A 55,722-nucleotide genomic window follows, 5' to 3' on the forward strand; every position below is an offset into this window, starting at 1 on the left:
CCAGGTCCAGCCACTGGATCGACACGCCGCGGCCTTCCTCGCGGTACAGCGCTAGGTCCTGCTCGAATGGCAGCGCGGCCAGGCGGTAGCGCATGTCGTTGCGCATGAAGCGGGCGACGAAGTCCGGCGCTTCCGGGTCGAAGAAGCCGAAGTTGTAGGAGGTGGCCGCGCCGGTGTCGGGATCCAGCACCACGATCGAGTCGTGGCCGAAGCGTTCCCAAAAAATCTCGCCCGGCTGCATGGTCGCCATGCCGATGCGCGGCACGGCCGCGGATGCCATGGCGACGGTCGGCGGCTCGCTTTGCGTCGAGGCGTCCTGCGGCGCGGCCTGCTCGGGCGGCGCGGCAGAGGCGACCATGGCGCACAGCCACAGTGCGGCGACGGCGAACAGCGAGGGCAGGGCGCGGCGTATGGAGTTCAAGGCGGACAGCCGGTCGTCGGGTCGGGCCATTCTAAGCGGCGCGGCTGACGCGGGCATGATCGGGGCGCGACGGATGCGGTTCGCGCTCGTCGGGCGGACTCGGTGGAGACGTGGTCGGGATAGTGCGCCTAGGGATCGTGGCTGCAACCGGCATAGTCCGGATCGTCGGCGCGCAGGCTGCGGTACGGTAAGTCAGGGTAGCGGTAAGTCAGGCCCTGCTCTGGATGGAAGCTGATCTGGTGCGTGTAGTCCAGCGCCAAGCCGTCCGGTACCGCGATTTCCAAAGTGCGCGCGTCCAGCCAGCGCAGGCCGATGCCGTGCTTGAGCGAACCGAAGTCGATGATGCCGCTGCCCACGCGCTCGGAGCCGGCTTCGCACCAGCTTTCGGCCTGGTGCTGCCGTGGCCCGGCCGGCCATGCTCTTCGCTCTGGGATAGGACGCGCTGCACTTTCCGTCCGGAGCGACGATCGGCCTGCTGACAGGTTCTGGTGCTGGGGCAGCCCGCGAGCAGGGCCGCCGGGACTGCGAAGCCGGCGATGACAGTGAGTCGAGTCATCGCCGGCTTTTTCAGGGCGGTCAGTCCTTGCCGAGCACGCCGACGTGGAAGGCGTGCACGCGGCGCGCATCGGCGCTGGCGACACGGAACACGAAGCGCCCCAAGGTGAGTTCCTCGCCGGCCTCGGGCAGGTGCCCGATCGCGGCCGTGATCAAACCGCCGATGGTGTCGTATTCGTCGTCGTCGAAGTCGGCGCCGAAACGCTCGTTGAAATCGGCGATCGGGGTCAGCGCGTCGACCACGTACTGGCCGTCGGCCTGGGCCGCGATCAGCGCGTTCGGGTCCTCGGCATCGTCGTGCTCGTCGTCGATCTCACCGACGATCTGCTCCAGCACGTCCTCGATGGTCAGCAATCCGGCGACGCCGCCGTGTTCGTCGATCACGATCGCCATGTGGTTGCGCGACTGCCGGAACTCGCGCAGCAGCACGTCCAGGCGCTTGGACTCGGGGATCAGCACCGCCGGGCGCAGCAGCTCATGGATGGTGCCGGGGCCGTTGTCGGCGACCACGCCGCGCAGCAGGTCCTTGGCCAACAGCACGCCCAGGATTTCGTCCTTGTCCTCGCCGTGAACGGGGAAGCGCGAATGGCCGGATTCGACCACCAGCTTCATCAGATCGAGAAACTTGCCGTCGGCGGGCAGCACGACCATCTGCGAGCGCGGGATCATCACATCGCCCACGGTGAGGTCGGACACGGCGATCGCGCCTTCCATCATGCGCAGGGTATCGGCGGCGATCAGCCCATCGGCCTGAGCGTCGCGCAACAGCTCGACCAGGTCTTCGCGGGTGGTGGGTTCGCCGGACAGCGCCGAACTGATCCGCTCCAGCCAGGAGCGTCGTTTCTCCGGATGTTCGCTGTGTTGACTACTGTCGTCCTCGGACATTCGATGCGTGCACTAAGCCCTTGGGGGCAGGGCGAGGCCGTCAGTTTAACCCGGATGCCCGGCCGGATCGCTGCCGGGCCACGGCGCAGGGCGGGTAGGCGGTCCGAATCGGCCTCGCCCGGGTGCTCGACCGCGCGTCCCTGCGGGCCGCCAGGGCCTGCACAGGCCGCGCTACGGGCGCTGCGCCAGCCTGGTCCAGTGCCAGGATCTGCCTGCTCAGGAGCGTGGCCAAACGGTGCCCCGCGCCGACACCGGGGAATGCGCCGGCGCGGGGTCCGTACCGCGCCGCCGAGACGGCGCGGGGGGCTCAGGTCTGAGGGCAATGGGGTTGCGGTTCGCTGTCCGCCTCGGCGACGCGGAAGCGGCCGGCGTTGGACAGCACCAGGGCGCCGACCGGGATGCCGTCGTGGCTGCAGACGCTGAAGCTGACGTTGCTGCCCTCGTTGCCGCCGTCGGATTGGAACACCACCCGGCGACGACCTTGCGTGCTGTAGATGCGCAGGCCCTTCACGGGTCCCTGCGGACGAAGGAGCACCGGGTCGCCCTGGCCGTAACGACGGTCGCCGTCGACGTCGGCGTAGACGACCCAGCCCTGGCTCCAGTCGACGCTCTCCTCGCAGCGACCGTCGCGCGCGGCCGGGCACACGATCATGGCGCTGCCGGTGGAGACCGCCATGCGCGCCGAGTCCAGAAAGCTCTCGGTCATGGCCGTGGCGACCGTGCCCATGCGAACCCGGACGATGGCCCGGCTGGCGCCGGGTACGGCAATGGCGATCAACACGGCTGCAACCGTCAACGCGAACAGCATTTCGATGAGAGTGATTCCTTTCACACGGTTCATGCAGCGCTCCTTGCGACGAAGCGCCAGTATCGATGCGTCGAACGAGCTTGTCCGTAGGAAATCTTCCCGACATCGGGTCAGGGAACGCCGCGCTTTCGGTAACTGCGACGAAAGAACTGCGGCACAAGCGCGATTCGGGAGCGTCTTGGATCGGCGCGCGCGTCATGCGCGAGTGATTGCGCCAATGGCGAATCGGGCGGCAATCCGGATTCGAAGCTTGGGTGTCGTTCACGCATGCGAACGCGGTTCTCGTGCGGTTAGGGATATTCCTACCCGACGGCGCGTGCAAACTCCGATACCGGATGCGATCGGCCTCATGCACGCTGATGTCGTCGACGAGGATCGTCGGCGCATTTGAGTCGATAGAGGAGGACATCCATGCGAAAGCAAGATTCTTACCAGCGGCGCCGTTCGGCAAGCTGCTGGCTCACATTGACGGCAATGCTCGCCTTCGCAAGTCATGCCGAGGCGGAAGGCCGCGTCTACGATTACGTGGACGCAGGCAGTTACCTGCGCAACGAGGCGGCGGTCCAGGTCTGGCACGGCCTGCGCCAACGCCTGCGCGTGGAGTTCGACCAGATTTGCGGCGATACGTTCTGCGAGGGCGAGTACAGCAATATCCAGTCCTTGGGTTTCCTTTGTTCGGCGGACCGCGCAAGCGGCCTTGTCGGCCAATGCGTATGGCTGTTCGCGGGCAGCCAGGAAGAGATCGATCCGGCGAGTGGCCGTGTGTATGTGCAGGCGCGATCCTGGCAGTGCCAGATCCCCTTGGCGCCTCGGACAGCCATGGAGGCGCTGTTGTCGCTGTCCGACGCGGACTCGGTACTGCACGCGCCGTTACCTGGCACACAAGCTTCGATCTACGACGGCCTGATGGCCTGCCTGTAGTTCGTAAGACTGGATGCGAGTTGCGGCGTCCGGGTTTTGCGATCCAAGCACCGGCACCGGCATAAGCACCGGGACCGGCGCGGGCGCGGGTACCGGCGCGGGCATCAATGCAGGTGCCGGGCGCTAGGTGCTGGGCGCCGTTCGACGGCGTCGGGTTACCGGATTGCCGGATCGCGAGCGTATGAACGAGGAAGCACCGAAGCTAGCCGCCGTGCGGGCAGGCGAGCAGGGCTTCGGTCGAGGCGAAATGGCCCCAGCGCTGCGGGGCCGATGGCCGATACGCCCGGTCCGGCCATATCGAAACGTTCGCGGAGCCGCAAGCGATATTCGCGATTGTGGTGCGGACGATGCCGCGTTTGCGACTGGCGGCCGCAGCAGCAGCGCCGGCCTTGGGCCGACGCCGCCGCGCGCGTCTTCACTTCCAGCAATAGTCCGAGGACTTCGCAGTCTTCTTGCCGGTCGCGTCCACACTCATGGTGCCGCACTTGTCCTGGCTTTGGTCGGAGCCGCTGGCAGGCGTAGCGGTGACGGTGTAGCTGCGCGTGTCGGCCTGCAGGCTCAAGCTGTAATAGGCGGTTCCGGTGCTGCGCGGCGACTGGTCGAAGCCGGCGATCTCCTTCAGCGTCTTGCCCGTGTACTTGCCGTTGACCGTGTAGTAGCGCTCCATCGCCTGTGCGGCCTCGGCCAAGTCGGCCTGGGCCTGGCCGCGCCGGCTCTTGCGCACGCTGTCCTGATACGTCGGAACAGCGATAGCGACGAGGATGCCGATCACCGCCACCACGATCATCAATTCGATAAGCGTGAAGCCTGCGTTGCGTTGTAGCGGGGCATGGAGAGTCATTGTCGCGCTCCTCATCGGATCTGGCGCCAGGACAGACGTCCGCAGGGACGCAGCATGTACAGCGACGGAGCGCCCGGGGCTTGGAGAATGACCGAGCATTGCGTCGGCGGCGGCTTGTCGTCGCCGGGGGCCACGGCGGGATCGCTGTTGCTGGTCAGGAAGGTCGCCAGTTCCTTGGCCGCGCCCGAACCGCCGGTGTCGGTCTTCATCGCCGCGGTGCCCTCGGGCGGCGCAGTGCCATCGATGGACTGCATGCGGGTGTCCTGCAGGCGTGCGGCGCCGCTCAAGGCGTCCAGCCCGTACAGATAGTTGTCGCCGCCCAAGGCGCAACCGACTCCGCCGATATCGGTATTGGGCGTGTAGGTAAGGAAGAACAGGATGCCGTTCTGCAGCCTCGGGTAGCCGAGGAAGCGTTCGCCCCTGGCGACCGTGGTGCCGTCGCCGTTCGCGTCCAGTCCGAGGTCCAGGTACCAGCCGCGCGTATTCAAGCCGCCGATGGTGCGGCTGGCGCTGCGCATGCCGCCCGTTTCGGAGCGGATGAACTGCTGTTGCAGCGCGCCGCGGCCGGAGACCGCGACGCCGCTGTCGAGGATGCCGTACACGGTCTGCATCGATGTGTCGGTTGCATCGGCGGTGAAGGAGTAGCTACCGGTGCCGAAGAACACCATCGCGCCGGAGCCGGCTGCGCTGACTTCCAGGCCGCCGATGATGGGCTGGCGCTTGTTGGCGCGGTCGCGCGCCGTGTAGAGCGGCTTGCCGCCCAGGGCCAGGCTGTAGTCGCGCAGATCGAATTTCCACACGCTGCCGTGCTGGTCGGCGGCGTAGACGGTGTCGACCAGGCCGTCGCGGCCGCGGTTCTTGCTGCGGCCTTGCCATTGGTCGATCGCGACCAGGTTGCCCAGGCCGTTGCTGGCGGTGACTTCGGCTTCGCTGGCCTCGATGCTGGTGACGGCGCCGGTGGACATATCGACCACCAGCAGGGCGGCCTTGCCGCGCGTGCTGTTGTAGCCGTTGCCCAGGATCGCCTTCCATTTCACGCCGCTGGCGTCGGCCACCGGCACCACGACCGGGCGGCCGAGCACGTAGCCCAGCCGGTTCTGGATTGGGACGCCCGTGCTGTCGTTGGCGGTGACCTTGTCGCTGAGCTCCCACATGACGGCCGGCGAGCTGCTTTGCGCGGTGACATCCAGGGCGAACACGTTCTTACCGCCGGCGCCGGACGAGGCGACCAGCGCGGTCTTCCAACTGCCGTCGTAGACGTCGGAGACCACGACCGGCCCGTCGACGTAGTAGCGGTGCTGATGCAACTGCGCGGTACGGCTGCGATCGAACGGGAACAGCAGGTTGCCCATGTGCCCCAACGAGGTAGTGGGGATGTAGGCGAAGGTCTCGCTGCCGGTGTCGCCATTGAAGGCGTGCAGCATGCCGTCGTTGGCGCCGGCGTAAACCATGCTGGTCTGGGTGGCGTATTTGCTCTTCAAGTACGCCGCGTAGTTGAGTTCGTCGTACTTGCCATTGGTGTACAGGTTGCCGTGCCCGTAGTCGTCGCCGCGCGCGGAAATGACCACATCGGAATTGACGATGTCGCCGAGCAGGGTGGTGCGCCTGCGCAAGCGCAGGTTAGTTCTGTCGGCATCGCCTTCCAGCGTACGGTCGCCGCGCAGGTACTGGATCATCTGGGCCGAACTGGGATATGTGGCGAGTAGGGGCAACGCCGTGGCCGGCGCCCGCAACTGGTCGTACAGGCCCTTGCAGGGCGACAACGCGTCCGCGCACAGCTCGTTGTAGGTCTCCAACCCGGTGCCGGTGAACGCCGCCGGAAGGAAGGCTTCGACCTTGGGTTTGACGGTGCCGTTGGCGCGTGCGAACCGGATCGCGCGGGAGCCCGATCTGCCGACCAACTGAGTTTCCGCGCGCCACTTCTCGGTGAGCGTGGCGCTCTTGGTCGTGGTGTCGAAGCCCACGGTGGAGGCGATCAGGCGGCCGTACCAGTCCGTGCCGTTATTGGTCGCGGCGTAGTTGGGTTGCACGCTGAGGCTGCCGCTGCCGAGGCGGGTGCCGGTGGAGCCGATGTTGGCCGACGGCGACGCCGCGTTGCCCACGCTGGACAGCACTTCCCGCATGGCCTGGGTGATCTGGTCTGGGCTGCTGACGTTGAACATGCGGCCGCGGCCGTTGATGGTGGCGTGCCAGAGTTCATCGATCACCTCGCCCGTGTCCACCGTACGCGGGTGCACCGCGCTCCAGGGCGGAGGGAAGGTGTAAGGATCGCGGGTGGAGTCGGCGTTCTGCCCATAGATCTTGCCGACCGCACCCAGCGTGATGCCGTAGAAGTTCATGTGCAGATTGCGCTGGCAATCGACCGACGGGTTGGCGGCGGCATTGGCGCAGGCTTCGTCGGCCACCGGCACGCGACCTTGCAGCGTGGCGAAGGCCCCATCTGTGCGCAGCGGCGTGCCGTTGCCCGAGTAGTACGCGGTGGCGATGTCGGCGATCGTGTCGGCATGAATGTCGGCGAACGGCGCACCGAGGGCGCCGTCGGTGTTGCCGTAGCCGATCGGGCCGGTGTTGGCGTTGGTGTAGCCGTCGGTGAACAGCACGCCGATATTCTTCTGGCAGGCGCTGATCACCGGCACTTCACTGCCGCCGACGCGGCGGAACTGTTCGCCCAGGTACGCGACCGCGTCGCGGTTTGGGGTGCCGCCATTGGGGACCAGGGCGTTGAAGTTGTCCGTGTACAGGGCGAGCCGACCCGCGGTGGTCGAGGTGTCGTGCATGGTGACGTCGTTACGGCCGTTGATCGTGAAGTAGCCGACGCGCAGGTCGCGTATGCCGTCCATTGAGTCGCGCATGGCGCCTATCGTCGACAGCAGGCGGTTGCGGCGGTACTGGAACCAGTTGGCGAAATTCTGCATCGCCGCCGTGTATTGGGCGGTCGTGGAGAAATTGGCGGACCGGATTTCGTAACGGTAGAGCGTGTTGTTCGGCACATTCAGCGCGGTGACCGCGGTGACCTTGGCGGGAAGGTAGCCGTAGCCGACGGGTAGGTCGACGCCTGCTACCGGTGTGGCCGTCATCAGGTAGAAGGTCGGGACATAGTAGGAGACGCCGAGCATGCACTCGCCCACGATGCGGAAGTCCTTGGTCACGTTCTGCCAGGTGCCACCGGTATTGACCGCGAAGTTGGGGGTGCCGTCTCGGACCGCGATGCATTGCGTGTTCGGCGCGGTGCGAACGACGGCGCCGGCCGGCACCGTCATGTTGTTGAGCATGAGGAAGCCCTCGCCGGCGACCTGGCGGTTGACCTCGAGGTTGTAGCTGACCGCATTGCCCGTGTTGCCGGCGCGTGGATCCGCGCGCGTATCGGTGATGGTGGCGTTCGCCCAACGCACGCCGTCCGATCCGATCCAGGGGTCGTAGCGCACGGTCGGGTTGAAGTACTCCCGGTTGAAGGCGGGCCAGCGGAACAGCCCCATGCTGTCGAACGGCGGCGGCGCGCCCGCAGGAAATGCGGCGTTATAGCCGCTGTGCGGAAACAGGAACAGATAGCAGTTGTTATTGCTCGCGCAAGCGGCAGCCGTGGTGCCGCCAAACGCGCGACTGGCCGGTATCCAGGCCGATTCGCCATCGCGGATGCCGGCCAGCATGACCTCGAACATCATCGAGTTCGAATCGTCGACCGCCATGATCAGCGCGGGCTTGATCGTGGCTTGCGCGTTCATCGGCGCCTGAGCGAGTTCGCCCACACCCTGGTCGGCGACGGAAGGGGCCCAGCGGGCCAACCCGGTGAGTGCCAGGACCAGCGCGATGGAAATCAGTGGAGTGCGGGATGCCATCGTATGGGCCTCAGGGAATGAAGACGGTGTCGAGCACCGCATCTGAACTGGCGTTGTCGTCGCGGTCGGTGGCGTAGGCGGTGATCTGGAACACCAGGTTGGGCTCCTTGTTCAGCACTTCGCCCTGCTTGAGCGAGCTGTAGCCGCTGATGCACTGGTCGATGCGACGGGTAATGCTGGCGCGGCCGCCGGTGGGCGGGGCGGAGAAGTTCTTGTCGGCGGCCCAGTCGCTGGGCGAATACGTCTTCTGGCAGTAAGGCTCGTCCACCGCGATCAGTTCCGCGCCCTGACTGTCGAGTTGCCGGTCCAGGTCGTTCTCGCGCTGGCGCACGCTGGCTTCGGCGTTCTCCAACGCTTGTTGGGTGGCGCGATAGTTGGACGACATGCGCTCCTGCAGCCCGGTGACCTGGACCGCGGTGACCCCGATCAGCGACAGCAGGATCAGCAGGATCAGGGCGACGTACAAAGACGAGCCGCGTTGGTGCGTGCGGCTGCGCGGCAGGCTGCGGCGTGCGGGGCGGGCGGCGATCGGGGTCATCGGCAGGTTCTCAGTTGCCGAACAGGCGGTTGCGCAAGGCGACGTTGGTTTCGTAGACGCCGCGGTAGCGCTGGTCGTCCGGCGCGCCGACCTTGACGCCGAGCACCGACGGCGCCTCGCTGCGTTGGGCCGCCATCGCGGGGTCGTTGCTGCGGATCATCATTCCCAGCTTCAGGCTGCCCACGCGCTGCCAGCCTTCGCGGCCGGTGGCGTTGGGCAGGATGTCGCTGGCGGTGACCTGGGCGTCGATGTAGCCGCTGGGCACGCCGGCCGGGGTCTGCTTGGCGCTGTTGTCCTGCCCGTACAGCAGCTGCAGCGTTTCCACGCCGGGGACCAGTTCCTCGATGTCGCGCTGGATCGCGTTGGCGCCCGGCGCGGCGGTGAAGCGCATCCGGTACAGGGCCGGCGTCGCTTCGGTGCCGCTGACGCCGACGTAGTAGGCCAGGCTGTCCGCGCGGTAGACGCGGATCTGCATGAGCGTGGGGTCGATGCTGTCGCGCAGATTGAATGCGCTGCGGTTGAGTTCGGACTTGCCGCCGCCGGCGATCACGGTCAGGGTCACGTTCGCGCCGCCGCCGGGCTCCCTCACGCTGTCGACGTGGAAGGTGGTGGCGCCGCGGCAATCGGCGATCGCCAGCAGACCGGGCTGAACGCCGTTGCGCTTCATCGACGCCCAACCGGTGCCGTCGACGAGGATGGTCGCTTCGCTGCCGTCGGCCGAGACGGTCAGGCTGCTGACCTGTGCGCTTTCCGCCGACAGGCTGCGGATCAGCACCAGGTCGCTGCCCTTGACCGGTGCCGGCTCACCGGCGCCGGTGCGCAGCAAGCTCGGCAGGGCCTCGGTCCAATCGCCGTCGGGAGCGCCCGCCACCGGCGTTGCGCCCAGGCTCAGCGTGTCGCCGGGGCCGGTCCCTTTGGCTTCGTAGCCGCGCAGCGCGAAATCGAAGCGCAGTGCGTTGGTGTAGGTGCGTGCCGGCAGCGATTCGAAGTTGGCGCGGTCGGTCAGGAACAGCTGGCCGAAGCTGGGCAAGCTGGACATGAGATGCGATTGGTCGTTGACGCAGCCCATGTGGCCGACCATGCGGGCATCGCGCTGCAGGTACTCGACCGCGAAGCGTCCGCCCTCCTGCGCACGCGCCATGCCCTGTGCCATCACATAGGAGGCGCGCGAAGCGGCGAACACCTGCACCAGGCCGAACACCAGCACGATGCTGAGGGTGACGGCGATCATCAGTTCGACCAGGGACAGGCCGGTCTGGAGGTGGCGTGGGGCGCGCGTCATAGGTCGCTGCTCACGCTGAAACGAGTGCCGCTGTCGTCGCTGCGCCAGCGCTTGGCGTCGCCCCAATCCAGGGTCACGGTGACCCGGCTGATGCGGTTCACCACATTGATGGTTACCTGGGCGGTCGCGTCCTCGCCCAGCGCATACAACAGACGACAGGCGAATTCCTTCTTCTGCTCCTTGGAGCCGGTGGCGCCGGCCGCGGTGCAGCCGCGCTTGTCGGCGTCGGCGGCCTTGATCGTGCCCGCGTAGTTGATCGCGTTGAAACGGTTGGAACGGATGCTGTCCATCAGTTCGTAGGACAGGTTGGTCGCCACGGTGCGGGTGTTGGCGCTCTGGGTCAGGCGCAGGTTGGTCACCTGCAGCATGGCCAGCCCGAGCAGGCCGAAGCCGAGCACGAGCAGGCTGATGAGTACCTCGATCAGGCTGAAGCCGGCGCTGCGCTTGCGGGCGCCGAGCGTGCATAGGGTGTTCATGGGCAGGTCTCCTTGCTGACGCTGGCCTGGCCGATCGCGCCCACGCTGATGCTGCGTACCTGGTACTGGCCCGGCGTGCAGGGATCGGGCTGCAGGCGCAGGCTGCGCGGGGTAGTGGAGGTGGAGCGGCCTTGATGGTCGAAGGCGATCAGGTCGACGTTGTTGGCGCTGATCGCGATGTTGCCGCTGGGCTCCAGGGTGCGGCGCACTTCCGCCGCATCGAAAGTCTGGTCGCGATCGTCGTCGGTCCAGACCAGCAGGCCGGCGTTCCAATCCTTGCCGCAACTGGTGCCGTCGGCGCCGCGCGGGCAGACCGTGGAGCCGGACTTGGCGCGCAGCGCCTCGTTGCGGGCGTAGGCCAGGGTGGCCAGGGTCAGGTTGGTGGTCGAGGCCAGGCGGTTGGCGCGCAGGGACTCGATGAAGCTGGGAAAGGCCAGGCCCATCAGCACCGCGATGATGGTCAGGACCACCAGTAGCTCCATCAGGCTGAAGCCAGCGCAGGCCGTGGGCGCGCGGCGTGAGGCGGAGGGCTTGCTTATAAAGCTGCGGCGCCAGGCACCATTTTCGTGGGCGTCCTGGCGATTATCTTCTTCTCTGGCCGTCTGGATTATTGCGGGCCGTTGCTGCGTCGAGGCGGATATTGCGTTCGGCGTCGCCATGAATATTCGCGCTGCGATGTGGGTGGCGCGTGGATGCTAGCAATGGCGGGCGTTTATTTACTTGCGAAGGCCGATGGGCGGTATGGAATATCCGCTTCGACGGGGTGTGTATTTGGTGTGTTGTTTTTATGTTTGAGTATGTTCTGTGCCGATTGGTTCTGTTTGTAATGATTAATTGCGGGTAAGTTTGTTTATTTATCGACATTCAGTCACGCGATTAGCATTTGTTTGGTGCGCATCTGCACCCGCCGCACGGCTCCGCCCGCAGCCGTGCGGGCCGCTCACCCCTGCCCTTCGGCCCAGGCCGGCGGTGCGTGGGCGGTGTTAGCGTGCGCTCGGGGGCCACGTGGGCGGATCGCAGCGCGACGGCGCGGGCGAGGCTGCGCGGGCTCTCCGCCTCCGTTCCCAGACACCGGTACCGACCATGCGCCGAGCCCTAGCCCTGCTGTTGCTGACCGCCGCGTTCGCGGCCGCCCAGGCGGCGGCACCCACCGTGCCCGACGTCGAAAGCCTGCGCATCAAGCACGAGCGCATCGTCCTGCCCAACGGCCTGACCGTGCTGGTGCACGAGGATCACAGCGTGCCGCTGGTCGCGGTCAACGTCTGGTACCACGTCGGTTCGCGCGACGAGCGCCGCGGCCGCACCGGCTTCGCCCATCTGTTCGAGCACTTCTTCTTCAACGGCAGCCAGAACTATCCGCACGGCTTCCGCGAGGCGATGGACGATCTGGGCGCGAACAATCGCAACGGCACCACCAACACCGACCGCACCAACTTCTTCGAGGATGTGCCGGTCTCGGGCCTGGAGCGTACCTTGTACCTGGAGGCCGACCGCATGGGCTTCCTGGCCGGCAACATCAACCAGGACATGCTCGAGCGCGAGCGCGGGGTGGTCCAGAACGAGAAGCGCCAGGGCGAGAACCAGCCCTATGGGCGGGTGTTCGACCGCATGGTGCAGTTGATCTATCCGTACTCGCATCCCTACAGCTGGCCGACCATCGGCAGCATGGAGGACCTGCAGGCGGCCAAGCTAGACGACATCAAACAGTGGTACGCGACCTATTACGGCCCCAACAACGCCGTGCTCGCCCTGGCCGGCGACATCACCGTCGAACAGGCGCGCACGCTGGCGACCAAGTACTTCGGCGCGATTCCGCCGGGCCCGCCGCTGTCGCGCGTGCAAGCCTGGGTGCCGACGCTGGAGCAGGACCTGCGCGACAGCGTGCAGGACCGCGTGCCGCAGCACCGCATCTACCGCGCCTGGCACCTGCCGCCGATGGGCGAGCGCCAGACCCATGCGATGGAGCTGTTCGCCAGCGTGCTGGCCGGCAGCGAAAGCGCGCCCTTGAACCGGCACCTGGTGTTCGAGCGCAAGCTCGCCACGGACGTGTCGGCCTCGGTGTGGGACAAGCAACTGACCAGCACCTTCATCGTCAGCGTCGACGTCAAGCCAGGCGTGGATCCGGCCGAGGCCGAGCGCGAGCTGGATGCCGTGCTCGCGCGCCTGATCGCGCAGGGCCCGGCCGCGCCGGACCTGCAGCGCGCGCGCAGCCGCTACCTGGCCGAGTTCGCGCGCAACAGCCAGCGCCTGGGCGGCTTCGGCGGGCGTTCCGACGTGCTGGCCGAAAGCGCGACCTACTTCGGCGACCCCGAGGCCTATCTGCGCCGGCTGCGCGATCTGTCCGCGCTGAGCGCGAAGGAAGTGCAGGCGACCGCGCGCGAATGGCTGGGCCGGCACCATGCCACCTTGACCGTGGCGCCGATGCCCGAGCTCAGCGCGGGCCGCGACGAGTTCGATCGCAAGCTGCTGCCCGCGCTGGGCGCGCCGCCGCAGGTCGATTTTCCCAAGCTGCAGCGCACGACCCTGTCCAACGGCCTCAAGGTGATGCTGCTGGAGCGTCACTCCGCGCCGCTGGTGAGCGTGGCGCTGGCGGTGGACGCCGGCGTCGGCGCCGATCCCGCCGATGCGCCGGGCACCTCGCGCTTCGCCCTGGATCTGTTGCTCAAGGGCACGGCCACGCGCGATGCCTTCCGCCTGGCCGACGAGCGCGACGCGCTGGGTGCGACCTTGAACGTCGGCAATTCGCTGGACCAGTCGCTGGTCTACCTGACCGCGCTGCGCCCGAACCTGGGCGGATCGCTGGATCTGCTGGCCGACGTCGCGCGCAATCCGGCCTTCCCCGAGGACATGGTCGAGATCCAGCGCAAGCAACAGCTGGCCGCGATCGAGCAGCAACGTGCCAGCCCCACCGGTGCCGCCACCCGCACCTTGCCGCCGCTGCTGTATGGCCCCGGTCATGCCTACGGCAACGCCGGCGGCAGCCTCGGCCAGGAAGCGACGATCGCGGCGCTGCCGCGCTCGGCGCTGCAGGCCTGGCATGCGCGCTGGTTCGTGCCCGGCAATGCCACCCTGATCGTCGCCGGCGACGTCACCCTGGATGCGCTCAAGCCCGAACTGGAACGCGCCTTCGGCAATTGGCAGGGCGGCGCCGCGCCGAGCAAGCGACTGAGCGCGCCGACCTCGCCGGGTCGCGGCAAGGTGGTGCTGATCGATCGGCCGGACGCGCCGCAGTCGGTGATCCTGGCCGCGCATCTGGGGCCGACCGGCGCAGGCGATGACGATCTGGCGCTGGAAACGGTGATGCGCAACTTCGGCGGCATGGCCACTTCGCGCCTCAACCGCAACCTGCGCCTGGAGAAGCATTGGTCCTACGGCACCTCGGGCGGCGTGTCCGGCGCGCGCGGTCCGCGCGCCTTCACGGTGATCGCGCCGGTGCAGACCGACAAGACCAAGGAGTCCATGGTCGAGGTGCTCAAGGAGATTCGCGGCGTCGCCGGTGCGCGGCCGCTGGTGGGCGAGGAGTACGACAGCATCATGCGCAGCCAGGTCGCGCGTTTGCCGGGCCGCTTCGAGACCCTGGACTCGCTGGTCGCCGCGGCCAGCGATGTCGCCAACACCGGTCGCGCGCCGGAGTACTACTACGACTACGCCCAGCGCCTGCGCGCGCTGGATGCCGACGCGCTGGCGCGCGCGGGCAAGACGGTCAAGCCCGACGAGCTGGTGTGGATCGTGGTCGGCGACCTCAAGAAGATCGAGGCCGGCGTGCGCGAATTGAACTACGGCGAGGTGGTGAAGGCGCAGGCGGAGTAAGCGCGAGAGGCGTGACGCCGGCTTGCGGCGTCACCCTCGTTCCAGCGACAGGCCGGCACGGTCCCGGCCTATCGTGCGGCGGCCATGGGCGCCGCGCGTATCGCGCAATTCGTCGTTGCCGGATCGAGCGCGATAGCGATGCGGCGCGCCGCTGCGGCTCAATCTTCCAGGTAGGGATCCGCGATCCCCAGCCCCGCCAGGATCTCGCGTTCCAGTTGCTCCATGCACTCGGCCTCGCGCTCGTCCTCGTGGTCCCAGCCCAGCAGGTGCAGGGCACCGTGGACGGTGAGGTGGGCGTAGTGCGCGGCCAGCGCCTTCTTCTGCTCGCGCGCCTCGCGCGCGACCACCGGGGCGCAGATCACCAGATCGCCCAGCAGCGGGAACTTGACGCCTTTGGGCAGGCCCTCGGGCACTTCGGCCGGGAAGCTGAGCACGTTGGTGGCGTAGTCGCGGCCGCGGTAGTGGCGGTTGAGCGCGCGGCCTTCCTTGCTGCCGACGATGCGGATCGCCAGGTCGGCTTCGCGGATACGGCTGTCGAGCGCGGCCGCGACCCAGCGACGGAAACTCACCGCGGCCGGAATACCGGTGCGCGGGACCGCGTAGCTGATCGCGACATCGAGACGGACGGGGCCTTGGGTCATCGGCGTGTCGGAATGGGAATAGGGCGGGTCAGGCGGACGGGCCGGTGTGGGCGTCCTGGGCGTCGCGGGCTTCGTAGGCGGTGACGATGCGCGACACCAGCGGATGGCGGACCACGTCGCGCGCCTCGAAGAAGGTAAAGCTGATGCCGTCGACGTTGCGCAGCACGTCCAGCGCGTCCTTGAGCCCGGACTTCATGTGCTTGGGCAGGTCGATCTGGGTGAGATCGCCAGTGACCACGGCGGTGCTGCCGTAACCGATGCGGGTCAGGAACATCTTCATCTGCTCGATCGTGGTGTTCTGCGCTTCGTCGAGGATCACATAGGCATCGTTAAGCGTGCGTCCGCGCATGTAGGCCAGCGGCGCGATCTCGATCACGTTCTTTTCCAGCAGCTTGACCACCTTCTCCACGCCCAGCATCTCGTACAGGGCGTCGTAGAGCGGGCGCAGGTAGGGGTCGACTTTCTGGGTCAGGTCGCCGGGCAGGAAACCGAGCTTTTCGCCGGCCTCGACCGCGGGGCGGACCAGGATCAGGCGCTGCACGCGCGCTTCGTTCAGCGCTTCGACCGCGCTGGCCACGGCCAGGAAGGTCTTGCCGGTACCGGCCGGGCCGATGCCGAAGTTGATGTCGTGGGTGGCGATCGCGTGCAGGTACTTGGCCTGATTGGCGCCGCGCCCGCGGATGGTGCCGCGCTTGACCCGGATCGCGACTTCCTGCGGTTCGATGTCGTCGTTGACCAGTTGTTCGGCGTCGAACTCGGTCAGGGCGAGGTGGATCGCGCCGTCGTCGAGGGTTTCCTCGGCGGCGTCTTTCCACAGCTGCCGCAGCAGGCGCTCGGCCTTGCCGACCGCGAGCTGCGGGCCGACCACGCGAAACACATTGCCGCGGTTGGCGATTTCCACGCCCAGGCGCAGTTCGATCTGGCGCAGGTGGCCGTCGAAGGGGCCGCTGAGGTTGGCCAGGCGTTCGGTTTCGGCCGGTTCGAGGACGAATTCGGAGGCGGTACGTGCTTGCATCGGGAGCGAATGTCTTCCATGGACCGCGCGCGTCATCGCGCGCCGGTGTATCAGCTTGCGCCCGTCGGCGCGGTTTCGCAAAGCCCGACGGCGACGGTATTCAGTCGCTGTCGCGGTCGCGATGCCGGCGGGCCGCGCGCGCGACCGCGATCGCGCCGGCCAGCACCAGCAGCGCCGAGCCGACCAGCCACAACCAAGTAACGCTGTCGGCGGCGAAGGCGCCGTGTCGGAATGCGCGCATCGCGCCGCGCAGCAGGCCGAGCGCGCCAAGACCCAGGAACCAGAAGCCGACGGCGGCGCGCGAGAGCAGGCTGGGTTGGGAGGTGCTGGGCATGGCGGCGGACGAACCGGAGCGGAGTAGGCCAGAGCTTAGCGAGTGGGGCGCACGCGCGGCTTGCGCGTTCGGGTGAGCCGCTGCGTCGCGGCTCGCGCAGGACGCTCGCATTCGCCGTGCGATGGCGTCGCGGCGCTGTTGGCGATACGCATCGCGGCCCGGCGCACGCAAGGACCTGCGCCGCGCCATGCCTAAGGGGCCCGCCCGAGGCCGACCGCGACGGCCAGGCCGCCGCCACCGCGCCTGCGCGCGCGGGTCCCTGGGCTGGGCCCGCTCCGACCGCTCGTCGGCTCGCGCTTGCCAACTAATTAATCATTGAATTAAATATTACCCATGAGCACCGACCAGCCTCCGAACCCGCGCCGTCCGCGCAAGACCCCCGCCACCCGCCGCGCCCCCGGGCGACCGGTCGCCGACGGCCCCGACTTGCGTTCGCGCCTGCTGGACGCGGCCATCGCCTGCTACACCCGCCAGGGCATCGCGGCCACCGCGCTGCGCAGCATCGCGGTCGAGGCGGGGGTGAATCCAGCCCTGCTGCACTACTACTTCGGCGACAAGGAGCAGTTGCAGGCGGCGGTGATCCAGGAGCGGGTGATGCCGGCGATCGCGACGCTGAGCGGTCACCTGCGCACCGCCGGCGACGACACCGCGCGTCTGATCGCGGCCTTCGTGCGCGGCGTCGGCGAGACCGTGGCCGAACACCCCTGGTTTCCCTCGTTGTGGGTACGAGAAGTGCTGTGCGAGGGCGGGGCCTTGCGCGACCTGTTGGTCCACCAGATCGGCCCGCAGCTGCCGCAGATGATGGCGCAGCGCTTCGCCCAGGCGCAGCGCGACGGCCAGCTCAACCCCGATCTGGACCCGCGCTTCCTGGTGGTGTCGCTGGTCGGCCTGACCTTGTTCCCGATCGCCGGCGCGCCGGTCTGGCAGCGCGTGTTCGGGGTCGAGACCTTCGACAGCGCGGCCCTGCACGAACACACCATCGCCTTGCTCGATCGCGGCCTGGGCTGCGGCTGAGCGCATCGACACCCGAGGTTTTCCGGAGCCCTCCGATGAGTCATCCGATCAAGCGCCATTTCCGCTGGGGCGCGCCGCTGTTGCTGGCGCTGGCCGTATCCGCCTGCGGCGACGAAAGTCCGCAGGCGCTGGGTACGCTGGAATGGGACCGCATCACCCTGCCGGCCCCGGCCGCGGAGAAGGTGGTGCGCATCGACGTGCGTGAGGGTCAGCGCGTTGCCGCCGGCGCGCGCTTGCTGCAGCTCGAGCTCAGCCGCACCCAGTCGCAGCTCAATGCGCTGCAGGCGCAGGCGCGCCAGGCCGGCGATGCCCTGGCCGAGCTGCAGGCCGGTCCGCGCAGCGAGGCGATCGCCCAGGCACGCGCCCAGCTGAGCGCGACGCAGGCGCAGGCCGCCGATGCGCGCGCCTACTACGCGCGTCTGCAGCCGTTGGGCCGGCAAAAGCTGGTCGCCGCCTCCGACGTCGATCGCGCTCGTGCCGCCGCCGGCAATGCCGAGGCGCAGGTGCGCGCGGCGCAGGCGGCGCTGCTGGAACTCGAGCGCGGCACCCGCAGCGAGCGGATCGCGCAGGGCGAATCCGCGCTGGCCGCGGCCCAGGCCCAGGCCGCCACCCAACAGGTCAATCTGCAGAAGCTGGACGTGGTCGCGCCGCGTGCCGGTGTGGTCGACAGCCTGCCGTACAAACTGGGCGATCAAGCCCCGGTGGGCGCGCCGCTGGCGGTGATGCTGGTCGGCGCGGCGCCGTACGCGCGTGTCTACGTGCCCGAGCCGATCCGCGCCAACGTGCGCATCGGCCAGGGCGCGCGGGTCTACGTCGACGGCCGCGCACAGGCGTTCGCCGGACGCGTGCGCGCGATCCGCAGCGATCCCAACTTCACGCCCTACTACGCCCTGACCGGTGAGGACGCCGCGCGTCTGAGCTACCTGGCCGAGGTCGAGCTGACCGCGCGCGCCGCCGCCGACCTGCCGGCGGGGCTGCCGGTGCGGGTGGAGTTCGATCCGGCCCGCTCCGAACCGGTGCGCGCCGAACCGAGCCAAGCCAGCGAGCGCCGGCCATGAGCGCCGACGCCGCGACCGCCGCCGCAGGCCAGCACGCCGGTCCGGCCGGCGAGCCGGCGATCCGCGCGCGCGGCCTGAGCAAGCAATTCGGCGCCCTGACCGCGGTGAACCGCGTCGACCTGACCGTGCCGCGCGCGCATGTGTACGGCTTCCTCGGCCCGAACGGTTCGGGCAAGTCGACCACCATCCGTATGCTCTGCGGCCTGCTCACGCCCAGCGCCGGCGACATCGAAGTGCTGGGCCTGCGCATCCCCGAACAGGCCGAGGCGCTGCGCAAGCGGATCGGCTACATGACCCAGAAGTTCTCGCTGTTCGAGGACCTCACCGTGCGCGAGAACCTGGAGTTCCTGGCGGCGGTGCAGGACATCCCGCGTGCGCAGGCGCGCCAGCGCATCGACGAGCTGGTCGAGCAGTACCACTTCCAGGATCGCCAGAAGCAACTGGCCGGCACCATGAGCGGCGGCCAGAAGCAGCGCCTGGCCCTGGCCGGCGCGGTGATCCAGAAACCCGAACTGCTGTTCCTGGACGAACCCACCAGCGCGGTCGATCCGGAGTCGAGGCGCGACTTCTGGGAAAAGTTGTTCGACCTGGCCGACGCCGGCACCACCTTGCTGGTGTCCACCCATTACATGGACGAGGCCGAGCGCTGCCATCGCATCGCCATCCTCGACCGCGGCGTGCTGGTGGCCGACGGCACCCCGTTGGAGCTGACCGGCGAACTCGTCGGACGCACGGTGCAAGTGCTGGCGCCGCAGCCGCGGCGCGCGCAGCAGGCCCTGGTCCAGGTGCCCGGCGTGCTCAGCGTCGCCCAGATCGGCAACAGCCTGCGCGTGCTCGCCGACCGCGACGGCGATACCGCCGCGCGCCTGCGCGAGGTGCTGGCCAAGGCCGGCATCGAGGCGGATGTCGCGCCTTCGCAACCCAACCTCGAGGACGTGTTCGTCTCGGCCACCCGCGGCCGCGAACAGGACGCGACCAAGGAGCGCGCCGCATGAACCTGCGCCGCTTGTTCGCGATCGTGTTGAAGGAACTGCGGCAGATGCGCCGCGACCGGGTCACCCTGGCGATGATCGTCGGCATCCCGGTGATGCAGCTGGTGCTGTTCGGCTACGCGATCAATCTCAACCTGCGCGGCCTGGAAACCGGCGTGGCCGATCAGGCCAACACCGCCGCTTCGCGCGCGTTGGTCATGGATATGGTCGCCACCGGCGTGATCGCTCCGACGGTCGCCGCGCGCACGCCCGAGGAACTGATGCAACGCCTGCGCCGCGGCGAGATCAGCGTGGGCGTGGTGATTCCGCCCGACTTCGAACGTCGCCGCTACGAAGGCCGCGAGGCCGTGCAGGTGCTGGTGGATGGCAGCGACACCACCGTCCAGGCCGCGGCCTCGCAGCTGGCGCAATTGCCCCTGAACTCGACCCCGACCAGCAACGACCGCCCGCTGCGCGCGGGCCCGGGGCAGAGCGGCGGCCAGATCAGCGTGGTCGCGTTCTACAACCCCGAGCGGCGTTCGGCGATCAATATCGTCCCCGGTCTGATCGGCATCATCCTGACCATGACCATGGTGATGTTCACCGCGGTGGCGGTGGTGCGCGAGCGCGAGCGCGGCAACATGGAACTGCTGATCGCCACCCCGCTCAGCCGCAGCGAGCTGATGGTCGGCAAGGTGTTGCCCTACGCCGGCATCGGCCTGATCCAGACCACCCTGGTGCTGCTGCTGGGCCAGTGGCTGTTCGACGTGCCGATCCGCGGCAGCGTGCTGGACGTCTACTGGGCCGCGATCCTGCTGATCGTCGCCAACCTGAGCCTGGGCCTGCTGATTTCGACCCGGGCGCAATCGCAGTTCCAGGCCATGCAGATGGCCTTCTTCGTGTTCCTGCCCTCGATCCTGCTGTCGGGCTTCATGTTCCCGTTCGCGGGCATGCCCAAAGTCGTGCAATGGCTGGCCGAGGCACTGCCGCTGACCCACTTCCTGCGCCTGATTCGCGGGGTGATGCTGCGCGGCGCTCCGCTGTGGGAACTGTGGCCGGACGTGCTGGCGCTGCTGGCCTTCATCGCGGTGATGATGACGCTGGCGATCCTGCGCTTCCGCAAACGCCTGGACTGAGCCGGCCGTGTCGCCAGCAAGCGGACGCCGGCAGGGCGTCCGCTTGCGCTAGTGCGACCGATGGATCATTCGTTGCGCCGCGACTTGGTGGAGCTGACGCCCTTCTCGCTGATGCTCCTGGACGCGGGCAGGACCTCGATGGCCTGGTTGTGTCGCGGCTTGGCAGGGGCGGCGACACCTTGTTCGCTGATGCTCTTGGACGCTGGCTCCACGGCCGTGCCATCGTTGCGCCGCGATTTGGTGGAGGAGACGCCTTTTTCGCGGATGCTCTTGGACTCGGGTTCGGCCCCGGTCTCGATGCCGGGCTCCGGCTTGGTGGAGCTCACCCCCTTCGTGCTGATGCTCTTGGATGCAGGATCGACATCGGTGTCGGGGTCGGCGCTGCTCTTGGCGTCGAAGGAGGCGCCTGCGTATTCGGTGGCGCGCGCCGCGTCTTGCTCCTGGGCCCAGGCCGTACCGGTCGCGAGCGCCAGCGACAAACCGATCGACAGAATTACGTTCCCGGACAGTTCGTTCCTAGACAGTACGTTCCTGCTCATGGCGTCTTTTCCTTAAAACCGCGGAGGGGTGGGGTGGATGTGTTCTAGCACCCTCGCGGTCTGCAGCATGGCCGAGCCGGGAATGTTGTTAATTTATAGTTAACGGCGCGGACAGCTCGGGTTCACGCGTCGCAGCCGGCCTGTCGCCGCGCGCCGCGATGTCGCTGCGATGCCGGACGTCAGCGGATGCGTGCACGAATAGGCGACGTCGTCGCGCTTGTTGTATGCCGATCTTGGCGCGCCTGCGACGGGCGATACCGTCGCGACGCGAACGCGGCATGGCTACCGCGACCGCGGTCTTCGATCAAGTCGATCCGACGCGCGCGCGCATCGATTACTGTGCGTGCTATCAAGAATCCGAACATGCCGGCGCGCTAGCATCACCGCCCATCAGCGAAAGGGGCGGCTGCATGAGATGGATCGCATTGCGCGCAGGATGGGCGACCGTCTGGCCGCGTCTGTTGGTGCTGCTGCTGGTGCTGGGTGTGGTGTCGGTTCCCGATCGTTGGTGGCGCGCGCTGTCGCCGCCGCCCGCGCCCAAGGCCGTCGCGAACGCGGCCAAACCGGCGCCGCCGAAGGCCGGGCCGCTGCCGGCGCAACTGGTGATCGACGAGGCGCAGGCCGCCAACTTCCTGGCCCAGGCCACGTTCGGCCCGACCTGGGCCGACATCGACCGCGTCCAGCAACTGGGCTACTCGGGCTGGATCGATGAGCAGGCGACCGTGCCGCTGTCGTCGCAGCTGCGCTTCCTCAACGCCGCCAGCGCCGCGACCGGCGGCGACCTGCGCCGCGAATGGCGCATGGACGCCTGGTTCCTGCACGCGCTGGGCGGGCGCGATCCGTTCGATCCGCAACTGGTGCACCGCGACCAACTGCGCCAGCGCGTGGCGTTCGCGCTCAGCGAGATCCTGGTGGTGTCCGACGCCAATTCGGACCTGCTCGGCAACGCGCCGCATGGTGTCACCGATTACTACGACACCCTCGCGCGCGGCGCCTTCGGCAACTTCCGGCAACTGCTGGAGGACGTGACCCTGCATCCGGCGATGGGCATCTACCTGTCGATGATGCAGAACCAGAAGCCCGACCCGGCGCGCAACATCCGCCCCGACGAGAACTACGCACGCGAGGTGCTGCAACTGTTCAGCGTCGGCCTGTTGCGGCTGAATCCCGACGGCACGCCGTTGCTGGAAAACGGCCGCAGCGTGCCGACCTACAACCAGGACACGGTCAAGGGCTTCGCCCACGTGTTCACCGGCTGGACCTTCAACGGCTGCCGCGAGTTCGATTGCTACTACTACGATTCCGACGCGCCGGCCTGGATCAAGCCGATGCAGAACCACGCCGCCTACCACGCCTCGGCGCAGGCCAAGCAGTTGCTGGTGTACCCGGGCGTGGCTCTGGCCGGCGGCGTGTTGCCGGCCGGTGGCGACGGCCCCTCCGATCTGCGTGCGGCGCTGGACAACATCTTTCAGCACCCCAACGTCGGGCCCTACATCGGCAGGCAGCTGATCCAGCGTCTGGTCACCAGCAATCCCAGCCCGGCCTACGTCGGTCGGGTCGCGGCGCGCTTCAACGACAACGGCCAGGGCGTGCGCGGCGATATGAAGGCGGTGGTCAAAGCCATCCTGCTGGATCCGGAAGCGCGCGATCCGAACCAACGCCCGGCCCACTTCGGCAAGGTGCGCGAGCCCCTGTTGCGCCTGACCCATGTGTGGCGCGCGACCAAGGCGCGTTCGCAGTCGGGCTTCATGGACGAGTTCTGGACCATCGGCTACGGCATGGGCCAGGCGCCGTTGTCCTCGCCGTCGGTGTTCAACTTCTTCAGCCCGAGCTATTCGCCGATCGGCGAGCCCGCGCAACTAGGGCTGGCGGTGCCGGAAATGCAGCTGGCCACCGACTATCAGATGCCCGGCACCGAGGGCTATTTCGGCGCCAAGATCTACGAGGTGTTCGTCGGCGCGCCGGACCTGAGCCCGCACGAGGTCGCGATCGACCTGGCCGACGACATGCCCTACGCCACGCGTCCGGCCGATCTGATCCAGCGCTACAACACCCTGTTCCTGTCGGGACAGATGTCCACGCGCATGCGCGGCGTGCTGCTGCATCGCTTGAATGGCATGCCGGCCGGCAACGACGAAGAGCGCCGGGTGCGGATCCAGGAGGCGCTGTACATCATCGTCAACTCGCCCGAATACGTGGTGCAGAAATGAACGCACGAGGAGACGAAGCATGAACCGTCGCGACTTTCTGAGCCGGGCCATCCTCGCGGGCCTGGGCGGCGCTGGCCTGTACTCGGCGCGCGGCAATCTGCGCCTGCTGGAGTCGGCGACCCGCGCCTACGGCGCGAACGCGTTCTCCGACTACAAGGCGCTGGTGTGCGTGTTCCTGTTCGGCGGCAACGACGGCCTGAACATGGTGGTGCCGCGCAGCGCCACCCATTACCAGCGCTACGCCACCGCGCGCGCGACCCTGGCGGTGCCGCAGGCGCAGTTGCTGGCGCTGACGCCGCAAGCCGGCGGCGGCGCCTCCGACGGCGCCGACTACGGCCTGCAGGCCTCCACCAACGGCAACGACGCGATCGGCATGAGCGGCCTGCAAGGCCTGTTCAACAACGGCCGCGCGGCGATCCTGGGCAACGTCGGCACCCTGGTGCGGCCGGTGACCAAGGCCCAGTACCAGGCCGGCGGCGCCGACGTGCCGCCGCAGTTGTTCTCGCACAACGACCAGCAGTCGTACTGGCAGATCTCGCGCGCCAACGACGGCAGCGGCCTGGGCTGGGGCGGTCGCATCGCCGACCTGCTGCACGACGCTAACCCCGGCGCTTTCATTCCGATGAACATCGCCCTCAATTTCGAAAGCATCCTGCACCGCGCGCAAAGCGGCAGCCAGTACGTGATCGGCAGCGACGGCCCGCGCAGGTTCAGTTATTTCGAATGGGACGGCGACACCCGCGAGGCCATGCTGGGGCTGATGCAGCAGGGTACGCAGGGCCACGTGTTCGAACGCAGCTACGCCGACGCGTTCCGGCGCGCGCGCGAGAACGCCGAGGCCGTGTCCACGGCGCTGGAGAGCTCGACGCCGCTGACCACGGCGTTCCCCGACAACGACCTGGCCGGCCAGCTGAAGATGGTCGCGCGGCTGATCAAGGTGCGCAGCGTGCTGGGCTTGAAGCGGCAGGTCTACTTCGTGTCGATGGGCGGCTTCGATCACCACGACCGCCTGCTGGCCGAGCAGCCGGAGTTGCTGTCGCAGCTCTCGCAGGCGATGACCGCGTTCTACCAGTCCACGGTCGAGCTGGGCGTGGCCAACAACGTCACCGCCTTCACCGCCTCGGACTTCGGCCGCACGCTGTCGTCCAACGGCGACGGCTCCGACCACGGCTGGGGCAGCCATCACTTCGCGGTCGGCGGCGCGGTACGCGGCGGGCGCTTCTACGGGCGCATGCCGACCCTGCAGAACGAGGGGCCCGACGATGCCGGCTGGGGCCAGATCATTCCGACCACCTCGGTGGATCAGTACGCGGCGACCCTGGCGCGCTGGTTCGGCGTGGGCGATTCGGAGCTGGACCTGATCTTCCCGAACCTGCGCAACTACCCGAGCCGCGATCTGGGCTTCATGGTCTAGCGCACAGGCGGCGCGGCGACGCGCCGACGCGCCGCCTCACAGCAGGCGGTGCATCACGTATACGTCGACCAGGCCCAGGCTGACGTGGCGGAAGGCGCCGGGAATCTGGCCGACGATCTGGAAGCCGTGCTTGAGCCACAGGTGCACGGCGGCCGCGTTGCTGCTGACGACGTAGTTGAACTGCATCGCCAGGTAGCCGGCCTGGCGCGCCTGCGTCAACGAGTGCTCGCACAGGGCCGAGCCCACGCCCTGGCCCCAGCAGCGCTCGGCCACCATGTAGCTGGCGTTGGCGACGTGGTCTCCGCGGCCGGCGTAGTTGGGGCCGAGCTTGTAGCCGCCCAGGGTTTCGCCGTCGTCGCCCTGGGCGATGTAGCAGCGGTAGGGCGGGGCGGTCCACATTTCGCGCGCGCGTTCCAGCGACAGCTCGGCCGGATAGTTGTAGCTCTCGCCGCGCGCGAGCACCTCGTGGAAGATCGGCCACAAGCGGTCGAACTCGTCCGGGCCGATCTCGCGGATGTTGAAGTCGCGGTCCATGCGGGGCTCCGTGGGCTCAGGCGGCGTCGCGGTCCTGTTCGGTCAGCACGCGTCCGCGCAACGAGTTGGACAGGGCATCGGTGATGACCACGTCGACGAACTGGCCGATCAGGCGCGCCGGCGCGGCGAAGTTCACCGAGCGCATGTTCTCGGTCTTGCCGGTGAGTTCGTTGGGGTCCTTGCGCGAGGGGCCCTCCACCAGCACGCTCTGGACGCTGCCGACCATGGCCTGGGAGATGCGCATCGCGTTGGCGTTGATGGTGGCCTGCAGGCGCGACAGGCGCGCGTGCTTCTCGGCGTCGCTGACGGCATCTTCCAGATCGGCCGCGGGCGTGCCGGGGCGGCGCGAGTAAATGAAGGAGAACGACTGGTCGAAGCCGACGTCCTCGATCAGTTTCATGGTCTTCTCGAAATCGGCCTCGGTTTCGCCGGGGAAGCCGACGATGAAATCCGAGGAGATCGAGATGTCGGGACGCACGGCGCGCAGCTTGCGGATCTTCTGCTTGAATTCCAGCGCGGTGTAGCCGCGCTTCATCGCCGCCAGCACGCGGTCGCTGCCGGCCTGGACCGGCAGGTGCAGGTAGTTGGCCAGCTGCGGCACGTCGCGATAGGCCTCCACCAGCGAGTCGCTGAACTCCAGCGGGTGCGAGGTGGTGAAGCGGATGCGGTCGATGCCGTCGATCTCGGCGATGGTGCGGATCAGCAGGCCCAGGTCGGCGATCTCGCCGTCCTCGCCGTAGGGGCCGCGATACGCATTGACGTTCTGGCCGAGCAGGTTGACTTCGCGCACGCCCTGGGCGGCGAGCTGGGCGACCTCGACCAGCACGTCCTCGAAGGGGCGGCTGACTTCCTCGCCGCGGGTGTAGGGCACCACGCAGAACGAGCAGTACTTGCTGCAGCCCTCCATGATCGAGACGAACGCGCTGGGGCCCTCGGCGCGCGGCTCGGGCATGCGGTCGAACTTCTCGATCTCGGGGAAGCTGATGTCGACCTGCGGCTTGCCGGTGGCGCGCTTGGCGGCGATCAGCTCGGGCAGGCGGTGCAGGGTCTGCGGGCCGAACACCAGGTCGACGTAGGGCGCGCGCTTGACGATGGCCTCGCCTTCCTGCGAGGCGACGCAGCCGCCGACGCCGATGATGACCGGGCGGTCGCCCTGTTTGTGCTGCTTCCAGCGCCCGAGCTGGCTGAACACCTTCTCCTGGGCCTTTTCGCGGATCGAGCAGGTGTTGATCAGGATGACGTCGGCTTCGGCCGCGTCGGTGGTGAGTTCCAGGCCTTCGCTGGCGGCGAGCACGTCGGCCATCTTGGCCGAGTCGTACTCGTTCATCTGGCAGCCGTGGGTCTCGATGAAGAGTTTGCCGCGGGGCGTGGGGGCCGCGTCGGCTTCGGGCGCGACGGGCAAAACGGTGTCGGTCATGGCGGTGTCCGGGGAGGGCGGCGGTTAATCCGCGCCGGAAAGGGGCGCCAGTTTAGCGCCTTGGGCCGGTCGGAGGCGGCCGTCACGTTTTCGAATCAAGGACTTGGCAACCCGTGCCCGAAGGGAGACACTCGCCGCCATGAGGGGGGGCTCGCTACTGCTGGGGATCGTCTGCCTGCTGGCCGTGGCGCCCGCCGTGGCCGGCACCGTGTACCGCTGCGACAGCGCGAGCGGCGAACGCAGCTACGTGAGCAAGCGCGTGCCCGGGGCCAAGTGCACCGTGGTCAGCCAGTACCGGCCCAGCCGCTCGGCGGCCTACGTGCCGGCGCGCGCGCCCAGCGGCGCCGGCAGCGCGACGCCGGCCAACCCGGTCGCGGGCTCGCCCGCCTCGATCCATTCCAACCCGCCGGCCACCTTCATGGGCACGTCGGCCACGGTCGCGACCGGCGCCAGCGCGCCGCAGGCGGCGCCGGCCCCCGTCGCCGCGATGCCGGCCGCGCCCTCGGCGCCCAGCTCGCGTCTGGTCCAGGGCCAGGTCTATTCCTATATCAAGGACGGCGTCCGCCACTACACCAGCAAGCGCCCCAAGGGCCTGGCCAACGCTTCGGCGGTGCGCACGATCAAGTACAGCTTCATGGAGACCTGCTACGCCTGCGCGGCGCGGCCGGGGGTCAATTTCGGCTCGATCCGCCTGAACATGGAGGCCTACCGCGACGAAATCGCGGCCGCGGCCCGCCAGCACGGGGTCGAAGAAGCGATCGTGCGCGCGATCATTCATGCCGAGTCGGCTTATAACCCCAATGCGCTGTCGCGGGTCGGGGCCCAGGGCCTGATGCAGCTGATGCCGGCCACCGCGCGCCGGTTCGGGGTCTCCAACGCCTTCGACGCCAGCCAGAACATCCAGGGCGGCGTGCAGTACCTGGCCTGGCTGCTCAAGCGTTTCAACGGCGATTTGACCCTGGCCGCGGCGGGTTACAACGCCGGCGAGGGCGCGGTCGACAAGTACAAGGGCGTGCCGCCCTACAGCGAAACCCAGCGCTACGTGCAGCGCGTGGCCTTGCTGGCGCAGCGTTACCGCGCCGGCCCCGTGGTGCGCTGATCCCCGTCCCGTGGACGTTTCCGCGACGATCGCGGCGCGATCGGCGCCCCCGCGCGCTTGCGGCGCAGGGGGGCGACGGCCTCGGGCCGGCGCCTGCGGCCGGGTTTCGCCGCAGCGGCGGATTGTCGGGCCGTTAACCGTTCCGTTACACTTCCCCGTCTTTTGAGCCGCGAGCCGTCGCCAGTGGCGGCGCGCTGTGCGGCGTAACTTCGAATTGCAGCTTTGCGGAGTGCCGGATGGCCAACCAAGGGGTCAACGATCCTATCAATACGGGCCGCCGTCGGTTCCTGACGGCGACCACGGCAGTGGTCGGCGCAGTCGGGGCCGGTTTTGCGGCGGTGCCCTTCATTAAGTCCTGGAACCCCAGCGCGCGCGCCAAGCTCGCCGGTGCGCCGGTGACGGCCGACATCAGCGCCCTGGAGGAAGGCCAGCGCCTGGTCTTCGAATGGCGCGGTCAGCCGATCTGGATCGTCAAGCGCTCCAAGGCGATCCTGGAAGCGCTGCCGACCCTGGACAGCCATCTGCGCGATCCGCTGTCGACCAACCTCGACCAGCAGCCGTCCTACATCAAGGGCGAGTTCCGCTCGATCAAGAAGGACATCTCGGTCCTGGTCGGCCTGTGCACCCACCTGGGCTGCTCGCCGGAAATGAAGGCCGAGATTCGTCCCGAACCGTTCGATCCGGAGTGGAAGGGCGGTTACTTCTGCCCCTGCCACAAGTCGCGCTTCGACATGTCCGGCCGCGTGTTCCAGGGCGTTCCGGCGCCGATCAACCTGCTGGTGCCGCCGCACCACTACGAGAACGACACCACGATCATCATCGGCGTGGATCCGAAGGGAGCGGCGTAAGTCATGTCCAACATCATTACCCGCACCGCCACCGGCGTCTGGGATTGGGTCAACGCGCGCGCGCCCGGCATGATGCCGGTCTACCGCAAGCACATGACCGAGTACTACGCGCCGAAGAATTTCAATGTCTGGTACTACTTCGGTTCGCTGGCGCTGTTGGTGCTGGTCAACCAGATCCTGACCGGCATCTTCCTGACGATGCACTTCAAGCCGTCCGCGGCCGAAGCGTTCTCGTCGGTCGAATACATCATGCGCGACGTGGAGTGGGGCTGGCTGATCCGCTACATGCACAGCACCGGCGCCTCGCTGTTCTTCATCGTCGTCTACCTGCACATGTTCCGCGGCCTGCTGTACGGCTCGTACCAGAAGCCGCGCGAGCTGGTGTGGATCCTGGGCATGCTGATCTACCTGGTGCTGATGGCCGAAGCCTTCATGGGCTACGTGCTGCCGTGGGGCCAGATGTCGTTCTGGGGCGCCAAGGTGATCATCTCGCTGTTCGGCGCGATCCCGGTGATCGGCAACGGCCTGACCGAGTGGATCATGGGCGACTACCTGCCCGGCGACGCCACCCTCAACCGCTTCTTCGCTCTGCACGTGATCGCGCTGCCGCTGGTGCTGCTGCTGCTGGTCGTGCTGCACCTGGGCGCGCTGCACGAGGTCGGTTCCAACAACCCCGACGGCGTCGACATCAAGAAGGGTCCGAAGGGCAACCGTTGGGATGCGAACAAGCCCAAGGACGGCATCCCGTTCCACCCGTACTACACGGTCAAGGACCTGGTGGGCGTCGGCTTCTTCCTGATCCTGGCCGCGTTCATCATCTTCTTCGCGCCGGCGTTCGGCGGCTGGTTCCTGGAGCACGACAACTTCACCGAGGCCAACCGCCTGGTGACGCCGGAGCACATCAAGCCGGTGTGGTACTACACGCCGTACTACGCGATGTTGCGTGTGATCCCGCATAAGCTGTCGGGCGTGCTGGTGATGTTCGGCGCGATCGCGATCCTGTTCCTGGTCCCGTGGCTGGACCGCGCCAAGGTCAAGTCCTACCGCTACCGCGGCCTGCTGTCCAAGGTGCTGCTGGGCGTGTTCGCGCTGAGCTTCGTATGGCTGGGCAAGATCGGCGCCGGCCCGGGTACCGACCCGGTCGAGACCATCGTCGGTCGCGTGCTGACCTTCCTGTACTTCGCCTTCTTCATCACCATGCCGCTGTGGACCAAGTTCGACAAGACCAAGCCGGTCCCGGAACGGGTGACGATGCATGACTAAGACCAGCCAGCCTCTGATGAAGAACCGCATCGTGAAGAAGCTCGCCACCTTCGCCGCCGGCATGCTCGTGTCGGCCACCGCCTTCGCTTCCGGCGGCGGCAACCTGATGCAGGCCGGTACCGACCTGGGCGACCGCGCGTCGCTGCAGCGCGGCGCCCAGCTGTACATGAACTACTGCTCGGGCTGCCATTCGCTCAAGTACCTGCGTTACTCGCGCATCGCCGAGGACCTGGGCCTGACCGAAGACGAGGTGATGACCAACCTCAACTTCACCGGCGCCAAGTTCGGCGAGCAGATCCAGGTCAGCCTGACCCCGGAGCACGCCAACCAGTGGTTCGGCAAGATGCCGCCGGACCTGAGCGTGATCGCGCGCGTGCGCGGCAGCGATTGGATCTACACCTACCTCAAGTCCTTCTACCTGGACGAGGCGCGTCCGCTGGGCTGGAACAACGCCCTGTTCCCGAACGCCTCGATGCCCAACCCGCTGTGGCAGATGCAGGGCACCCAGACCCCGAAGTTCACCGACAAGGAGCCGGCGCACGGCTTGTTCGGCGAAAAGAAGGACGATAAGGGCAAGCCCATCATGGAGTGCCCGCACGGCACCAGCGAAATCGACGGCAAGTGCTTCACCAAGTTCGAGGCCGGCAGCCCCGGCACGCTCGAGCCGGAGCAGTTCAACCAGTCGGTGCGCGATATCACCGCATTCCTCGAGTACGCCGGCGAACCGGCCGCCCTCAAGCGCGAAAGTCTGGGCGTTTGGGTGATCCTGTTCCTGGCGGTGTTCACCTTCCTCGCCTACCTGCTCAAGAGCGAGTACTGGCGAGACGTCGAGCACTAAGCGATTTCCCCGAACGGCCCGCGCAGCAATGCGCGGGCCTTCTTCGTCAGGCCGGCCGGGATGCCCAAGCCTTTCGCTGAAGGCGGGAAACCGCATACGCTCGGGGACCGTGACGACCGCCCACACGGGGTGGGGGGCGTCTTGCGACCGGCGGATTCCGGTTGCTGGAGAGGTCGATGATGGCGGCGAGTCCACGTATGCGTAATGCCCTGACCCTGTTTTCCTCCACCGACTGCGTGCTGTGTCATCGCGTGCGCCTGGTGTTGGCCGCCAAGGGCGTCACCTACGACCTGATTCCGGTGGACCCGCAGAATCCCCCCGAAGATCTGGTCGATCTCAACCCGTACCACTCGGTGCCGACCCTGGTCGAGCGCGATCTGGTCCTGTATGCGGCCAGCGTGGTCAGCGAATACCTGGACGAGCGTTACCCGCATCCGCCGCTGATGCCGGTCGATCCGCTGTCGCGCGCGCGTCTGCGCCTGGCGACCCTGCGCCTGGAGCACGACTGGGTGCCGCAGGTGCAGGCGATCCAACTCGGCAACAAGGCCCAGGCCGAGGCCGCGCGCAAGCGTCTGAAGGAGCTGCTGACCGCGTCGGTGCCGCTGTTCAAGGCCAGCAAATTCTTCCTGAATCCGGAAATGAGCCTGGCCGACTGCGCCATGGCGCCGATCATCTGGCGCCTGGATTCGCTGGGCGTGCCGCTGCCCAAGGACGGCAAGGCGATCGAGGATTACGGCAACCGGATTTTCCGCAATCCGGGCTTCACCCGCAGCCTGACCGACCAGGAACGCAAGCTACGCGACATGCCCGCCTAAACGCGGCGCAGCAGCCCTCCGTCGCCTTGCGCGATCCGGCAGTCGCCGGATCGCGGACGACAGGCACGTCGGGACCGCCGGCCAGGCGCTAAACTGGCGGGCATGAGTGATGAGAACGCCCCCAGCATGACCAGCCACCGCCCGTATTTGCTGCGGGCGCTGTACGAGTGGATCGCCGACAACGGCATGACCCCGCACCTGTTGGTCGACGCCACCCGCCCGATGGTCCAGGTCCCCACCCATGCGGTGAAGGACGGCAAGATCGTGCTCAACGTGGCCGAGCGCGCGGTCTCGCGCCTGGAAATGGGCAACGACACCATCCGCTTCAGCGCCCGCTTCGGCGGCGTCAGCCACCCGGTCTCGGTGCCGGTGGGCGCGGTGCTGGCGATCTACGCGCGCGAAACCGGGCAGGGCATGGCCCTGCCGGACGAGGCCACCACCAACGAAGGCGGCCACGACGACCCGGCCGAGGATTTCGACGAGCCGATGTCGCCGACCCATGCGCCGCTGGCGGCCGTGCCCAGCGAACCGTTGCCCGACGGCGACGACGACGGCCCGCACACCCCCACGCCGCGCCGGGGCGGACACCTGCGGGTAGTGAAGTAAGCCCTCGCGCGATTTTCGCTCTTGGGTAGGAACGGCGTAGGCCGTGATCGCGCCCCCTGGATCGGCATCGCCAGCCCAGTCACCTGCGCCGCCCCTGCTTTCTGTGGGAGCGGCGTAAGCCGCGATCGCGAAACCTCAGTTGCGTCGCCGCTCGCGGTGGCGCAATCGCGGCTTACGCCGCTCCCACAGAAATCATCCGGGGCGCGGCGGCGAACGGGCCCGCCCTCAATGCAACTGCGTAGGCGCCCGCGACACCGGCCCGCTGAAGGCGATCAGGCGTTCGCCGCGCAGGACCATGCGGCCGATGTGGCGGTCCTCGCCGTCCAGCGAATAGTCGAAGCGGAAGGTGCGCTCCAGGCCCAGCCAGCCGCTCTCGTGCCGGCACAGGCGCATCCCGATCGCATGCACGCTCTGGTCCAGCCACTGCACGCCGGCGGCCTTGCAGGCGTCGCGGCCCAGCGCCTCGGCGCGTTCGGCGGCGGCGCGCCCGGCGCTCCAGAACGAGAACGCGGCGGCGCCCAGGATCATTAACAGAATCAAAGTAGGCATGCTTTTAATGTGGCCTCGGTATGCGCAACTCGCAAGGGTTATGCCCTACGCTGTCGCGCATCAGGGGAAAACGCAAATTCTATGAAACTGGTCTTTCCGGACGGCGAGCATCCGCAGGTACTGCTGGGCCACGGCGTCAACCGGGTCGGCTCCGACCCGGAGTCCACCATCGTGCTCGATCGCCCCGGGGTCATGCCCCAGCACTGTCAGCTGCACGTGAGCGCGCAGGGCGTGATGCTGGACGTGCCGCCCGGTGCGCAGGTGCGCGTCAACGGCCGTCAGGTCGCGGCCGGCCTGATCGCGCTGCGGCCCGGCGACGATGTCAGCTTCGACGAAGTGCGCGCGCGTCTGGCCGCGATCGGGCCGTCGGCCGTGCGCCATCAGGGCGGCGTGGCGGTCGTGTTGCCGCCTTCGGCCAACGACGATCCCGGTGTGACCGCGGTGCGGCCGGTGCTGCCGCGCTATGTGCTGCGCGGGGTTTCGGGCGACCTGTTCGGCCGAAGCTTCCCCTTGCTGGCCGCGACCGTGGTCGGGCGCTCCGCCGACTGCGGCTTGCAGTTGGACCAGCCCGGCTTGTCGCGCCAGCACGCGCGCCTGATCCCGACCCACGACGGCCTGCAGATCGAAGACCTGGGCTCGACCAATGGCACCAGCATCAACGGCCGCCGCGTGCTGCGCGCGATCGCCCAGACCGGCGACGAGATCGGCTTCGACCAACTGCGTTTCCGCCTGACCGGTTCGCTACAGGAGGCGCCGGCCGGCGAAGGCGCCGCCGCGTCGGCACCGACCACCACGCCGCTCAAGCTGAGCCGGCCAACCTGGCATTGGGCCGCGCTCGCGGGCGTGACGCTGCTGGCGCTGGTGGGGTTCGTGCTGTTGCGTTGAGCGTGTGACGGCTCGCGACGATGCGGTTCGCTGTGCTCACCGCATCCTCCGGGCTGCTTCGTGTAGGAGCGGCGTGAGCCGCGACCGCGTCACCGCAGTTGCTGCGACGGCGCGGGCCACGGTGGAGGACGGTCGCGGCTCACGCCGCTCCTACCCCAGAGCCGTTTGGTAGCGCTCAGGCCTCGCCCGGCGGCGGACCCAGCTTCAGCGACAGGTCGATCGCGCGTACGTGCTTGGTCAGGCCGCCGATCGAGATGCAGTCCACCCCGTCCTCGGCGATCGCGCGCAAGCCGGCCAGGTCGACGCCGCCGGATACTTCCAACGGAATTTTGCCCAGGTAGGGCGCGCCGGACGCGATCCGCACCGCCTCGCGGCGGGTGGCGGCGTCGAAGTCGTCGATCAGGATGCGGTCGCAGGCTTGCGTCAGCGCCTCGTGCAACTGCGCGATCGACTCGACCTCGACGATCAGCGGCAGGCCGGGGTGCATGACGCGCGCGGCCTGGATCGCCGCGGTCAGCGAGCCGGCGGCGCGCACGTGGTTTTCCTTCAGCATCACCGTGTCGTACAGGCCGATGCGGTGATTCACGCCGCCGCCCACGCGCACCGCGTACTTCTGCGCCAGGCGCAGGCCGGGTAGGGTCTTGCGGGTGTCGAGGATCTTGGCGCGGGTGCCGCGCACGGCCTCGACATAGGCCGCGGTGACCGTGGCCGTGCCCGACAGGGTCTGCATGAAGTTCAGCGAGGCGCGCTCGGCGCTGACCAGCGCGCGCGCGCGGCCCTGCAGGGTGGCCAGCACGGTGCCGGCGGCGACGTGGTCGCCCTCGGCCACGCGCCAATCGATGCGCACGTCCGGGTCCAGCGCCCGATGGCAGGCGTCGAACCAGGGCCGGCCGCAGACCACCGCCGCTTCCTTGCACAGCAGATAGGCGCTGTCGGCCACGTCGGGCAGCAGGGCGGCGGTGACGTCGCCGCTGCCGAGGTCCTCGGCCAGGGCCTGAGCGACGTCGGATTCGACCTGCTGGGCCGGCGGCGGCGCGTAGGGCGCGCTCATGCCGAGGGGAAGCCGTCGAGTTGGGCGGTGGCGATGGCTTCCTCGGTCAGCAGCACCGGGATGCCGTCGTCGATGCGGTAGACGGTCTTGCGGTCGCGCGTGATCAGGCCCTCGCGCAGCGCCTGGGTTTGCGCGCTGCCGTCGCCGCGGACCACGCCGCCGGCCGCGATCGCGGCGTTCAGCGCCTGCAGGCCGCGGTTGTCCAGAGGCAGCAGGGGCTGGCGGGTGAGGGGGCAGACGAGCAGGTCCAACAGTTTGCGATCCATACGGTGCGGTGCCGATACGACGGGACAGGGCGTTAGAATACGTCTTTGCGCCAAGGCCCGACCAATGTCCGCACCCGATTCGTCCGCTTCCGCCGCGCCGCCGCTGGTCGGCATCGTCATGGGCTCGCGCTCAGACTGGGAGACCATGCAGCACGCCGCCGCCAAGCTGGAGGCGCTGGGCGTGCCGCATGAAGTGCGCGTGGTCTCGGCCCATCGCACCCCGGACGTGCTGTTCGAGTACGCCGACACGGCGGCCGCGCGCGGCCTGCGCGCGATCATCGCCGGCGCCGGCGGCGCCGCCCACCTGCCGGGCATGCTGGCGTCCAAGACCGCGGTGCCGGTGCTGGGCGTGCCGGTGCAGTCCAAGGCGCTCAACGGCATGGATTCGCTGCTGTCGATCGTGCAGATGCCGGCCGGCATTCCGGTGGCGACCTTCGCGATCGGCAATGCCGGCGCCGCCAACGCGGCCCTGTTCGCGGCCGCCCTGCTGGCGCCGGAACACGCCGCGATCGGTCAGGCGCTGAATGCGTTCCGCGCCAAGCAGACCGACGACGTGCTCGCCAACGACGATCCGCGTAAATGACGACGGTCGGCATCCTCGGCGGCGGGCAGCTCGCCCGCATGCTTGCACTGTCCGGCGCGCCGCTGGGCCTGCGCTTCCTGGTCATGGACGCGGCCGGCGACGCCTGCGCCAGCCAGTTCGCGCCGATGGTGGTGGGCGACTACACCGACCAGGCCGCGCTGGCCGAGTTCGCGTCCAAGATCGACGTGGCGACCTTCGATTTCGAGAACGTGCCGGCCGAGTCGGGGCAGTGGCTGGCCGAGCGCGTGCCGGTGTTCCCGAGCCCGCGCGCGCTGGCCGTGGCCCAGGACCGTCTGGCCGAGAAGACGCTGTTCCGCGAGCTCGGCATTCCGGTGCCCGAGTTCGCCGACGTCGCCACGCGCGCGGCGCTGGACGCGGCGATCGCCGCGATCGGCACGCCCTGCATCCTCAAGACCCGCCGCCTGGGCTACGACGGCAAGGGCCAGTTCCGCATCAAGACGCCGGCCGACGCCGACGCGGCCTGGGCCGCGCTGGGCGCGCAGGCGGCCACGGTCGGGCTGATCCTGGAAGGTTTCGTGCGCTTCGAGCGCGAGCTGTCGGTGGTCGCCGTGCGCGGCCGCGACGGCGAATTCCGCGCCTGGCCGCTCACCGAGAACTGGCACGTCGACGGCGTGCTCTCGGCCAGCCTCGCGCCCGCGCAGGCCGACGAGGCGCTCGCGGCCACCGCGCACGGCTATGCGCGCAAGCTCGCCGAGGCCCTGGACTACGTCGGCGTGTTCGCGCTGGAACTGTTCTGCCGCGACGGCCAGTTGCTGGCCAACGAACTCGCGCCGCGCGTGCACAACTCCGGCCATTGGACCATCGAAGGCAGCGAGACCTCGCAGTTCCAGAACCACCTGCGCGCCGTGCTCGGCCTGCCGCTGGGCGATACGCGCATGCTCGGCCAGGCCTGCATGCTCAATTGGATAGGCGAGATGCCCGACGCGACCGCGGTGCTCAACGAGGCGGGCGGGCATTGGCACGATTACGGCAAGTCGCCGCGCGACGGGCGCAAGGTCGGACACGCGACGCTGCGCGCCGATGATGCGCGCGAGCTCACGGCGGCGTTGGAGCGCGTCGGTCGCGCCTTGGGGCGCGATGAACAAGTCGCGCCGGTGATTACGCGCTTAGGTTGATCGCGAACGGCGGCGATTGCCCGTCGTGGCAATCGCAGCGTGTCTGCTTGCGCGACGATGCGGTTCGCCTTCGGCTCACCGCATCCTACGAATTGCGCTGATGTACGCGGGCGCTCACTCACTGGAGAGGCATGGATGCGCGGAGTTTTGTTGATCGTCATGCTGTTGGCCGGTTGCGCCGAGGCGACCGGTGCGAAGACCGTGCTGGAACGCGCGAAGGATGACAACGTCACCGAAGTGGCGACCGGCGATCCGGCCATGGAAGCCGCATTCGCCAAGGCACGCGCCTCGCTGGACGGCTTCCTGAAACTCGAAAAGGACCCGCCGCCGCAGCTGTCGGCGTTCTCGGTCAAGGTCGGCATCGAGCAGGACGGCTACACCGAATTTTTCTGGCTGTCCGATCTGGAAGAGACCGCCAGCGGTTACTCCGCGATCATCGACAACCAGCCCGAGCGCGTGGATAGGGTGCGCATGGGGCAGCGTTACGCGTTCGCACGCGACGAGATCGTCGACTGGACCTACCGCGACGACCAACGCCAGGCCTCGCTGGGCAACTTCACCGGCTGCGCCTTGCTCAGTCACGAACCGCCGGAACAGGCCGAGGCGTTCAAGCGCGAGTTCGGCCTCAGCTGCGACTGAGCGAACCGGCGCCGACATCGCCGATGCGCAACGAAAACGGCCGGGTTTCCCCGGCCGTTTCGCTTACCGCATGGGTCCGTCGCTTACTTCAGGTTCGAAGCCACGAAGTCCCAGTTGACCAGGTTCCAGAACGACTCGACGTACTTCGGGCGAGCGTTGCGGTAGTCGATGTAGTAGGCGTGCTCCCACACGTCGCAGGTCAGCAGCGGGGTGTCTTCGCCGGTCAGCGGGGTGGCGGCGTTGGAGGTGCTGACCAGGGCCAGCGAACCGTCCGGGCGCTGCACCAGCCAGCCCCAGCCCGAACCGAAGGTGCCGACGGTGACCTTGGTGAACTCGTCCTTGAACTTGGCGAAGTCGCCGAAGGACTTGGCGATCAGCTCGGCCAGCTTGCCGGTCGGCTCGCCGCCGCCCTTGGGCGACAGGCAGTTCCAGTAGAAGGTGTGGTTCCAGATCTGCGCCGCGTTGTTGAACACGCCGCCCTGCGACTTGCGGATGATGTCCTCGAGCGACATGTCGGCGAACTCGGTGCCGGGGATCATGTTGTTGAGGTTGGTCACGTAGGCCTGGTGATGCTTGCCGTAGTGGAAGTCGATGGTCTCGCCGGAGATGTGCGGCTCGAGCGCGGTGCGGTCGTAGGGCAGGGCGGGCAGTTCGATGGCCATTGGCGGGCTCCTTGCTGGATTCTGGGGGCTGGCTAGGGGGTGGCGACGGGCCGCTTACCGGTGCCGGGTCGCGTGTCCGCTGCCGTGAAGGCTTACAATCGCTCATTCTATCCCCACGCCCTGTTGCCTGAACGTATACGGCGCAACAGAGCATTGCAGGAGTTGTCCACATGTCAGTTATGGAGCGGATCCAGGCCGAAGTCGAAGGCCATCCGATCGTTCTTTTCATGAAGGGGACCGCGCAGTTCCCGATGTGCGGCTTTTCCAGCCGCGCGGTGCAGGCCCTCAAGGCCGCCGGCGCGACCGTGCTGCACACGGTCAACGTGCTGGAGGATCCGGAGATCCGCGCCAACCTGCCGCGTTACTCGAACTGGCCGACCTTCCCGCAGTTGTTCATCCACGGCGAGCTGATCGGCGGCTGCGACATCACCCTGGAGCTGTTCGAGTCCGGTGAGCTGGCGCGCATGATCAGCGAGACCCAGCGCCAGTGAGCGCAGTCGCAGCACCCGTCGCCGACCAGGCCCTGGCCGATCGCGTCGTGCTGGTCAGCGGCGCGCAGGGCGGCCTCGGCGCCGCCGCGGCCCAGGCCTGCGCGCGCGCCGGCGCCACCGTCGTCCTGCTGGGCCGCAAGCCGGCCAAGTTGAACCGGGTTTACGACGCGGCCGCCAAGCTGGGGCCGGAGCCGGTGCTGTATCCGCTGGACCTGGAAGGCGCCGCGCCCGACGACTACGCCGAGCTGGCGCAGCGCATCGGCGACGAGTTCGGCCGTCTGGACGGCGTGCTGCATTGCGCGGCCGACTTCCCCGGCCTGACCCCGCTGCTGCAGACCGATCCGGCCGCGTTCGCGCGCGCCATCCACGTCAACCTCACCGCCCGCTGGTGGCTCTCGCAGGCCTGCCTGCCGCTGCTGGCGCAGGCGCCGGACTCGGCCCTGGTGTTCGCCCTGGACGATCCGGCCCGCGTCGGCCGCGCCTACTGGGGCGGCTACGGCCTGGCCCAGCATTCGCTGGCGGCACTGATCGGCATGCTCCACGCCGAGTTCGGCAACTCGCCGGTGCGCGTGGCCGGCATGCAGCCGGGACCGATGCGCACCGCGCTGCGCGGCAAGGCCTATGTCGAGGAGAACGACCGCGAGGCGCGCGATCCCGGCGACTACGCGGCCGCCTGCGTGACCCTGCTGGCGCCCGCCGGCGCGGCCCACCGCGGCCAGGTCTGGCATCCGCTGCCGGAGCGTGCGGCCCCGTGACCATCGCCTCGGCCGCGCTGCTGTTGTTCCTGATCCTGGACCCGCTGGGCAACATCCCGGTGTTCCTGAGTCTGCTGCGCGGCCTGCCGCCCAAGCGCCAGCGCATCGTGCTGGCGCGCGAGCTGTTGATCGCCCTGGGCGTGCTGATGCTGTTCCTGTGGGGCGGCAAGTACGCCCTGGAGCTGATGCACCTGCGCCAGGAGTCGGTCTCGATCGCCGGCGGCATCGTCCTGTTCCTGATCGGCATCCGCATGATCTTCCCGCCGCCGGAAGGCCTGATGGGTGAGCTTCCCGAGGGCGAACCCTTCATCGTGCCGATGGCGATCCCGCTGGTGGCCGGCCCCTCGGGCATGGCCGCGGTGATGCTGATGGGCAGCAACGAGCCCACCCGCCTGGGCGACTGGAGCCTGGCCCTGATGATCGCCTGGGGCGCCACCGCGGCGATCCTGTTCTCGGCGACCTTGCTGTACAAGCTGCTGGGCCGGCGCGCCCTGATCGCGATCGAACGCCTGATGGGCATGCTGCTGGTGGCGATCTCGGTGCAGATGTTCCTGGACGGTCTGGGCACCTATCTGCAGATCTCGCCGCCCTGAGGGGGGCGGGGCCGGTGTCCACAGTTTCCGTGCTTCAAGTGCCAAGCTAAGGGTGGCAATCCTGTGACGTGGTCGCGTTACCTGACCCTTGTGTTGTGACTTCAAAGTGCCTTAGCAGCAGATGCGATGTGCCCGGTAGCCCGTCCCCTGGCGCCGAACTTTGCCCGATTAGCCCATTCAGCTTGGACCGCCGTCACCGTGTGACAAGCCTTGACGCCGGTCACGTCTCTGTCACACAGCGCCCTTAGCCTGTTAAACTGCTGTTAACCCGGCGGGGCTGCACGCGCTGCACCCGGGTAGGGGCGGAACACCACCAGTCTTCGGCGTATGGCGCATAGCGCCCGCCGACTCACGCCACGAATTCCACGTTTCCCAAGCTACCGAGGCCATCGTAATGACCCATCCGAATAGCGTCCGGTTGTCCAAGCTCACGCTTGGTCTGCTCGCCGTTCTCGCCACAGCGCCCGTATTCGCGCAGAGCACGTCCGCCGGCGTCGCCGGTCGCGTGGTCGGCGCAGATGGTCAACCCGTCGTGGGCGCCGAAGTCACGATCACCCACACCGAGTCGGGCACCGTGAGCCGTGCCGTGACCGATGCCGACGGCCGCTACAACGCGCGCGGTCTGCGCGTCGGCGGTCCGTACGTGATCACCACCACCAAGGAAGGCGCCGGCACGGGCTCGCAGGACGGCGTGTTCCTGAACCTCGACAAGGTCAACAACGTCGACGTGTCCTTGAACAACTCGGTCACCACGCTGGAATCGGTGCAGGCCGTGTCCTACGGCGGCTCGGAAGTGTTCAGCGCCACCAAGATGGGCGCCGGCTCCAACGTGACCCGCCAGCAGCTGGAATCGTTCCCGTCGATCAACCGCAACCTGCAGGACTACGTCCGCCTCGACCCGCGCGTCGCCCAGACCGACAAGTCGCGTAACGAAATCTCGGTCGGCGGCCAGAACCCGCGCTACAACGTGGTCCGCGTCGACGGCATCAGCACCGCCGACTCCTTCGGTCTGGAGTCCAACAGCCTGCCGACCCCGCGCCAGCCGTTCTCGATGGACACCATCGACGAAGTGGCTGTCGACGTCGCCAACTACGACGTCACCATCTCCGGCGGCACCGGCGGCGTGATCAACGCCGTGACCAAGTCGGGCACCAACGAGTTCCACGGCTCGCTGTACGGCATCTACCGCGACGGCGACTGGTCGGGCAAGAACCGCAACAACGTGCGTCCGAAGCTGTTCGACAACGAGACCACCTACGGCGCCACCTTCGGCGGCCCGCTGATCAAGGACAAGTTGTTCTTCTTCGCCAACTACGAGAACTACAAGGGCAAGGGCCTGTTCACCGGTAACTCCGGTTTCGGTCCGATCGGTTCGGGCGAGAGCAACATCGTCAATATCACCCAGGCGCAGATCGACGAAGTCATCCGTCTGGCCGGTCTCAAGGGCTTCAACCCGGGCACGCTGGCCAAGCCGGCGCTGAACTCGGAAGCCGAAGAGTACGGCATCAAGATCGACTGGAACATCACCGACAATCACCGCGCCAGCTTCCGCTACAGCAAGTCCGAGCAGAACACCGCCAACTTGCAGGGCTTCGGCAACACCACGCTGGCGCTGAACACCTACCACTACGTGCGCGACTTCGAGCTCGAGTCGTACACCGCGCAGCTGTTCAGCGACTGGACCGACAACTTCTCCACCGAAGCCAAGGTCTCGTACCGCGACTACTCGGCCGTGCGCAACCCGCTCGCCGACCTACCGGCGATCGCGATCCGTATCGGTTCGGCCACGCTGAACCTGGGTACCGAAGAGAACACCCACGCCAACGTGCTGGAAACCACTACGAAGAACGCGTTCTTCGCTGGTAACTGGTTCCTCGGCGACCACACCCTGAAGTTCGGTCTGGACTACGAAGAGAACGAGATCTACAACTTGTTCGGCCGTCGTACCAACGGCGTCTATACCTTCGACTGCATCAACACGACCAATCCGGCTATTCCGGGCAGCTGCGCCAAGTCGTTCGAGAGCGGCATCTCCAGCCGCTATCAACTGTTCGGTCCGCGCGGCGGCGACATCAACAATATGGCTGCCGAGTTCAAGCTCAAGAATCTGGGCTTGTTCGTGCAGGACAGCTGGGCGGTCAACAACAATCTGACCCTGACCTTCGGTGTGCGTTACGACGAGCCGATGGTCGATCAGAAGCCGGCCTACAACGCCGCCGCGTCCACTGCGTTCCGCTACCGTAACGACGCCACCATCGACGGCAACGGCCTGCTCTCGCCGCGCTTCGGTTTCAATTACACCTTCGACAGCGAGCGTCCGACCCAGCTGCGCGGCGGTATCGGCCTGTTCCAGGGCTCGGCCGCGACCGTGTGGCTGGCCAATCCGTACGCCAACAACGGCGTGTCGTACACCGACTACTTCTTCTCCAACGGCGTGACCCGCTTCGATCCGGATCCGGCCGATCAGCTGGCGATCGCGCAGGGCGGCGGTACCCCGGGCGTGCAGTCGATCGACTTCATCGATCCCGACCTGGGCCAGCCGTCGGTTTGGAAGGCCAACCTGGCGTTCGATACCGAGCTGCCATGGTGGGGTGTCGTCGGCGCTGCCGAAGTGGTGCTGACCTCGGTTAAGGAAGGTATCTACTACCAGCAGCTGAATCTGGGCGCTCCGACCTACATCGGTCAGGACGGCCGCGCGATCTATTGGAACGACACCGGCACCAACAATGGCTTGCGCCCGAACAGCTGGAGCGTTCTGGGCGTGGGTACAGGTACGGATGCGCGCTCCAAGCGCAACCGTGGCTACAACGACGCGATCATCGCCCGTTCGACCAGCAAGGGCGAAAGCCAGCAGCTGACCCTGTCCTTGAACAAGCCGTTCAACGACAGCGACTGGTCGTGGTTGCTCGCTTACACCTACACCAATGCGAACGAAGTCAGCCCGCTGACCAGCTCGACCTCGGGCTCGCAGCTGGGCAACGTGGCGGTGTTCCAGTCCAACGAGGAAGTCTCGGCGACCTCCAGCTACGAGATCAAGAACCGCTTCACCGCGGCGGTCAGCTGGAAGCACGCCTTCTTCGGCGACTACAACACCAGCGTGTCGATGTTCTATGAAGGCCGCTCGGGCCGTCCGTACAGCTACACCTTCGACAACGACGCCAACGGCGACGGCCGCGCCAACGACCTGCTGTACATCCCCAAGAACCTCACCGACGTGGTGTTCGGTAGCGCGGCGGAAGCCGCCGGCTTCTGGGCGTTCGTGAACTCGAACGACTACCTCAAGCAGCACCTGGGCGAAGTCGCCGAGCGCAACGCCGCGCACGGTCGTTGGGTGAACCAGTTCGACATGCGCATCTCGCAGGAGATCCCGGGCTTCATGGAAGGCCACAAGGCCGAAATCGCCCTGGACATCCTCAACGTCGGCAACCTGCTGAACAAGAAGTGGGGCAGCGTCGAAGAAATGGGCTTCCCGGGCTACCGCGGCATCGTCGAGTACGGCGGCATCTGCGGCGCCGGCGGCGCTCCGCTGACCGGTACCTGCGTCGGCAACGCCGGCAAGTACGTGTACCGCTACAACGGTCCGGACGCCCTGAACATCTACGACGACAAGGGCATCTCGCGCTGGGCCGCCCAGATCAGCTTCCGCTACAAGTTCTGATCGGAAAGCCAGTCTTGCGACACCAGGAAACGGCCGGGGAAACCCGGCCGTTTTCTTTTATGGGGACCCCTGCGCTAGAGTCGCTGTCCAACTATCGACGATGAACACCCAAGAGAAGGCAAGCATGACCGCAACCATCACCACCGCCCTGCCGACGGTGAACGCACGTATCTACCCCAAGGGCGGGCTGGACGTCCTGTCCCGCGACGAGGTCGCGCGCCTGCGCGACGCTTCCACCGGCATGCACGATCTGCTGCGCCGCTGCGCTCTGGCCGTGCTGACCAGCGGCTCGGCGTCCGACGACCCGCGCGCGGCGCGCGAGCTGTACCCGGATTTCGATATTCAGGTCCACCAGCAGGACCGAGGCGTCCGTATCGACCTGACCCACGCCCCGGCCATGGCCTTCGTCGACGGCGAGATCATCCGCGGCGTGGCCGAGCTGCTGTTCGCGGTGGTCCGCGACCTGGCCTACACGGCGATCGAGCTGGCGGCCGACGGCGGCCGCGACCTCAAGAGCAGCGACGGCATCACCGACGCGGTGTTCGGCCTGCTGCGCAACGCGCGCATCCTGCACCCGGCCGACCCGAACCTGGTGGTTTGCTGGGGCGGCCATTCGATCTCGCGCGACGAGTACATCTACACCAAGCAGGTCGGCTACGAGCTGGGCCTGCGCGGCCTGGACATCTGCACTGGCTGCGGCCCGGGCGCGATGAAGGGGCCGATGAAGGGTGCGACCATCGCCCATGCCAAGCAGCGTAAGCGCCGCATGCGCTACATCGGCATCACCGAGCCGGGCATCATCGCGGCCGAGTCGCCGAACCCGATCGTGAATCACCTGGTGATCATGCCGGACATCGAGAAGCGCCTGGAAGCCTTCGTGCGTCTGGGGCACGGCATCATCGTGTTCCCGGGCGGCGTGGGCACCGCCGAGGAGATTCTGTACCTGCTCGGCATCCTGCTGCGCGAGGAGAACGCGCATCTGCCGTTCCCGCTGATCCTGACCGGCCCGGTGGCCTCGGCGCCGTACTTCGAGCAGATCGACCGCTTCCTCCGTCTGACCCTGGGCGAGGCGGCGACCTCGCGCTACGAAATCATCGTCGGCGATCCGGAGGCGGTGGCCAAGCGCATGTCCATCGGCATCCGCAAGGTGCGCGAGCACCGCATCGCGCAGAAGGACTCGTTCTATTTCAACTGGTCGATCGATATACCGGTCGAGTTCCAGCACCCCTTCGTGCCCACCCACGAGGCGATGGCGGGTCTGGACCTGCACCACGGCCGCAAGCCGCACGAACTGGCGGCGGATCTGCGCCGCGCCTTCTCCGGCATCGTCGCCGGCAATGTGAAGGAGGACGGCATGCGCCGCATCGAGGAGTTCGGCCCGTTCGAGATCCACGGCGACGCCGACATGATGCAGTCGCTGGACGCGCTGCTGCGCGCCTTCGTCGAGCAGCGCCGCATGAAGATCGCAGGCGAGTACCGACCCTGCTATCGGGTCGTGACCTGATAGAGCCCCGGCCCGGCGGGCTCACGCCGGGCCGGCCGCGGCCGGGGCGATCAACCCCGGTCCGGCTTGGCGCGCGCGGGCAGGGGAGAAGGTTGCAACGGGTCGCGGTACCCCTGCCGACCGCTGAGCACCGTTGGTGCGCGCGAAGCTCGCTGATCGAGCAGCGACGTTAAAATTTCGCTTCTTCGGCACTCGAAAGGTGCCGAAGCGATGCCTCGCGCGGCCGCCTGCGCGGGCCTGCAGTGCCAGCAATTGCAGAGCTTGTGCGCCTCGGGACGAACGGTCGCGAATCGCGCAATTCGGACATCGTGCTCCGCTGCTTTGGGTTTCGGTCGCATTTGTGCGCCGCCTTCTGTCACAAATTGACGCCTTCTGGCACGCCTATCCACACCGCTGGACCGCCTGTCCGGTCATTGCTTGCTACTTGAGAACACTCCTTTAGCATCGTTTTCGTGAATGCTGGGGAGAGAGCATGTCCAGAATGAGTGCCAATCAGGGCTTTACCCTGATGGAGTTGATGATCGCGATCGCCATCCTGGGCGTGCTGCTGGCTTTGGGCTGGCCGTCGTTCACCGATGCCTTGAGCAATAACCGCCTGGCCGCGGCGTCCAATTCCATGATCGCCGGCGTCAACCTGGCCCGCAGCGAGGCCATGCGCAGCAATCGCGCCGGCGGCGTCTGCCCCAGTGCCGACGGCGCCACCTGCGGCAACGACTGGAGCGCGGGCTGGCTGGTCTGGAACGACGCCAACACCGACGGCGCCAAGGGCGCCGACGAGCCGGCAATCCGCTACTTCCAAGGCAACGCGGCGCAGGTGGCCCTGGCGTCGGCCGGGGCCGCGGTGCCGAACATCGTATTCGACCGTCGCGGCCGCATGAGCGCGCCGGCCGCCAATGCCGTATTCAACGCGCACGTCGTGGGCTGCACGACCGGCGCCATCAACAAGCAACGTCGCCTGACCGTGAGCCGCGCCGGCCAGGTGCGTATTCAAAAGGAAAGCTGCTCATGAGCCGGTCTACTTCGCGCGCCCGGGCGCCGTCGCGGCGTTCCGTCGGCGGTTTCTCATTGATCGAAGTGCTGATCGCGCTCCTGGTGCTGGCCTTCGGCCTGCTCGGTCTGGCCTTCCTGCAGACGCTCAACATCCGTTACACCCAGAGCGCGAACCATCGCACCACCGCGGTGAACCTGTCGCATCAGGTCATCGACATGATGCGCACCAATCGCGTGGTGTCGCGCCAGTACACGGCGTTGACCTTCAACAGCTTTCCGGCCACGCCCGCGGTCGGCGGTTGCGGCCGCGGCGCGGCGATCGACTTCAACGCCAACATGAACGTGTGGCGCTGTGAAGTCAGCTCCAGCCTGCCGGGCGGGCAGGGCGAGGTGGTGTTCAACGGCGACGTCGTGACCGTGACCCTGCGCTGGGCCGACGACCTCAACCAGGCCGCCTTGGGCCAGGCCCAATCGACCTACGTGGTGACCACACGGCTATGACTCGTCATTCGCATATTCGTTACCGCTCCCAGGGTTTGTCGCTGGTCGAGCTGATGGTCGCGCTGGCGATCGGCATGGTGCTGATGCTGGGCCTGGTGCAGGTGATGTCGGCCTCAAGGTCGGCCTACCGTCTGGCTGAAGGCATGGGGCGCGCGCAGGAGAACGCTCGCTTTGCGATGGACTCGCTGGAGCGTGATCTGCGCATGGCCGGGCACCTGGGCTGCATCAACGACACCGCCCTGCTACAGGCGGCGGTGCCGGCCGAGGAAGGCCTGAACCTGCTGTTCCTCAATCAGGCCGACCGCGTCGCCAACAACTTCGCCAACGCGCCTTATCTGCTGCGCTTCGACGTCGGCATGCAGGGTTTCGAGGCGGTCAACACCTCGCCGGGCGACACCATCAACGTCGCCAGCGGCACGCCGGTGCTGGGCAACGTGAATCAGTGGAATCCAGCCCTGCCGGCCGACATAGGCGCATTGCAGCCGGTGGCGGGCAGCGACATCCTGGTGCTGCGGTACTTCTGGCCGATCGGCACCGGCATGACCAATTTCACCGGCGGCGACCCGACCAGCACCATTACTCCGGAAACGACCGATGTCACCACCGGTGGATCGGGCCTGTTCGGCATCGGCGACTGCAAGCGCGCCAGCGTGTTCGCCGGTGGCGTGAACGCCGGTACGGGCGCGATCACCGTTTCCTCGGCGGGCGATCCGCTGAATCTCTCCAACTTCATGGGCGATCGCGACTTTTACGATGCGGCCAAGGCGACGCTGTACCGCGCCGAGGTGGTGGTGTACTTCGTTGGTATCGGCGCTGGTACCGGCGGTACCGGCACGACGGGACCGTCGCTGTACCGTGCGCGCTTCGTACGCAACGCTGCCGGCGGACTCGATGCGGTCGGGCCGGATCGGCGCGAAGAGTTGGTCGAGGGCGTGGAGTCGCTGCAACTGCTGTACGGTCAGGATCGCGTCGTGGCCGCCGATGCGCCGCCGAGCGGCTATATCACCACCAGTTGGACTGCCAATCAGGTCGGTGGCGGGGTCAGCAATCCGGTGGGTAACAACGCCAGCCTCTGGCGCCGTATTGGCTCGGTCCAGGTCGGTTTGGTGATGCGCAGCTCCGAAGGCGCGGTATCCGCGCAAATGGATCCGACCGTGCAGCGGATGTCGGTACTGGGCACCTTGGTGACCCCGCAGAACGACGGCTTCTACCGCTCCGTCTATGAAACCACCGTTGCCCAGCGCAACCGCCTGTTCGAGAACTGAGGAGACAGGCCCATGAGTCGTTCCGGATTCAACGGTCCGCGCAAGCAACAAGGTGCCGCGCTCTACGTGGCGCTGATCTTCCTGATCATCCTGGCGCTGCTCGGCATCACGGGCATGCAGGTGGCGACGATGCAGGAGCGCATGTCGGCCAATTACCTGGCCACCAACGTGGCGTTCCAGCGCGCCGAGGACCTGGCGCGTCAGGCCGAAACGCTGGTTGGCGCTTCGACCCGCCTGGAGGAGCGCTGCGGCGGCTTCGACCCGGCGGCGTTCGGCACCGCGGCGTCGATCGCGCCTGCCGGTACCCCCGAACCGCCCGCGCGCGTGCGCAACATCGATCAATGCATCGGCGGCGGACAGCTGAACATCGGCGAGATCCCGGCCAGCGAGAAGGTGTTCGTGCGCTATCGCATCACCGCCTACCGCGCCGATCGCGCCGCAGAACCGTCGTCCGACGCTGTCGTCGACACCATTTTCATCGGCCGTTGAGGGCCCTGGCCATGAACGCGAATCGCATTCTCCTCACTATCGCCGCGACCGGTCTGGTGGTGCTCGGCGTCCGCATACCCAGCCTGGTCGCGAACACGACCACCCAGGGCGCCGGCACGCTCGCGCAGGCGCCGCTGAATCTGGGCGGCGACGGCGTGCCGCCGGCCTTCATGATGGCGGTGGACGACTCCGGCTCGATGACGTTCCAGACCATGTTTCCCGGTCAGGACGGCGAGGTCTGCTTCGGCCGCGACAGCAGCACACAGCCTTACGGCCTGTTCTACACCACGGGCGCCAACGCGGGTAAGCCGCGCACCGACGGCGGCTGCGATCATTTCTATTTGCTGCCCGGCCCGCGTGCGGGCGGCGGCTTCCTCGGCCTGCCGCCGCTGGATTCGCTGGGCGCGGCGCGCTCGTCGGATTTCAATCCCTCGTTCTTCAATCCCAACGTCAAGTACGAAGCGTGGCTGACCTCGGCGATGCCGCCGACCAAGGTGCCGTACGACTACAGCGCGGGCAATCCCAACGGCAACGCATCGACCACGGCCACCAAGGTCGACCCGCGCAATGCCGGTACCACCGTCAACCTGGCCGCCACCCGCTACACCACGGCCGAAATCTTCACCATGCGCAACGGCATGTTCATGCCGGCCGGCACCAACTACCAGATCGTGGGCGGTAACTCGTTCACCGTCCCCGCGGGCGGCCAGACCTGGAACGGCGGCACTACCACCGTTTACATGCAGTACTACCCGGCGACCTTCTACATGAAGACGACCACGCCGGCGGCCGAGCAGCCTGTGGGCTACAAGACAGACGCGGTCTCGCGTCCGGTGATCGCCGATGCCTGCGGCACCGGCTGCAACATGTGGCGCTACACCATCGCGTCGGCCAACTTCGACACCACGGCCAACTACAACGCCCAGCTGCAGAACTTCGTCAATTGGTTCAGCTACTACGGCAACCGAAACCGCGCGATGGTCGCGGGCATGAGCCGTTCGCTGGCCGACATCAAGGACATGCGCGTCGGCTTCTTCCCGATCAACTCCAACGGCAGCTTCAACGACCCGATCAACACCGCGGCCGAACGAGTCTACATGCAGGACATGAGCGTGCAGGCCCGACGCGACGACCTGTACACCAACGGGGTGTTCGCGCTGGGCGCCAGCGGCGGCACGCCGAACCGCCAGGCGGTCAGCGCGGCGGCCAGTCAGTTCCGGCGCACCGACGCGGTCGCCGACGGCAAGGGCGGCGCTCCGGTTCAGCGCGTGTGCCAGAAGAACGCGGTGATGCTGTTCACCGACGGCTACAGCAACGGCGGCACCATCACCACCGGCAACATCGACGGCAACATGGGCGCGCCGTTCGCCGACAACAATAGCGACACCATGGCCGACATCGTCAGCCAGTACTACCTGGGCACCGAGGCCGGCGGCGTGGTGCCGCTGCGCACCGACGGCAACTTCGCGCTCAACGGCGGCGCCGGCCGCGTGCCGGTGCCGGACGAGTGCAAGAGCCCGTCGCCGAGCAATAAGCTGGACTGCGAGCGCCGTCTGCACATCAATTTCTACGGCATCACGCTGGGCGCCCGCGGCACCATCTTCAACCCGGACGTCCCTCAGGATCCGTTCGTGACCAATCCGACCTGGCCCGGTTGGCAGAACGACAACCCGACCACGGTCGACGATATCTGGCACGCCTCGATCAACACCCGCGGCGAATACATCAACGCCAAGACCCCGGCCGACATCACCGCGGCGATGCGTCGCGTGCTGGCCTCGGTCGCCGGCGGCGCCAGCCCCTCGGGCAGCACCGGCCTGAGCGGCGCGCGTATCTCCAGCAACTCCTTGTCCGTGGTGCCGTTCTACGAGGCTAAGAACAACAATACCGACTGGTACAGCCGTCTGAACGCGTCCTCGGTCAGCGTCAATACCGCCGGCCAGATCGCCTTCACCGCCAAGTGGGAGGCTAGCGCTCAGCTGCCGCGCACCGGGCGCAACCTGCTGTTCGGCACCACCACCGGTGGCGCCGTCAAGCCGGTGGTCAAGGCGTTCTCGTCCAGCAACCTGGGCGACGTGTTCACTACGCTGTGCGCGGATACGTTCTCGACCTGCACCAAGGCGGCCGTCACCACACTGGGCGTGACCGAGTCCGAGGCTGTGGCCTACCTGGCCGGTCAGGACACGGGCGAGAAGAAGAACGGCGGCAAGATGCGCGATCGCACCACCCGCCTGGGCGACGTCATCAATTCCTCGCCGGTGGTGTCCTCCGCGTTCGACAACTACGGCTACATGACCTTGCGCGGCGCCAACGCTACCGAGTTCGATCCGTACAACTACGAGGCCTATCTGACGCTGAAGAAGAACCGCCTGCCGATGGTCTATGTCGGCGCCAACGACGGCATGCTGCACGCCTTCCGCGGCGACAACGGCGGCGAGTCGTTCGGCTACATCCCGGCGACCTCGGTCGGGCATATGGGCAATCTGCTCTTCCCCTACGATCCGGACCGCAAGGGCGACCAGATCTTCCAGCATCGCTATTTCGTCGATGGTCCGATCACGGTCTCGGACGCCTATACCGGCAGCGGTTGGGCCACGGTCCTGGTCGGCAGTTCCGGCGCGGGCGGACGCAGCGTGTTCGGTCTGAACGTGACCGATCCGACCCTGTTCACCGCCGGCAACGTGATGTGGGAAGTCAACGACAAGGTCACCGGCACTACCGGTCAGCGCATTGGCCATGTATTGGGCAAGCCGCTGATCGTGCCGGTGCGCACCTCGGGCGGCACGCGCTGGAAGGCGATCTTCGGCAATGGCTACGGCAGCATCGGCGGTAAGGCCTCGCTGTTTGTGGTCGACATCGCGGATGGTTCGGTCGTGACGATCGAAGTCGCCGAGACCGCCGGCACGGGCGTGCCGACCGATCCCAACGGCATGGGCAACGTGATGGCGCTGGATCGCTACGTTTATGATGCAGCCGGCGGCGGTACCTACGCCGCCGGTAGCGACGGCTACGTCGACACCGTCTACGGCGGCGATCTGCACGGCAATATCTGGAAGTTCGACCTGCGCACCAACACCGTCGTCTTCGGCGCCGACAAGCCCTTCTTCACCGCCAAGGACGCCAACGGCAAGCGTCAGCCCATCACCGGCGGTCTGAACGCCGTGGCTGGTCCGTCCAGCGGTGTGATGATCCTGTTCGGTACCGGCAGCTACTCCTTCGGCGGCGACTCCGACAACAAGGACATGCAGTCGGTGTACGGCGTGGTCGACAACGGCGCGCGCATCACCGCCGCGCGTGCGACGGCCCTGCAGCAGCAGGTGCTCAGCAACGACAACACCGATGGCATCCGAGAAGTCACTCAGAACTCGGTCAACTTCCTCACCAAGTCCGGCTGGTACCTGGACCTGGCGGTGAAGACCGGCGCTGCGGCCCCGGTGCAGACCGGCGAGCGCATGGTCGGACGCCCGCGCATCCAGGACGGCACCTTCTTCTTCCCGACCTTCGAACCGATCACGTCGTCCGCGGCCAACTCCACCGAAACCGGTTGCGCGGCGGGCGGTACGAACTGGCTGTACGGTCTGAGCGCGCTCAGCGGCAGTGCCTACATGAGCAGCGTGCGGCCCGGTTCGCCCACGGCCGATCCCATGTCTGGCAACGCCGGTGCCTTGAAGCTGGAGGCCGATACCAGCGGCCCGATCACCGACGTGAACATCTTCAGCCCGCCGCCGCCGCCGGATCTGCCGGCCAACGCCACGGCGGCCGAGATCGCCGCACGCCTGGGCATGCCGACCTGCTCGCGCATCGTCCAAGCCGCAGGTGGCCCGCCGCTGTACAAGTGGGGCATGTGCGGTCGCCAGTCGTGGCGCCAGGTCCGTTAACGCAATCAGGAAGCCAGAGACATGAATCGCCACAATGCCATCCGAGGCTTTACCCTGATCGAGCTGATGATCGCGATCGCGATCGTCGGCATCCTGGTCGGCATCGCGGTGCCCGCGTACCAGGACAGCGTGCGCAAGGCGCGACGCGGCCAGGCCAAGGCCGACCTGGTCGAGATCGCCCAGTTGGCCGAGCGCTTCCGCTCGGTCAACAACACCTACGTGGGCTTCGCGCTCCCGGCCGGCATGAACGTGTCGCCGCGCCAGGGCACGACCTACTACAACATCGCGATCGCCAACCAGACCGTCAATGCCTACAACCTCACGGCCACGCCGCAAGGGCCGCAGACGCAGGACACGCTGTGCGGCACGCTTGGCCTGAACGCCGCGGGCGTGAAGTCGGCGGCCACGTCGGACATCTCGCGCTGCTGGTAAGGCGCAAGACTCGCCAGGACATGAACGGGGCCGCGGGAAATCGCGGCCCCGTTCGTTTATGCGCTGCGGGCGTTGAATCGCGTTACCGGTTCGGCGAAGGTGCGCTCAGGGCCGCGCCTGCGGCCTGGGAGGACGGCGATGCGGGGATCGCGCTGGATCTGCTACGGGCTCGCCCTGCTGGCGATCGCTGGCGGCGCGTATTGGTGGTCGCGCGATCGGCTCGCGGGCCCAGTGTCGGCGTCGGGCGCACCCTTGCCCGCGGGCCCGCGCTATGAAAGCGCACACTACCGCGCGACCAGCACGGCCACGCCTGAGCAGACGCGCGCGGTGCTGGCGGCAGCCGAGGCCCTGCATGCGGCCTACCTGCAAACCTTCGAGTTGAAGGACGAAGCCGGACGCGCCAAGCACCAGCTCGTGCTTTACGGCGATCGCGCGCAGTTCCGCGCGCATAACCGCAGCAGCGCCTGGGCCGAGGCCTACTACCTGGCCCCAACCTGCTATGCCTACTACACCGAAGGCGTCGCCAACCCGTATCACTGGATGGTCCACGAGGCCACCCATCAGTTGAACCACGAACTGGCGGAATTGAAGCCGGCGAAATGGGTCAACGAGGGCCTGGCCAGCTACTTCGGCGCGAGCCGCTTGGAGGGAGGACGCCTGCGACCCGGCAGCATCGACCTCGACACCTATCCGATCTGGTGGCTGGGCGAGCTGGGCCTGAGCGGCGACCCCGAGGCCGATATCCGCGCGGGGCGCATCGTCGCCCTGCGCACCCTGATCGCCGGCAACGACCGCGCCGACCTCAACCGCCGCTTCAACCAGTACTACATCGGCTACTGGAGCCTGACCCACTTCCTGTTCCACTACGAGGACGGCAAGTACGCCGCCGGCTTCCGCGCCCTGATCCGCGACGACGGCACGCTGGCGGATTTCGAACGCCGGATCGGGCCGATCGCTACCATCCAACGGGAGTGGTACGAATACCTGCAGACCGTCGCGGCGGGGGATGCGGGCAGCTTCGTGGAGGCGGGTCCCGCAGCCGCGCCCAAGCCCGTTCTTCCCTAAGCCCGAAATGCGGCGGCTTCGAAGCGATCGCGTCCGTCTTCTGCCAAGATGCGGCGGACGCGGCGGCGCCGGAGTGGGAGTAGCGATGGATTGCGAATGGTGGGGATTGAATCGAGGTTTTAGCCAGTCGACGGGCCGGTCGACGGCCCTATGCGGCCGCGCGCCCTGTCTCGCGCAAGGTCCGTGTGCGTGCAGGCGAGATCCTGATGCGCGCAGCGCAAGCGCCGCATGCTGACCGGCATTGCACTGATCGCGGCCACCGCTGCCTCGTCGTGGACGGTCGTCGAACCTGCGCGTACCGAGCTGGACTGGCATTGCACCAGCATGGCCCAGCAGGAGTGGGGCGCGCGCGTGGCCGGGGACAAGCTGATGTTCGCGCCGCGTGCGCAGGACGCCAAGAACGGCGACCTGGTGTGGTCGGTCGGTAAGCGCGGTCGGCTGGTGGGGCGCAATCAGGGCATGCTCGGCGGTTCCGTGGAGTGGGTGAGCGACGGCGGGCGGCAGCGGCGCACGCTGCTCGACGTCAACCCGATCGGCTTCGCCCAGCATCGCGGCGACGTCTATGTCGTGGGCCTGTCGAATCGCACCTTTCGCGACGGTTCCATCCATCGCCTGCGCTCGGTCGACGGCAAGGGCTGGCAAGTCGAGCAGGTGCTGCGCCTGGAGGAGCCGCCGCTGGCGGCTTACGCGCGCGGCGGCAGTTGGTACCTGCTGACCGTGGTGGGCGTGACCCGGCTGGACCTGCAGACGATGCAGGCCACGCGCCTGCATAACAACATGCAGTGGTGGCGAGTCAATCCGTCCAGCATCGTCGAGCATCGCGGGCGCTGGTACATCGGCGCGCGCCGCGGCGTGATCCGGCTCACCCGCGACAGCGAGGGCTATCGCGAGCAATGGATGGTGCCCTCGGACTGCAAGACCTACGCCGGGGACTGCCAGTGCTCGTCCTGAGCGGGCAGGGCGGGTAGGGGGCGGGCGGCAGGCCGCGTAGGGTGGCGGCTGCGAGCGCTTCAGGTCGCGCGATTTTGGACGAGCGCGATAGTTTTGGACCGCCGCGTACAAAAGCAAAAAGGCCCGCATCGCTGCGGGCCTTGGTGCATAACGCGAATCTTGGCGCCCGAAGTTGGACTCGAACCAACGACCCCCTGATTAACAGTCTTTGGGCTTACGGCTCATAACGCGTTGATTTAAATATAGAATCCGACTAGACCCACCTCTCAAATAACTAGCGGCTACCAACGGATTTAGGCCAGTTCTTCGGAGTTGGATATCCGATTTGGGCACTTCTCGGACGGCCGGTCGCAGCCCATGAGACCCCCGCCGCTATGCTGGCGCCATGCGCGAGTACCCCGACGTCCCCCTTCCTGAGCACTTTCACTGGCGGCAATGCGAACGGAAGGCGCTCACCTGGTTCCTGATGTACGGGCCGTGCGAAGTGGCGACCTACGGCCGGGACGGCATTTACTGGCGCGTGCGGGTAGGCACGCTGTGGGCCGACTCGGTGCAGCGCGAGGCCGTCGCGGAGAGCGTCTCTGAGGCGCGTTACTGGTGCGCCAAATGGGCCATCCGCGAGGCCAAGCAGATTGCGGTCACGCGCCCGACCGCGCTGTACGAGTGGGGCCCGATGTACAGGCACCCCATGGGCGCCATGCCTGGGTCTGAGCCCTCCGTGTCGAGCTGGACGCCCGATCAAGAATCGGCCCGACGCCGCGGCAGCAAGCGCCGCCGCAATTCCCTAATCTGACCCCATGACCAAGCACACCCAAGAATCAATCTCTGCGCGCCTGGACGCGCTGGCCGCGGAGCTCCCCAAGCTCATCGCTGACTACCCCGACGATGCCGACTTCTGGCCGGCCTACGCCGCGCTGTCCGACGAAATTAAGCGCGACGCCGGCGCGCTGGACGACGACACCTGGCACTGGGCGTTCGACACGACGCAGGCCTCTCTGTACGAGCACGGCAAGATCAGCGCTGACGAGCTGGATCCCTAAGCGGCCATCCGGTGTTCGTAGTAGGGGTGTCGCTTGTCGTCGAAGATCGCGAACATGGCCTGCAGATTGGCCGGGTCCGGGTTCAACCAAGCCTCGATGTGCTCAGGCTTGATGTTGATGATGGTCCGATCGTGGCCAGCTGCGGCGACCTCTGGCTCAGGGTCGTCGGTGACGGCCGCGAAACAGGGTAGGTCCGGCAAGAGGCCTTCGGGAT

At 67.5% G+C, this 55,722-nt stretch carries 53 protein-coding genes and 1 pseudogene (2 of these 54 only partly in view); 33 read left to right on the top strand and 21 right to left on the bottom strand.

All coding sequences use genetic code 11. The features are described 5' to 3' along the window. From ASD69_RS17650 to ASD69_RS17665, 4 genes are all read right to left on the bottom strand, one after another. Window positions 1–421 carry the 5' end (the start) of a DUF4105 domain-containing protein gene (locus tag ASD69_RS17650; protein WP_235567263.1) on the bottom strand. 833 nt of this gene lie to the left of the window's left edge, so 421 of the gene's 1,254 nt are visible here — the first part of the coding sequence; it begins with the start codon at window positions 419–421; the stop codon falls past the left edge of the window. A gap of 128 nt (window positions 422–549) precedes the next feature. Continuing rightward, complete coding sequence (locus tag ASD69_RS17655; protein WP_056181444.1) at window positions 550–777, bottom strand: hypothetical protein; 228 nt, start codon at window positions 775–777, stop codon at window positions 550–552. Window positions 778–997: 220 nt separating this feature from the next. Continuing rightward, the gene (locus ASD69_RS17660; RefSeq protein ID WP_056181447.1) at window positions 998–1,861 is read right to left on the bottom strand and encodes a transporter associated domain-containing protein; all 864 of its coding nucleotides are present in this window, start codon (window positions 1,859–1,861) and stop codon (window positions 998–1,000) included. A 307-nt stretch (window positions 1,862–2,168) separates the two neighbouring features. Beyond that, the gene (locus tag ASD69_RS17665; RefSeq protein WP_082576604.1) at window positions 2,169–2,702 is read right to left on the bottom strand and encodes a GspH/FimT family pseudopilin; all 534 of its coding nucleotides are present in this window, start codon (window positions 2,700–2,702) and stop codon (window positions 2,169–2,171) included. Between the two features lie 378 nt (window positions 2,703–3,080). On the opposite strand from ASD69_RS17665, the gene ASD69_RS17670 reads away from it, so the two are divergent. Next, entirely contained in the window at window positions 3,081–3,590 is a 510-nt protein-coding gene (locus ASD69_RS17670) for a hypothetical protein (protein ID WP_082576605.1), read from the top strand. Between the two features lie 415 nt (window positions 3,591–4,005). Here ASD69_RS17670 and ASD69_RS17675 read toward each other — a convergent pair whose 3' ends face one another. Genes ASD69_RS17675 through ASD69_RS17700 form a run of 6 tightly spaced genes read right to left on the bottom strand, consistent with a single transcriptional unit; the run spans window position 4,006 to window position 11,222 of the window. Further along, on the bottom strand, window positions 4,006–4,431 hold the full coding sequence (locus ASD69_RS17675; RefSeq protein WP_056181457.1) for a type IV pilin protein: 426 nt from the start codon (window positions 4,429–4,431) through the stop codon (window positions 4,006–4,008). Between the two features lie 11 nt (window positions 4,432–4,442). After that, complete coding sequence (locus ASD69_RS17680) at window positions 4,443–8,267, bottom strand: PilC/PilY family type IV pilus protein (RefSeq protein WP_056181460.1); 3,825 nt, start codon at window positions 8,265–8,267, stop codon at window positions 4,443–4,445. 10 nt (window positions 8,268–8,277) lie between these two features. Beyond that, on the bottom strand, window positions 8,278–8,805 hold the full coding sequence (locus tag ASD69_RS17685; protein WP_056181463.1) for a PilX N-terminal domain-containing pilus assembly protein: 528 nt from the start codon (window positions 8,803–8,805) through the stop codon (window positions 8,278–8,280). 10 nt (window positions 8,806–8,815) lie between these two features. Then, entirely contained in the window at window positions 8,816–10,087 is a 1,272-nt protein-coding gene (locus tag ASD69_RS17690; protein ID WP_056181465.1) for a PilW family protein, read from the bottom strand. Continuing rightward, complete coding sequence (pilV, locus tag ASD69_RS17695) at window positions 10,084–10,563, bottom strand: type IV pilus modification protein PilV (RefSeq protein ID WP_056181468.1); 480 nt, start codon at window positions 10,561–10,563, stop codon at window positions 10,084–10,086. The genes ASD69_RS17690 and pilV (ASD69_RS17695) overlap by 4 nt, the downstream gene beginning before the upstream one ends. Beyond that, window positions 10,560–11,222 (bottom strand): GspH/FimT family pseudopilin, encoded by a 663-nt coding sequence (locus ASD69_RS17700; RefSeq protein WP_082576607.1) that lies wholly within the window; start codon window positions 11,220–11,222, stop codon window positions 10,560–10,562. Before ASD69_RS17700 ends, pilV (ASD69_RS17695) begins: the two co-directional genes overlap by 4 nt. A gap of 424 nt (window positions 11,223–11,646) precedes the next feature. Here ASD69_RS17700 and ASD69_RS17705 point away from each other — a divergent pair, with 424 nt between their 5' ends. After that, window positions 11,647–14,373, top strand: coding sequence for a pitrilysin family protein (locus ASD69_RS17705; RefSeq protein ID WP_056181474.1), 2,727 nt, complete (start codon window positions 11,647–11,649; stop codon window positions 14,371–14,373). Between the two features lie 158 nt (window positions 14,374–14,531). On the opposite strand, the gene ybeY is transcribed toward ASD69_RS17705, so the two are convergent. The 3 genes from ybeY to ASD69_RS17720 all read right to left on the bottom strand — a co-directional run bounded on the left by ybeY (window position 14,532) and on the right by ASD69_RS17720 (window position 16,363). After that, complete coding sequence (ybeY, locus tag ASD69_RS17710) at window positions 14,532–15,014, bottom strand: rRNA maturation RNase YbeY (protein ID WP_056181476.1); 483 nt, start codon at window positions 15,012–15,014, stop codon at window positions 14,532–14,534. 28 nt (window positions 15,015–15,042) lie between these two features. Then, the gene (locus ASD69_RS17715) at window positions 15,043–16,029 is read right to left on the bottom strand and encodes a PhoH family protein (RefSeq protein WP_056181478.1); all 987 of its coding nucleotides are present in this window, start codon (window positions 16,027–16,029) and stop codon (window positions 15,043–15,045) included. A gap of 100 nt (window positions 16,030–16,129) precedes the next feature. Continuing rightward, window positions 16,130–16,363: a hypothetical protein gene (locus tag ASD69_RS17720; protein ID WP_056181481.1), complete on the bottom strand. Its 234-nt coding sequence runs from the start codon at window positions 16,361–16,363 to the stop codon at window positions 16,130–16,132. A gap of 333 nt (window positions 16,364–16,696) precedes the next feature. Between ASD69_RS17720 and ASD69_RS17725 the strand changes: the two genes are divergently transcribed. Genes ASD69_RS17725 through ASD69_RS17740 form a run of 4 tightly spaced genes read left to right on the top strand, consistent with a single transcriptional unit; the run spans window position 16,697 to window position 20,542 of the window. Beyond that, window positions 16,697–17,377: a TetR/AcrR family transcriptional regulator gene (locus tag ASD69_RS17725; protein WP_056181483.1), complete on the top strand. Its 681-nt coding sequence runs from the start codon at window positions 16,697–16,699 to the stop codon at window positions 17,375–17,377. A 35-nt stretch (window positions 17,378–17,412) separates the two neighbouring features. Then, window positions 17,413–18,435 (top strand): HlyD family efflux transporter periplasmic adaptor subunit, encoded by a 1,023-nt coding sequence (locus tag ASD69_RS17730; RefSeq protein WP_056181486.1) that lies wholly within the window; start codon window positions 17,413–17,415, stop codon window positions 18,433–18,435. Window positions 18,436–18,494: 59 nt separating this feature from the next. Further along, window positions 18,495–19,430, top strand: coding sequence for an ABC transporter ATP-binding protein (locus tag ASD69_RS17735; RefSeq protein WP_056181939.1), 936 nt, complete (start codon window positions 18,495–18,497; stop codon window positions 19,428–19,430). After that, window positions 19,427–20,542 (top strand): ABC transporter permease, encoded by a 1,116-nt coding sequence (locus ASD69_RS17740; protein WP_056181489.1) that lies wholly within the window; start codon window positions 19,427–19,429, stop codon window positions 20,540–20,542. The genes ASD69_RS17735 and ASD69_RS17740 overlap by 4 nt, the downstream gene beginning before the upstream one ends. Before the next feature lie 65 nt (window positions 20,543–20,607). Here ASD69_RS17740 and ASD69_RS17745 read toward each other — a convergent pair whose 3' ends face one another. Then, window positions 20,608–21,081, bottom strand: coding sequence for a hypothetical protein (locus ASD69_RS17745; RefSeq protein WP_157499297.1), 474 nt, complete (start codon window positions 21,079–21,081; stop codon window positions 20,608–20,610). A gap of 410 nt (window positions 21,082–21,491) precedes the next feature. On the opposite strand from ASD69_RS17745, the gene ASD69_RS17750 reads away from it, so the two are divergent. Beyond that, window positions 21,492–23,291, top strand: a complete 1,800-nt coding sequence (locus ASD69_RS17750) for a DUF1800 domain-containing protein (protein WP_162250671.1) — start codon at window positions 21,492–21,494, stop codon at window positions 23,289–23,291. Window positions 23,292–23,310: 19 nt separating this feature from the next. Further along, window positions 23,311–24,705, top strand: a complete 1,395-nt coding sequence (locus ASD69_RS17755; protein WP_056181499.1) for a DUF1501 domain-containing protein — start codon at window positions 23,311–23,313, stop codon at window positions 24,703–24,705. Window positions 24,706–24,741: 36 nt separating this feature from the next. On the opposite strand, the gene ASD69_RS17760 is transcribed toward ASD69_RS17755, so the two are convergent. Further along, entirely contained in the window at window positions 24,742–25,239 is a 498-nt protein-coding gene (locus tag ASD69_RS17760) for a GNAT family N-acetyltransferase (RefSeq protein ID WP_056181503.1), read from the bottom strand. A 16-nt stretch (window positions 25,240–25,255) separates the two neighbouring features. Next, window positions 25,256–26,602, bottom strand: a pseudogene (gene miaB / locus ASD69_RS17765) (tRNA (N6-isopentenyl adenosine(37)-C2)-methylthiotransferase MiaB); the annotation flags it as partial. Window positions 26,603–26,795: 193 nt separating this feature from the next. Here miaB and ASD69_RS17770 point away from each other — a divergent pair. From ASD69_RS17770 to ASD69_RS17795, 6 genes are all read left to right on the top strand, one after another. Next, a complete protein-coding gene (locus ASD69_RS17770) occupies window positions 26,796–27,755 on the top strand; it encodes a lytic transglycosylase domain-containing protein (RefSeq protein ID WP_056181509.1) in 960 nt (319 codons plus the stop codon). Between the two features lie 236 nt (window positions 27,756–27,991). Next, window positions 27,992–28,603 carry a ubiquinol-cytochrome c reductase iron-sulfur subunit gene (gene petA, locus ASD69_RS17775; protein ID WP_056181512.1) on the top strand — a complete coding sequence of 204 codons (612 nt, stop codon included), beginning with the start codon at window positions 27,992–27,994 and terminating at the stop codon, window positions 28,601–28,603. A 3-nt stretch (window positions 28,604–28,606) separates the two neighbouring features. Next, window positions 28,607–29,866 carry a cytochrome bc complex cytochrome b subunit gene (locus ASD69_RS17780; protein ID WP_056181515.1) on the top strand — a complete coding sequence of 420 codons (1,260 nt, stop codon included), beginning with the start codon at window positions 28,607–28,609 and terminating at the stop codon, window positions 29,864–29,866. After that, complete coding sequence (locus tag ASD69_RS17785) at window positions 29,859–30,704, top strand: cytochrome c1 (protein WP_200944028.1); 846 nt, start codon at window positions 29,859–29,861, stop codon at window positions 30,702–30,704. Before ASD69_RS17780 ends, ASD69_RS17785 begins: the two co-directional genes overlap by 8 nt. Before the next feature lie 179 nt (window positions 30,705–30,883). Further along, the gene (locus tag ASD69_RS17790) at window positions 30,884–31,519 is read left to right on the top strand and encodes a glutathione S-transferase N-terminal domain-containing protein (RefSeq protein ID WP_056181943.1); all 636 of its coding nucleotides are present in this window, start codon (window positions 30,884–30,886) and stop codon (window positions 31,517–31,519) included. A gap of 126 nt (window positions 31,520–31,645) precedes the next feature. Further along, complete coding sequence (locus ASD69_RS17795) at window positions 31,646–32,125, top strand: ClpXP protease specificity-enhancing factor (protein WP_091631520.1); 480 nt, start codon at window positions 31,646–31,648, stop codon at window positions 32,123–32,125. 225 nt (window positions 32,126–32,350) lie between these two features. On the opposite strand, the gene ASD69_RS17800 is transcribed toward ASD69_RS17795, so the two are convergent. After that, complete coding sequence (locus tag ASD69_RS17800; protein WP_056181522.1) at window positions 32,351–32,674, bottom strand: DUF3301 domain-containing protein; 324 nt, start codon at window positions 32,672–32,674, stop codon at window positions 32,351–32,353. An 81-nt stretch (window positions 32,675–32,755) separates the two neighbouring features. Here ASD69_RS17800 and ASD69_RS17805 point away from each other — a divergent pair, with 81 nt between their 5' ends. After that, window positions 32,756–33,559: an FHA domain-containing protein gene (locus ASD69_RS17805; RefSeq protein WP_056181526.1), complete on the top strand. Its 804-nt coding sequence runs from the start codon at window positions 32,756–32,758 to the stop codon at window positions 33,557–33,559. 175 nt (window positions 33,560–33,734) lie between these two features. On the opposite strand, the gene nadC is transcribed toward ASD69_RS17805, so the two are convergent. Both nadC and ASD69_RS17815 read right to left on the bottom strand, forming a co-directional pair. Next, window positions 33,735–34,610: a carboxylating nicotinate-nucleotide diphosphorylase gene (gene nadC / locus ASD69_RS17810; protein ID WP_056181529.1), complete on the bottom strand. Its 876-nt coding sequence runs from the start codon at window positions 34,608–34,610 to the stop codon at window positions 33,735–33,737. Further along, a complete protein-coding gene (locus tag ASD69_RS17815; protein WP_056181532.1) occupies window positions 34,607–34,876 on the bottom strand; it encodes a Trm112 family protein in 270 nt (89 codons plus the stop codon). Before ASD69_RS17815 ends, nadC begins: the two co-directional genes overlap by 4 nt. A 64-nt stretch (window positions 34,877–34,940) precedes the next feature. Here ASD69_RS17815 and purE point away from each other — a divergent pair, with 64 nt between their 5' ends. The 3 genes from purE to ASD69_RS17830 all read left to right on the top strand — a co-directional run bounded on the left by purE (window position 34,941) and on the right by ASD69_RS17830 (window position 37,234). Beyond that, the gene (gene purE / locus ASD69_RS17820) at window positions 34,941–35,459 is read left to right on the top strand and encodes a 5-(carboxyamino)imidazole ribonucleotide mutase (protein ID WP_056181535.1); all 519 of its coding nucleotides are present in this window, start codon (window positions 34,941–34,943) and stop codon (window positions 35,457–35,459) included. Continuing rightward, window positions 35,456–36,595: a 5-(carboxyamino)imidazole ribonucleotide synthase gene (locus ASD69_RS17825; protein ID WP_056181537.1), complete on the top strand. Its 1,140-nt coding sequence runs from the start codon at window positions 35,456–35,458 to the stop codon at window positions 36,593–36,595. The genes purE and ASD69_RS17825 overlap by 4 nt, the downstream gene beginning before the upstream one ends. A gap of 135 nt (window positions 36,596–36,730) precedes the next feature. Then, window positions 36,731–37,234 carry a DUF2314 domain-containing protein gene (locus ASD69_RS17830; RefSeq protein WP_162250672.1) on the top strand — a complete coding sequence of 168 codons (504 nt, stop codon included), beginning with the start codon at window positions 36,731–36,733 and terminating at the stop codon, window positions 37,232–37,234. A gap of 83 nt (window positions 37,235–37,317) precedes the next feature. Here ASD69_RS17830 and sodB read toward each other — a convergent pair whose 3' ends face one another. Continuing rightward, the gene (gene sodB / locus ASD69_RS17835) at window positions 37,318–37,896 is read right to left on the bottom strand and encodes a superoxide dismutase [Fe] (protein WP_056181544.1); all 579 of its coding nucleotides are present in this window, start codon (window positions 37,894–37,896) and stop codon (window positions 37,318–37,320) included. 170 nt (window positions 37,897–38,066) lie between these two features. Between sodB and grxD the strand changes: the two genes are divergently transcribed. From grxD to ASD69_RS17910, 15 genes are all read left to right on the top strand, one after another. Continuing rightward, window positions 38,067–38,387, top strand: a complete 321-nt coding sequence (grxD, locus tag ASD69_RS17840) for a Grx4 family monothiol glutaredoxin (RefSeq protein WP_056181547.1) — start codon at window positions 38,067–38,069, stop codon at window positions 38,385–38,387. Beyond that, a complete protein-coding gene (locus tag ASD69_RS17845; protein ID WP_056181552.1) occupies window positions 38,384–39,142 on the top strand; it encodes an SDR family oxidoreductase in 759 nt (252 codons plus the stop codon). Before grxD ends, ASD69_RS17845 begins: the two co-directional genes overlap by 4 nt. Continuing rightward, the gene (locus ASD69_RS17850) at window positions 39,139–39,735 is read left to right on the top strand and encodes a YhgN family NAAT transporter (RefSeq protein WP_055902790.1); all 597 of its coding nucleotides are present in this window, start codon (window positions 39,139–39,141) and stop codon (window positions 39,733–39,735) included. Before ASD69_RS17845 ends, ASD69_RS17850 begins: the two co-directional genes overlap by 4 nt. 394 nt (window positions 39,736–40,129) lie before the next feature. Then, entirely contained in the window at window positions 40,130–43,393 is a 3,264-nt protein-coding gene (locus ASD69_RS17855; RefSeq protein WP_056181555.1) for a TonB-dependent receptor, read from the top strand. A gap of 100 nt (window positions 43,394–43,493) precedes the next feature. After that, the gene (gene ppnN, locus ASD69_RS17860; RefSeq protein ID WP_200944029.1) at window positions 43,494–44,897 is read left to right on the top strand and encodes a nucleotide 5'-monophosphate nucleosidase PpnN; all 1,404 of its coding nucleotides are present in this window, start codon (window positions 43,494–43,496) and stop codon (window positions 44,895–44,897) included. A 472-nt stretch (window positions 44,898–45,369) separates the two neighbouring features. After that, window positions 45,370–45,906 (top strand): GspH/FimT family pseudopilin, encoded by a 537-nt coding sequence (locus tag ASD69_RS17865; RefSeq protein ID WP_082576621.1) that lies wholly within the window; start codon window positions 45,370–45,372, stop codon window positions 45,904–45,906. Then, window positions 45,903–46,388: a type IV pilus modification protein PilV gene (pilV, locus tag ASD69_RS17870; protein WP_082576611.1), complete on the top strand. Its 486-nt coding sequence runs from the start codon at window positions 45,903–45,905 to the stop codon at window positions 46,386–46,388. Before ASD69_RS17865 ends, pilV (ASD69_RS17870) begins: the two co-directional genes overlap by 4 nt. Next, window positions 46,385–47,653, top strand: coding sequence for a PilW family protein (locus tag ASD69_RS17875; protein WP_082576622.1), 1,269 nt, complete (start codon window positions 46,385–46,387; stop codon window positions 47,651–47,653). Before pilV (ASD69_RS17870) ends, ASD69_RS17875 begins: the two co-directional genes overlap by 4 nt. A 12-nt stretch (window positions 47,654–47,665) precedes the next feature. Next, window positions 47,666–48,142 carry a PilX N-terminal domain-containing pilus assembly protein gene (locus ASD69_RS17880; protein WP_056181569.1) on the top strand — a complete coding sequence of 159 codons (477 nt, stop codon included), beginning with the start codon at window positions 47,666–47,668 and terminating at the stop codon, window positions 48,140–48,142. An 11-nt stretch (window positions 48,143–48,153) separates the two neighbouring features. After that, window positions 48,154–52,020, top strand: a complete 3,867-nt coding sequence (locus ASD69_RS17885) for a PilC/PilY family type IV pilus protein (protein ID WP_056181572.1) — start codon at window positions 48,154–48,156, stop codon at window positions 52,018–52,020. Window positions 52,021–52,041: 21 nt separating this feature from the next. Beyond that, window positions 52,042–52,452, top strand: a complete 411-nt coding sequence (locus ASD69_RS17890) for a type IV pilin protein (protein WP_056181576.1) — start codon at window positions 52,042–52,044, stop codon at window positions 52,450–52,452. A gap of 138 nt (window positions 52,453–52,590) precedes the next feature. Beyond that, window positions 52,591–53,517: a DUF1570 domain-containing protein gene (locus ASD69_RS17895; RefSeq protein WP_157499299.1), complete on the top strand. Its 927-nt coding sequence runs from the start codon at window positions 52,591–52,593 to the stop codon at window positions 53,515–53,517. Window positions 53,518–53,745: 228 nt separating this feature from the next. Beyond that, window positions 53,746–54,468: a hypothetical protein gene (locus ASD69_RS17900; protein WP_056181582.1), complete on the top strand. Its 723-nt coding sequence runs from the start codon at window positions 53,746–53,748 to the stop codon at window positions 54,466–54,468. Window positions 54,469–54,853: 385 nt separating this feature from the next. Then, window positions 54,854–55,261, top strand: a complete 408-nt coding sequence (locus ASD69_RS17905) for a hypothetical protein (protein WP_056181585.1) — start codon at window positions 54,854–54,856, stop codon at window positions 55,259–55,261. Between the two features lie 4 nt (window positions 55,262–55,265). Beyond that, window positions 55,266–55,508, top strand: coding sequence for a hypothetical protein (locus ASD69_RS17910; protein WP_056181589.1), 243 nt, complete (start codon window positions 55,266–55,268; stop codon window positions 55,506–55,508). On the opposite strand, the gene ASD69_RS17915 is transcribed toward ASD69_RS17910, so the two are convergent. Beyond that, window positions 55,505–55,722: the final stretch of an SOS response-associated peptidase family protein gene (locus tag ASD69_RS17915; protein ID WP_056181591.1), read on the bottom strand. The gene runs 733 nt beyond the window's last position; the window shows 218 of its 951 coding nt (coding positions 734–951); its start codon lies off the right edge, out of view; its stop codon occupies window positions 55,505–55,507. The genes ASD69_RS17910 and ASD69_RS17915 overlap by 4 nt on opposite strands.

The sequence above is a fragment of the Lysobacter sp. Root604 genome, from assembly GCF_001427505.1.
In the GTDB taxonomy this organism is placed as follows: domain Bacteria; phylum Pseudomonadota; class Gammaproteobacteria; order Xanthomonadales; family Xanthomonadaceae; genus Lysobacter.

What these genes read in the sequence shown, in the direction of transcription:
- ASD69_RS17685 (WP_056181463.1), bottom strand. Translation starts at nt 8,805, where the DNA reads ATGACCCCGATCGCCGCCCGCCCCGCACGCCGCAGCCTGCCGCGCAGC.
- ASD69_RS17795 (WP_091631520.1), top strand. Translation starts at nt 31,646, where the DNA reads ATGACCAGCCACCGCCCGTATTTGCTGCGGGCGCTGTACGAGTGGATC.
- ASD69_RS17800 (WP_056181522.1), bottom strand. Translation starts at nt 32,674, where the DNA reads ATGCCTACTTTGATTCTGTTAATGATCCTGGGCGCCGCCGCGTTCTCG.
- ppnN (WP_200944029.1), top strand. Translation starts at nt 43,494, where the DNA reads ATGAACACCCAAGAGAAGGCAAGCATGACCGCAACCATCACCACCGCC.
- ybeY (WP_056181476.1), bottom strand. Translation starts at nt 15,014, where the DNA reads ATGACCCAAGGCCCCGTCCGTCTCGATGTCGCGATCAGCTACGCGGTC.
- ASD69_RS17825 (WP_056181537.1), top strand. Translation starts at nt 35,456, where the DNA reads ATGACGACGGTCGGCATCCTCGGCGGCGGGCAGCTCGCCCGCATGCTT.
- pilV (WP_056181468.1), bottom strand. Translation starts at nt 10,563, where the DNA reads ATGAACACCCTATGCACGCTCGGCGCCCGCAAGCGCAGCGCCGGCTTC.
- ASD69_RS17750 (WP_162250671.1), top strand. Translation starts at nt 21,492, where the DNA reads ATGAGATGGATCGCATTGCGCGCAGGATGGGCGACCGTCTGGCCGCGT.
- ASD69_RS17865 (WP_082576621.1), top strand. Translation starts at nt 45,370, where the DNA reads ATGTCCAGAATGAGTGCCAATCAGGGCTTTACCCTGATGGAGTTGATG.
- ASD69_RS17910 (WP_056181589.1), top strand. Translation starts at nt 55,266, where the DNA reads ATGACCAAGCACACCCAAGAATCAATCTCTGCGCGCCTGGACGCGCTG.
- ASD69_RS17905 (WP_056181585.1), top strand. Translation starts at nt 54,854, where the DNA reads ATGCGCGAGTACCCCGACGTCCCCCTTCCTGAGCACTTTCACTGGCGG.
- ASD69_RS17675 (WP_056181457.1), bottom strand. Translation starts at nt 4,431, where the DNA reads ATGACTCTCCATGCCCCGCTACAACGCAACGCAGGCTTCACGCTTATC.
- ASD69_RS17715 (WP_056181478.1), bottom strand. Translation starts at nt 16,029, where the DNA reads ATGCAAGCACGTACCGCCTCCGAATTCGTCCTCGAACCGGCCGAAACC.
- ASD69_RS17665 (WP_082576604.1), bottom strand. Translation starts at nt 2,702, where the DNA reads ATGAACCGTGTGAAAGGAATCACTCTCATCGAAATGCTGTTCGCGTTG.
- ASD69_RS17700 (WP_082576607.1), bottom strand. Translation starts at nt 11,222, where the DNA reads ATGGCGACGCCGAACGCAATATCCGCCTCGACGCAGCAACGGCCCGCA.
- ASD69_RS17680 (WP_056181460.1), bottom strand. Translation starts at nt 8,267, where the DNA reads ATGGCATCCCGCACTCCACTGATTTCCATCGCGCTGGTCCTGGCACTC.
- ASD69_RS17705 (WP_056181474.1), top strand. Translation starts at nt 11,647, where the DNA reads ATGCGCCGAGCCCTAGCCCTGCTGTTGCTGACCGCCGCGTTCGCGGCC.
- ASD69_RS17895 (WP_157499299.1), top strand. Translation starts at nt 52,591, where the DNA reads ATGCGGGGATCGCGCTGGATCTGCTACGGGCTCGCCCTGCTGGCGATC.
- ASD69_RS17725 (WP_056181483.1), top strand. Translation starts at nt 16,697, where the DNA reads ATGAGCACCGACCAGCCTCCGAACCCGCGCCGTCCGCGCAAGACCCCC.
- ASD69_RS17670 (WP_082576605.1), top strand. Translation starts at nt 3,081, where the DNA reads ATGCGAAAGCAAGATTCTTACCAGCGGCGCCGTTCGGCAAGCTGCTGG.
- ASD69_RS17785 (WP_200944028.1), top strand. Translation starts at nt 29,859, where the DNA reads ATGACTAAGACCAGCCAGCCTCTGATGAAGAACCGCATCGTGAAGAAG.
- ASD69_RS17780 (WP_056181515.1), top strand. Translation starts at nt 28,607, where the DNA reads ATGTCCAACATCATTACCCGCACCGCCACCGGCGTCTGGGATTGGGTC.
- ASD69_RS17880 (WP_056181569.1), top strand. Translation starts at nt 47,666, where the DNA reads ATGAGTCGTTCCGGATTCAACGGTCCGCGCAAGCAACAAGGTGCCGCG.
- ASD69_RS17890 (WP_056181576.1), top strand. Translation starts at nt 52,042, where the DNA reads ATGAATCGCCACAATGCCATCCGAGGCTTTACCCTGATCGAGCTGATG.
- ASD69_RS17875 (WP_082576622.1), top strand. Translation starts at nt 46,385, where the DNA reads ATGACTCGTCATTCGCATATTCGTTACCGCTCCCAGGGTTTGTCGCTG.
- ASD69_RS17770 (WP_056181509.1), top strand. Translation starts at nt 26,796, where the DNA reads ATGAGGGGGGGCTCGCTACTGCTGGGGATCGTCTGCCTGCTGGCCGTG.
- ASD69_RS17720 (WP_056181481.1), bottom strand. Translation starts at nt 16,363, where the DNA reads ATGCCCAGCACCTCCCAACCCAGCCTGCTCTCGCGCGCCGCCGTCGGC.
- ASD69_RS17730 (WP_056181486.1), top strand. Translation starts at nt 17,413, where the DNA reads ATGAGTCATCCGATCAAGCGCCATTTCCGCTGGGGCGCGCCGCTGTTG.
- ASD69_RS17740 (WP_056181489.1), top strand. Translation starts at nt 19,427, where the DNA reads ATGAACCTGCGCCGCTTGTTCGCGATCGTGTTGAAGGAACTGCGGCAG.
- ASD69_RS17690 (WP_056181465.1), bottom strand. Translation starts at nt 10,087, where the DNA reads ATGACGCGCGCCCCACGCCACCTCCAGACCGGCCTGTCCCTGGTCGAA.
- ASD69_RS17805 (WP_056181526.1), top strand. Translation starts at nt 32,756, where the DNA reads ATGAAACTGGTCTTTCCGGACGGCGAGCATCCGCAGGTACTGCTGGGC.
- ASD69_RS17790 (WP_056181943.1), top strand. Translation starts at nt 30,884, where the DNA reads ATGGCGGCGAGTCCACGTATGCGTAATGCCCTGACCCTGTTTTCCTCC.
- petA (WP_056181512.1), top strand. Translation starts at nt 27,992, where the DNA reads ATGGCCAACCAAGGGGTCAACGATCCTATCAATACGGGCCGCCGTCGG.
- ASD69_RS17760 (WP_056181503.1), bottom strand. Translation starts at nt 25,239, where the DNA reads ATGGACCGCGACTTCAACATCCGCGAGATCGGCCCGGACGAGTTCGAC.
- ASD69_RS17745 (WP_157499297.1), bottom strand. Translation starts at nt 21,081, where the DNA reads ATGAGCAGGAACGTACTGTCTAGGAACGAACTGTCCGGGAACGTAATT.
- nadC (WP_056181529.1), bottom strand. Translation starts at nt 34,610, where the DNA reads ATGAGCGCGCCCTACGCGCCGCCGCCGGCCCAGCAGGTCGAATCCGAC.
- grxD (WP_056181547.1), top strand. Translation starts at nt 38,067, where the DNA reads ATGTCAGTTATGGAGCGGATCCAGGCCGAAGTCGAAGGCCATCCGATC.
- ASD69_RS17815 (WP_056181532.1), bottom strand. Translation starts at nt 34,876, where the DNA reads ATGGATCGCAAACTGTTGGACCTGCTCGTCTGCCCCCTCACCCGCCAG.
- ASD69_RS17830 (WP_162250672.1), top strand. Translation starts at nt 36,731, where the DNA reads ATGCGCGGAGTTTTGTTGATCGTCATGCTGTTGGCCGGTTGCGCCGAG.
- sodB (WP_056181544.1), bottom strand. Translation starts at nt 37,896, where the DNA reads ATGGCCATCGAACTGCCCGCCCTGCCCTACGACCGCACCGCGCTCGAG.
- purE (WP_056181535.1), top strand. Translation starts at nt 34,941, where the DNA reads ATGTCCGCACCCGATTCGTCCGCTTCCGCCGCGCCGCCGCTGGTCGGC.
- ASD69_RS17755 (WP_056181499.1), top strand. Translation starts at nt 23,311, where the DNA reads ATGAACCGTCGCGACTTTCTGAGCCGGGCCATCCTCGCGGGCCTGGGC.
- ASD69_RS17855 (WP_056181555.1), top strand. Translation starts at nt 40,130, where the DNA reads ATGACCCATCCGAATAGCGTCCGGTTGTCCAAGCTCACGCTTGGTCTG.
- ASD69_RS17660 (WP_056181447.1), bottom strand. Translation starts at nt 1,861, where the DNA reads ATGTCCGAGGACGACAGTAGTCAACACAGCGAACATCCGGAGAAACGA.
- pilV (WP_082576611.1), top strand. Translation starts at nt 45,903, where the DNA reads ATGAGCCGGTCTACTTCGCGCGCCCGGGCGCCGTCGCGGCGTTCCGTC.
- ASD69_RS17900 (WP_056181582.1), top strand. Translation starts at nt 53,746, where the DNA reads ATGCTGACCGGCATTGCACTGATCGCGGCCACCGCTGCCTCGTCGTGG.
- ASD69_RS17885 (WP_056181572.1), top strand. Translation starts at nt 48,154, where the DNA reads ATGAACGCGAATCGCATTCTCCTCACTATCGCCGCGACCGGTCTGGTG.